The following is a 57,671-nucleotide window of genomic DNA, read 5'->3' as shown; positions in this document are numbered from 1 at the left end:
CAGTTCCTGGTTGATCTGCTTTAGTTTTTCTTTGTCAGCAGCAGAAAGGTTTGCACCAGCAATCTCAAAGTTTTGCTTATAATATTGAACTAATCTCTTGCTTTCAGGATCTAGGCCATCTTCTTTGATAGATTTGATTCTTTTGTAAAGATTTTCATTAAGGTACATTTTATCAGAATGGGCTGCAAAAATTGGAGCATATTCTTCATCCAAAGCCTGTAAAGTAGGGTTTGTATTCGCACTTGTCAGGTTAGAAAATACAATTTGTGCTCTTCTTAATACCTCGCCACTTTTTTCCAATGCAACGATGGTGTTTTCAAACGTTGGAGCTGCAGGATTGTTGGCAATCTTTTCAATTTCGGCTGAATGTTGCTTTAATCCAAACTCAAAAGCCGGTTTGAAATGTTCGTTTTTAATTTTGTCAAACTCTGGAGCTTCATACTGAAGCTTACTCTTCTTCATAAAAGGGTTTGAAGATAAAGATGGATCAGGAGCTGGAAGTTCCTGTTGTGTATCGGTCTGTTTCATTGTAGTACAAGATTGATTGAACGCCAAGGCAGAAATTAATAATACCGATGAAATATTCTTCATAAATATAGTTGTTATTAAAGCATAAAGATATTAAAAACTTGCTTTACAGCAGATATATTGAGGGATGTATTTAATACAGTAAGAATTTGAATATTTTTATATCAACATGATTAAAGACTGTTATCCCCTAAGAAATCTGATTATTGAATTACAGTTACTAAAATGATCTTGAATGAAGATGTAATATTTTTCATAATTTAGTTGTTATTAAATTATATATCAAAAAAATAATCAAAAAAAGGAATAAACATGAAAAAAAGAACTCTTTTTATTTTTTCAGTCTTAGTGGTATTAGTCTCATGTAATGAAAGACATGAGAAAAAAAACAAAGAAAATAACGGCTGGGTTGAGAAAGTAATCAATAAAGAAACAGGGCCTATTCAGCAGAGAGAATTCAATGGGGATTTTGATGAGATCCAGGTTTCTCAGGCTATAGATGCCGAGATTATAAAATCCGATACAGAAAAGGTTATCATTTCAGCACCTCAAAGTATTATTGATGAAATTCTGGTAGAAAATAGTGGTGGAAAACTGCACATTCACTATAAGTCAGGAATCAGAGTGATGAATATCAATAAAGTTACCGCAAAAATTTATACAAAGGACTTTACAAAACTCACTGCAGAATCAGCTGCAAGTATTAATGTAAAAGATAAGTTCACTCAGGAGAAAACCAGTGTTGAAATATCCAGTGCAGGAAGTATTTCCGGAAATCTGGAGGCCAATGACTTCAATATTAATGCAGACAGCAGCAGTAATTTCAGTGGGAAAATCTGGGCAGTAAATCTTGATATAGAATCTTCATCGGGATCAAGCATCGATATTTCAGGGAAAACAAAGAATGCAGATATCAGTTCTTCTTCCGGCAGCAGTATTTCGGCCAAAGGCGTTATTGCAGATAATGTAGAAGCCGATGCATCCAGTGGAGCCAGCATTCAGATCAGTGCAGTCTCTTCTGTGAAGGCAGAAGCCTCTTCAGGCGGAAGTGTGAATGTTGCGAGAAAAGGAGATCTTAAAAACGTTACTAAGAATGAAAGCAGTGGCGGAAGTGTAAACATCGAATAAAATTAATCCTGGGACTCTTCCTCATCTTCTTCCTCAGCGGATGAGGAGCCTTCCCAGTTTTTAGTGTCAAAATTAAGATTATCATAAGCTAACAATTCCTCCTCACGCTGGAGGATTTCTTTTGTGCTGAATAAGGCAATATCATCGTCTCCTTTTGCCTTTGCCAGCTTTCTGATCGAGGCTTTGTCAATAGCCATAAAACGCTGCCCAAGACGTCTGGCTGCATATTTTCTCATTCCGGTTTCATGGAGTACATCAACGGCCATATCCACAGCTGTTCCCAAAGTTTCCCGGTAAATGTGATTCACTCCATTATTCAGATATTCATAAGCATCAATTCTGTTTTTTGCTCTTACAAATATTTTTACTGTGGGATAATGCTCACGAACAAGTTCAGCAATGAACATATTGTCATCTGCATCATCCAGACATAATACCAGAATTTCAGCATCTTCAATACCTGCCGCCCTTAAAATGGGAATTCTTGTGGCATCACCATAATATACTTTAAAGCCATAGCTTCTCAGAAGTTTTACACGGTCTGAATCTCTATCCAGAACAGTTGCAGATATTTTATTAGCTTTTAAAAGGCGTCCCACAGTACTTCCAAAATGGCCAAACCCTACAATAATAATCTTTTTCTGAATCACATCACTATCCAGAATATTGAAGTCATGTTCTTCTTCGGGAATTTCCTTAATAAACTTGGGTGTAATAAATTTATCATTGATGATCAGGAGAATAGGAGTGATGCACATGGTAATCGCTGTGACAGCCATTAGTTGAGCATTCAGTTCCGGGCCCAGAAGATAAAGATCCGAGGCATAATTAATCAGTACAAAAGCAAATTCCCCCACCTGCGAAAGTGCGAAGGCATAAAAAAGACTTTGTGGAGTATCTATTCTGTAAAACTTTCCAATTGTATACAATACCAAAAACTTCACTGCCAATACGGCAAATACAGTACTGAAAATAAATAACGGATCTTTTTGAATGATATTAAAATTGATCGTTGATCCTACACTAACAAAAAATACGGCCAACAATAGCCCTTTAAAAGGATTGATCTGTGCTTCAAGTTCATGTCGAAATTCGCTGTTGGCCAACATGACTCCGGCAAGAAAGGCTCCTAATGCAGGTGAAAGCCCGATCACAATCATCAGTTCAGATACCCCGATAACAAGGAATAGGGAAGAGGCTGTCAATAGCTCTGCCATCCCGGATTTTGAAACATAACGTAAAAAGGGTACGAATACATATCGTCCCAATAAGATCAATAATGCAACCCCGAAAATGACTGTACTGGCCTGAAGCCATTCCGGAAGTTTCTGTATCAGGATCTGGATCTCATTATCATGATGTTTTGCTTTATAATTGGCAATAATCGGAAGTATAGCCAAAATGGGAATGACCGAAATATCCTGAAATAAAAGGGTAGAGAATGAAGCTTCACCAGCCGTTGTTTTAAAATTATTCTTTTCCTGTAATGTCTGTAATACAATAGCTGTAGAAGACAACGCAAAACACATTGCAACTGCAATAGCTTTATCTATTCTCCAGCCTACACTAATGAATACAAGAAATAATAATAAAATGGTCAGAAGCATCTGAGTGAGCCCAAGGCCCATGATTTTCTTCCTCATTTCCCAGAACTTTCGCGGTTCCAACTCCAGACCAACGATAAATAAAAGCATAATAACTCCAAACTCACTGGCATGCATAATGTCATTGACATTATTTCCGGTAAGCCTGAGGACATAAGGACCAATGATGATCCCTCCCAAAATATAACCAATTACTGAACTCAATCCCAATTTTCTGGCCAGTGGAACCATGATAATAGCTACACCCAGAAAAAGTAATGTGTTCATCGCTAAGCTGGACTCCATATATTATTGATTGAGCAGTTCTGTAAACTCTTTTTTATGTAGAATAATTTCTTTTTTAGACAACTTGTTGGCTTCGTAAACAATCTTGATGTGTTTAATGTCAGCCTTGAAGACCTTTAAGGAAACAATCAGTCCGCTGATCAGTTCATCAATGGTATATTGATAGGTTCCGGATTTACTGAAAGATCTTTCCTTTCCGCCAGTGGTGATCAGGATATAAACTTCTTTATTTTCAAGAGGATTTTCTTTCCCGGGCAATAACCAGTCACGATCGAAAACTTCATCAATCCATAATCTTAACAGAGGAGGCATTCCGAACCAAATGAGAGGAAACTGAAAAACAAAGCGGTCATAGTGGGCTAACCGTTTTCTTTCCCTGAAGGCAGCAATATGGAAGTCAGGATATTCTTCATAAAGATCACGTAAGGTATAATGCTGGTGACGAACGTAGAAATTGATGAGCTCTACATTCGAATTGGAGTGCTCCAGATAAGGGTGTGCAAATACTACCAGCGTCTTCTTCATAATCCTGTTTTCAGTAAATATAGTAAAAAATATTGAATAAAAGGCAGGTTTTATGATGATTTATTAATTTTTTAATATGTGAAAGTCAATTTAATGTTAATTAAAATCAAAGAAATGCTGTTATTTCAAGTTTTTAAATAAAAAATCAGGTCCTTAAGACCTGATCTGTTTATAAATGATTATAATTCTTGTAAGATTACCATCCTCCGGATGCACCACCGCCTCCAAAACTTCCGCCACCGCCGAAGCCTCCAAAGCCACCGCCGCTGCCACCGGAACTTCCGCCACCAAAGCCTCCGCCACCAAAACCACCAGGGAATGGGAAGAACCCACCAGGATAATTTCTGCGTCCTCTTCGGGTGATGATCACATCATCATCATCGGAATTTCCACCTCCGCCACGGCCACCACCTCGGTTACCGAAGAGAATAGCAATGATGATAAAAATAACAAAGGCGATAATAAGGACCTTAAGTGCACTGCCATCACCGGAAGGTGCCGTTGTAAGAGCTGGTTTAAATTTACCCTGAACAGCTTCCATAATAGCTGAGGTACCACGGTTGATACCTTCATACCAAAGTCCTTTTTTGAAATTGGGAGTAACGATGTAATCTAGGATCTGTCCTGCAACAGAAGCCGTAAGATATTGTTCCACAGCTCGCCCTTGTTGGATAGACATTGTATGATCTTCAGTCGCGATCAGGAAAACAACCCCGTTATCCACTCCTTTCTTTCCGATCTTCCATTGCTGGCCAAACTTGGTGGCTAAAAAATTGACATCCTCGCCTTTGGTAGACTTGATGATTACCACTTCAATTTCTGTGGAAGTGGAGTCTGCAAATTTGATCAGTTTATTGTTAAGCTCATCTTTTTCCTGTTGGGAAAGAATACCGGCTTCATCAAAAACCGGGTATAAAACTGCAGGTTTTTGAGGAATGATATATTGTGCTGATACAAAGGTGTAAAAGCAGATCAGTAAAAATGAAAATACTATTTTAGGAGAATGTAATTTCATTTGGAAGTTGGTTTGGGTTTTCTCCTTCTACAGGAAAATATTTTTTAAGTTCAAGGCCTGTTTCCAGAATAGCACTTTTCAATGCCTTATAATAATTTCCCTTGGCAAATTCAGTAGTGATATAGTCATGCAGATGGTCCCAATAAGATTGGTTTACTTTTTCATGAATACCTACATCTCCGATAATGGTGAGGTATTTCTGTTCAAAATTAACATGAAAAAGCACCGCATTCCTATCAGTAGTTTTATCCATACACAGTTCCTTGAAAACTTCAAATGCTGTTTTGGCATCACGGTTTTCCGTATTAGAGTCAATATGTACTCTGATCTCCCCTGTAGAATGGTCTTCTGCTGACTGAATCGCTTCCACAAGGGAAGCGATCTGTTGATTTGTTAGGAAATTGCTCATTATTATTTGAATACTTCAGGGGCTTTCTGAGCTCCTGCTTCAGCTTTGAAATAAGGTTTTTCTTTAAAGTTCGTGAAATTCGCCAGAATATTATTCGGGAAAGTCTTGATAGAAGTGTTATAATCCTGAGCAGCTTCGTTATAGTAAACTGTTTCTGTTCTGATACTGTTTTCTATTGCGGTATATTCTCTTTGGAAGTTAATATACTGCTGGTCTGCTTTTAAGTTAGGATAAGATTCCACTACAGCCATCAATCGGCTTAAAGCTCCTGATAATTCTCCCTGTGCTGCCTGGAACTTTGCAATATCCGCTTCTGTCATATTGGTAGGATCTACATTGATGGAAGTTGCTTTAGAACGTGCTTCCACAACTTGTGTTAATGTTTCCTGCTCAAATTTTGAATACGATTTTACAGTTCTTTCCAGATTAGGAATAAGATTCGCTCTTTTCTGGTATACAGTCTCTATATTAGACCATTTTGTGTTTACGGTCTGTTCTTTGGCTACAAAGCTGTTATACCCGCTTTTTCCCCAGAAGAATAGGACTGCAACAATAATAAGGAGGGCGATACCAATGGTTCCGGCGCCCAGACATCCTTTATTTTTCATAGTTTATTTTTTTTAATTTTTTGTGCTAATCAAATATACAAATTATGTGCTAATTTTGTAGAAAATTATATTTGAATGACAACAATAGTGGTAGCTATGGGAGAGAAGAATGAAATTGGTTTTGAAAACCAGTTGCTTTGGCATCTTCCAAAAGATTTAAAACATTTTAAAGAGATTACTTCAGAACATCCTATAATTATGGGTAGAAAAACATATGAGAGTATCGGAAAACCACTTCCTAACCGTACCAATATTGTTGTTTCGAGAAAAAAAGACTGGTTTGAAGAAGGAATTCTTATTGTAGGAAGTATTAAAGAAGCGATTAAGTTTGCTAAAAAGATCGACGAGGAAGTTTTCATCATCGGTGGCGGAAATATCTATGAACAAACCATAGATATTGTGGATAAACTTGAAGTTACTCTGGTAAAAGCTGATCTTGAAGCTGATACATTTTTCCCGAAAATCGATGAGAAAATCTGGAAAAAAACAAATGAAATCTGCCATGAAAAAGATGAAAAAAATGGATATGATTTCTGTTTTCAGACATTCGAAAGAATTAATAAAGAAGCTTAATTGTCAATAGTTAATTTTTGCTTTGTAAAGGGAATAGAGAATTGCCAGCAGATGTAAAAATTGACAAGCATAATGGATTGACCATTCACCATTGACTTTTTGAACTTTAACCTTTAAATTTATTATCTTTGCACTTCTAAAATTTAAAAATGAATAAATACATAAAAATTGCAGTAGCAGCAATTCTTATCCTACTAGGTCTTTATATGATGATTTTCACAAGAAATCTTGGCTGGGGAATTGTTGTATTTCTTTTGGCGGCAATTCCGATTGCGCTTTTCTTTAAAAACGAGTATATTCTTTTAGCATTCTGGCAGCTGAGAAAGCAAAATATGGAAAAGGCGGCTGAATGGTTAACCAAAATTACCGATTACCAGACTCAGCTTCATAAAACCCAATATGGATATTTCCATTATTTATTAGGATTGACGCAAGCTCAGGATCACCCGACAAAAGTGGAACCTTTAATGAAAAAAGCTTTGGAATACGGTTTGAATATGAAACACGACAGAGCAATGGCAACTTTGAATCTTGCAGCATCTGCGATCTCTAAAGGAAGAAAGCAGGAAGGACAAAAACTGTTAGAAGAAGCTAAAAGGCTGGATAGTGCTGGAATGATGACCGATCAGATCAAAATGATGAAAGATCAGCTGAAAATGCCAACAATGCAAAAGCATATGCATAATCCTAACATGAGACAGAGAGGTAAGTTCTAATAAGAAACCACAGATAAAACAAAAAGCACCTGATTCAGGTGCTTTTTTATGTTTATTAATAAGGAGTTACATTTCTGAAGTTTGATCATAGCCATAAAATTTAGGCATTTGCCAATGATATTTTACAGCAAAGGTTCGGATGGCAACAATCAGTAAAATTGTAAAGACCTGTATAAAAGTATAGGAAAGTGGAGTATACTTTGTCATTAATAAAAATGCAGCTCCGCCTACAATACATGCTGTGGCATAGATCTCTTTCCTGAAGATCAGGGGAATCCGGTTGAGCAATATATCGCGGATAATTCCGCCAAAACAGCCAGTAATAGTTCCTAATCCAATGCAAATTAAAGGATGGATACCAACATTGAGCCCTTTCTGAATTCCGATAATGGTAAACAGTCCTAATCCAAAGCTGTCAAAGATGAATAAAGTTACCTTAAAGTTTTTTTCAAGGGACTTGAATACCATAGAAATAACACTGGTAATAATAATCAGGGCACACATCAGAAGATCATGCATCCAGAATACAGGAATATCCAGTAGAAGATCTCTTACAGTTCCTCCCCCTACAGAAGTGACAAAGGCGATAATCAGAACGCCAAAAGGGTCAAGTCGTTTCTGCATGGCTGCAAAACTTCCCGACATGGAAAACGCAATGGTTCCAAGTACTTCTATAGCAAAATTGAACTGTTCGTGCATATAATTATAAATAATCGTTGATAAGTGATTTTCTGCTTATGCAAATTCTTGGCCATTGTATCAATTATCATCTATCGCTTATCAGTTGTAATTTTGTTTATTTTTCAACTCTTACAGAGTCCGGAACCATCAGTTCATATTCGCCGCCGTGGGTAATGATTTCCCTTACGATGCTGCTGCTGATGAATGATTTTCCGGAAGAGGTTAATAAGAATACAGTTTCTAATTTTTTGTGAGCTAATGTCCTGTTCGTATGGGCGATTGCCTTTTCGAATTCAAAATCGGCAGGGTTTCTCAGACCTCTGATGATATATTGAGCATTCTTTTCAAAACAGTAATCTACAGTTAAGCCCTCAAATGAGTCTACTTCCACATTGGGGAATTCTGCCACAGAATTCTGAATAAATTCCTTTCTTTTTTCAAGAGGAAACATATATTTCTTCTGGGAATTCTGCCCGATGGCAATAATTAATTTATCAAATAGCGGTGCCGCTCTTTCTATAATATCGTAATGTCCTAAAGTGATAGGGTCAAAAGACCCTGGGAAAACAGCAATTTTCATTTTGTATGAGTTATGATTTTGAGTTGTCAATGAAGGTTAGAGTTATATTTTAGTCAAACGCTAACCTTTGCTTTTTAACTTCTACTATCTATTTTCTTTTATTTAAAGCCTTTTCAACTTCATTTCCACAAAGATCCATAATAGAGATTCCATAATGTTTTGCCTGTTGAGGAAGAATACTGGCAGGAGAGAATCCTGGGTTGGTATTCATTTCAAGCATATAAGGAATGCCGTCCATTAAAATAAATTCACTTCTTGAGAATCCGCTCATACCAAGAGAATTGTATGCTCTTTTAGCAATTTCTTCCACTCTTTTTGTCGTTTCTTCATCAATTCTGGCTGGAGTAATCTCTTCAGAAGCGCCTTCATATTTGGCTTCATAGTCGAAGAACTCATTAGTAGGAACAATTTCCGTAATTCCTAAAACGATGGTTTCACCTTTAAAATCGATAACCCCTACAGAAACTTCCATTCCGTTTAAGAAACTTTCGATAAGGATTTCGTCGTCTTCTTTGAACGCTGTTTCTGTGGCGGCGATCACTTCAGATTTGTCTTTTACTTTAGAAATTCCCAGTGAAGATCCGGATTGGTTAGGTTTTACAAAAAGCGGAAGACTTAATTCTTCTACAATTTTATCCACATTGATCTCTTCTCCTTTTCTTAGATAGATGCTTTTAGCTGAAGGAATTCCGTACTTTGACAATACAGCAAGAGTATCTTTTTTATTAAAAGTAAGGGCGCTCTGGTAAAAATCACAACCTGTGTATTTTTGACCTATGGCATCCCAATATGCTTGAAGAATACCGTTCTCACCCGGTGTTCCGTGGATGATATTGAAGCATACATCAAACTTCAATATTTCTCCATTATCTGAGGTAACAGAAAAATCTCCTCTGTTGATTGGATATTTTTTATCATTTTCTCCTAAAAAATACCATTCATCTTTAAGGACTACTACTTTATATACATCATATAGATTTCTGTCCAAAGAATCATAGATCAATTGTCCGCTTTTTAAGGATACAACATATTCATCAGAATAGCCTCCCATTACTACGGCAACACTTTTTTTATTCATAACCATATAGTATCAATTGAGGCAAATTTAAACATTTTATGCAATGCAATATGGGAAATCAGGAAATTTTCAAATCAAAAATGAATTGTGTTAAATAAAAAGTCCATTCTAAAATTATTAGCTATATTTGCGGTTATAATTAAAGTATTTTTAAGTATGCTTAAATCACTTTTCAATTGGAAAGTTTTAGTGAATTTAGTTGTGGCAATCGGTGTTTTCGTGGGTCTTGTATGGCTTACGTTCCGCTGGTTAGAGTACCATACTAATCACGGTCAGGAAATTCCTGTTCCCAATGTTGTTAATAAATCTGTACATGATGCTGTTAAAATATTAGATGATACAGGTTTGGAATATGAAGTAGACAGTGCCAATTATGACCCTAAATACAGACCATTTCAGGTTTTACAAATCTATCCTGCTCCGGGTTCCCGTGTAAAGGATGGAAGAACAGTGCGGCTTAAAGTGAATCCTAGAACATGGGCTCAGATTGCTGTTCCGGATGTTATCAACAAATATTCAGGACTGGCATTCCAGAGATTGGATCAGGTTGGTCTGAAAATCGGGGATACTATTTATGAACCGAGTATTCAGAAAGATGCTCTTTTAAGAATTTTATATAAAGGAAATGCTGTAAATCCGGGTGCCCGTCTTCCTAGGTTCTCCGTAATTGACGTTGTGGTAGGATCAGGTCCAATGAGAAATATTTCTATTCCTAATGTAGTGGGACTTTCCGTAAAAGAAGCAAGAGCTGTGATTACGAAGAGTATGTTTGAAGTAGGATTGGTAGAATATGAAGATGGCGGAAAGGATGAATCTGATATTATCTATTATCAGGATCCAGCTCCAGGGGATGTCCGTGACCAGGGGATGCAGATTGACCTTTGGGCAAGTAAGAAAACTCCGGCAGAGCTTAGAGCAAAAGTGGAGCAGTTGAATTCTATTTACCGAATGAAAGTAGATACTTCTCTGCCGCCGGTACGATATGAGGAAGTTCATAATGAACCAAGTTATGAAGCACCGGTAGTGCCTCCTCCGGCTCCTAGAAGAGAAACTCCAAAGACCGAAGCTCCGAAAACAGAGACTTCTAAACCTCAGTCTACCACCCCTAAGCCAACAAGTACAGGGACAGAGAAACCTAAGGCTTCTACCAGTACTCCGGCTACAGGAACGGCAGCAAAACCTGCCGCCTCCACTACTACTCAGCAACCAGCCCAAAAGCCGAAAGCTAAGAAAGTAGTTGTAGAATAACTGCAAATTAATAATAAAAATATAGGCTTCAACTGCAAAATGTTGAAGCCTTTTGTGTAAAAAAATAAATACAATGTCAGAAGATAACGAAGATTTTTTAGATGAAGGATTATTGGATTCCAACAGTATTGATACTATCGATATTGATGAGGAAAATAAAGGTTTATATGAACATCTTAATATCACTGCGGATCCCGGACAGGAACCATTAAGAATAGATAAGTTTCTTTTAATACACCGTCAAAATTCTTCAAGGAATAAAATTTCTCAGACCTGCAGAGCTGGAAACGTTATAGTGAATGGTGCTGCAGTAAAGCAGAATTACCGTGTAAAACCGGGAGATCAGATTTCTGTGCTGTTAACCCGTCCGCCAAGGGAAAACGTGATTATCCCACAGGATATTCCTATTAATATAATATATGAAGATGATGATCTGGTAGTTGTAGATAAAGAACCAGGAATGGTGGTACATCCAGGACATGGAAATTGGGATGGAACTTTGGTGAATGCTCTGGCATTTCATTTTGAGAAAAATGGTGCAAAATCTGATCTTGACAGGGTAGGGCTTGTTCATAGGATTGATAAGGATACTTCCGGACTTCTGGTAGTCGCTAAAAATGAATATGCATTAAGTTTTCTGGCCAAGCAGTTTTTCAACAGAACCACTAAGAGGCTGTACTGGGCTTTTGTATGGGGAAATCCTCAGGAAGATGAAGGAACCATCAGGGGACATATCGGAAGGCATCCTAAAAACAGAATGCAGATGTCTGTATACGAAGACGGAAGCCAGGGAAAACACGCGGTTACCCATTATAAAGTATTGGAAAGGTTTAAGTATATGACATGGGTGGAATGTAAGCTTGAAACAGGAAGAACCCATCAGATCAGGGCACACTTCAAGCATATTGGGCATACTTTATTTAATGATGAGCGTTATGAAGGGCATACCCCTTTAAGAGGTGTGAATATTCCAAAGTATAAGCAATTTATTAAAAATGTCTTTGAAATTCTACCAAGACATGCCCTGCATGCACATACCCTCGGATTTATACATCCTACAACAAAAAAGGAATTATATTTTGAAAGCCCAATGCCCAAAGATATGGCGGATGCTGTAAAAAAATGGAGAAATTATTTAGAAAACTAAAAATATATTGAGAATTTTTTTATATTTGTTGAATTGAAATCAAGATTTGTTATGAGAAAACTATATGCTATCGTATGTTTAGCTCTTTTGTCAAATGCATACAAAGCACAAGAATCACTACCATATTATCAACAGTATCTTTTGGATGGTGACTTCCTGTTCAACCCAGCTCAGTACGGTAAAACAGACTACGTACAGCTCAATGCCATTTATCAAAAACAATTTTCCAAATTCAGCGAATCCCCAAATGTACAATCTGTGGGAATCAATGCTAACATATTCGATAGAGTAGGTGCCGGTCTTACCATATTCAGAGACAGTAACGGTGCAGAATCTGCTGGAGGAATTACAGCAGGTGCTTCATACTTCATTCCTTTGAGTAGTGAGGGAGACAGAAAAGATCAGTTCTCTTTCGGTACAAGTATTAGTTTGTATAATAGAAATTTTGATTTTACTAAAGTCAACGTTGAAGAGCAGGGAGATCCATTAGTAAATGGCAGTGAACAGAGTATTTTCATGGCGTATGCTAATTTCGGTTTGGCAGCTACCTATAGAAACCTTTTCGGGGGTGTTTCCGTAAATGATATTGCATTAGGTAACGATAAGCCTATTGTAAACGGATTTGAGCCTTCTCCAATTAAATTCTTCTTAAACTTAGGATATAACTGGCATATTGCTGATAACATCATGTTGACACCTGCAGCAATGATTAACCTGAATACCAATTCAACAAGAGTAATGGATTATAACCTGATGGCTACATTCTCTAATGAAGTGAATGCATTCTCTGTTGGGGTAAGTTATAGATCTGCTCAGAACAGATTTGACAGTCAGCAATTGGAAATTGCTCCGGTTGTTAAAGTAAGATTCAATAAATTTATGATTGGAGCTACTTATAACCTTGGATTATCTGATATTCAGCAGTACGGAGGAAACAGCTTCATGATCGGGCTGGGTTATAATTTTGATAACTTTATTAATGTTCGAGGATATAGATATTAATCAATTTAATTTAAATAAATTTGAGCTCTGAATTTTTTCAGGGCTTTTTTTATGATATATATTCACATTCCCTTCTGTAAGCAGAAATGCAGCTATTGTAATTTCCATTTTTCAACATCCCTGAACTTTAAGGATGAAATGCTTCTTGCCATGAAAACCGAAATACAGCTTAGAAAGGACGAATTGCAGAACCAGAGCCTGAAATCCCTGTATTTTGGTGGTGGAACTCCTTCCATCCTTTCAGTGGATGAGATTAATTCTTTAATTGATGAGGTTTTACATTATTTCAGCTTTGAAAAAGATATTGAGATTACTCTGGAAGCCAATCCGGATGATCTGGATAAAAATTTTTTAAAGCAGCTTGCGGGAACCCCTGTTAACCGGCTGTCTATAGGAACACAAAGTTTCTTTGAAGAGGATCTTAAACTGATGAACCGTGCCCATACTGCTTCAGAAGCAGAAGGATCTATTAAACGTGCCCAGGATTTTGGATTTGAAAACCTGAGTATAGACCTTATTTACGGTTCACCTACCTCTAATCTGGAGATCTGGAAAGAGAATTTGTATAAAACCATGGCTTTGGAAGTTCCCCATATTTCCTCTTATGCCTTAACAGTTGAGCCTAAAACAGCTCTTGAAAACTGGATTTCAAAAGGTAAAGTTAAAAGTCCGAAAGAAGAAGAACAGAACAGAGAGTTCTATTACTTATCAGACTTTTTAAAAGATAATGGTTTTGAACACTATGAAGTTTCAAACTTTGCAAAACCTGGCTTCTATTCCAGACATAATTCAGCCTATTGGAAGTATCAGGAATATTTAGGAATTGGCCCTTCTGCACATTCTTATAACGGATTTGATGTAAGAAGCTGGAATGTAGCTAACAATCAACAATACATTAAAAAACTCAGTACAAAAATTTTAGCCAAAGAAGAAGAAATTCTGTCTAAGGAAGATCAGTTTAATGAAATGATAATGATCGGTTTACGTACCATTTGGGGGGTAGACCTGAAAAGCTTAAAAGAAAAGTTTGATAACCGGTTCATTGAGCATTTTCAATATGAGATCAGACAGAAAATGGAAGAAGGTATTTTAACCATAGAAAATGATCATCTGAAAATTCCGGAAAAACATTGGTTTATGGCAGATGGAATTGCTTCGGATTTATTTATGGTTTAATGACGGGCAAAATTCAGTGTAAGTAATTTGCTGTACCTTAAGAATATTGTATTAAATCCAAGATAATACAATGTAAATACAACGTAAATTCATTAATTTTGTATAAAATTTCAGTTCATTTGAAAACTAAAAAACAAGATTATTCGCATCTTTCATCCAGCCAGCCTATCGGTATTTTTGATAGTGGAGTAGGAGGTCTTACTGTTGCTAAGGAAATCAAAAGGCTTTTGCCTAATGAAGATCTTATCTATTTTGGAGATACCAAACACCTTCCTTATGGTGAAAAGTCTAAAGAAGCAATTATAGAATATTCTACAAAGATTACCAATTTTCTGCTGAAGCAAAATTGCAAAGCGATTGTAATAGCATGTAATACGGCTACAGCCAATGCTCTAAATGAAGTGATGCAGTCGGTGGCCGGAAAAGTTCCTGTTATAGACGTTATTAATCCCGTTGCTGAAAAAGTATCTTATGAAATTCATAATAATGTGGGGGTGATTGCTACCAAGGCTACTGTGAACTCAGGGCTGTATAAAAAAAGCATCAGAAAGCATAATAAATGGATCAAAGTAGATGAACTGGCCACTCCTTTACTGGTTCCTGCCATTGAAGAAGGATTTAAAAATCACCCGATCACACATGCTATTATTTACAACTATCTAAGTAATAGTAAACTTAAAAATATTGAAACGCTGATTTTAGGATGTACCCACTATCCACTTTTAATTGATGAAATTAAGCAGTATTATGGAAACAGAGTTCGTGTTATAGATTCTCCCAATATTGTAGCCAATCACCTGAAAATCATTTTGGATAAATATAATCTACTCAATGATAATAATCCCAATCCCAATTATCATTTCTATCTTTCGGATTTGACAAAAAACTTCGAGAAGATTTCGAAGAAGTTCTTTGGGAAAACAATTGATTTAGAATTAAAAGTATTATAGTATATATAGCTATGGTTTCTCTTAAGAAGATAAAGACCAGAAAAATTGCTGAAAATAAAGAGACTGCCGGTAAAATGTATATTACCGGCAGTCCGCTTCTAAAAATATATTAAGTGGCTGTGAAGTTCAAATCGGAAAATATATAAACTCTTATTGTTTAGGTATGATTCCTACTGGGCTTAAAAGAACGAATACCAGAATAGTAAGGATTGCAATAAAAATGCAGGCAGGTTTTAAATATTTCCAATTTTCTACATTGATAGCTCCTGTATCCTGAATGATAAAATTATTTTTTCTAGGATAATATTTACTTGCAATAATCAGTGTTATAATCGTTACAAAAAATGCGACAGCTAAACGATGTAAGAAATGAATATGTATTCCCATCGCATCCAAGCCAAATTTAGAGAATAAGTAAAGTATAGTACCGAATATTAATCCTATTTTAGCTGCTTTTGCAGAAACTTTTGGCAATAATAAACCTGCTATTATAATCGCAAAAATAGGCATGTTGAAAATTGAACTGAATTCTTGGAGTATGATATACAGTCCTTTACCCGCCATACTGATAAATGGAGCGATAATCATAGATACTATTGCCATAATAGTTCCACTTTTTTTTCCAAATTTGACAATTTCAGTTTCACTGGCATCTTGTTTTATATAGCCTTTGTAAATATCAATAGAAAATAATGTAGAAGCACTGTTTAATGCACCGTTAAAAGTACTTAAGATAGCCCCTACAACTATTGCAGCAAAAATACCGATAGCACTAGTCGGGAGTACTGCTTTTACCAATTCGGGATAGGCATAGTCTGGATCATTAAGACTGTTTTTAAAGTAATAAAATGCAATAATACCTGGTACAACAACAATGAAAGGAATGAAAATTTTAAAAAAAGCAGTCAATAATACTCCTTTTTGTCCTTCAGCCAAGTTTTTTGCAGCAAATGCTCTCTGGATAATAGACTGGTTCATGGTCCAATAAAATATCTGGGGAATAAACATTCCTGTAAAAATTACGGAAAATGGGACATCTGAGGTGGATTCTCCTACAGCGTTGAAACGATCGGGAACAGCTTCAAATACTGTATGTATCCCAGTTGTGAAGCTTCCGTCTCCTATTTTATAAAAAGCGAGTATAGGGATCAACGATCCTCCAATGATAAGGCCTATTCCGTTAATAAGGTCTGAAATGGCAACAGCTTTTAAACCTCCTAGAATAGCATATAATGATCCTAAAATACCAATTCCTACTACCATCATGATCATAGCTGTAAATTTATCAATATTTAGATTTTCTGAAACATTGAAAATACTTTCTAAAGAAATAGCTCCTGTGTAGAGTACAATAGGAAGAAGAGTTGTTATATAGAGCAGAAGGAATAATCCGGAACAGATTACCCTAGTCTGTTTATCATAACGAAGTTCTAAAAACTCTGTGATAGTAACCAATCCCATTTTAAGGTATCTCGGAAGAAAGTAAACTGCCATAAGTACTAAAGCTAAAGCAGCTAAAGTTTCCCATGCCATTACTTCCATTCCAAAGGCGTATGCACTTCCGTTAAGTCCGACTAAGTGCTCCGTAGATAAGTTTGTAAGCAACAATGAGGCTGTAATTAAAATAGCACTAAGATTTCGTCCTCCCAAAAAATATCCAATGGAAGAATGTGTCAATTCGGTTTTTCGGGTATACCACCATGAAATGAAAGCTACTCCGGCGGTAAATAACAGAAAAGGGATTAGTATGGTAAACATGATATTAAGATTTAATTGTTAATTTTTTATAGAAAAATCATTTGCTTTTTTTCTAATGATTGGCCGCAGGCATGGGCTAGTATTGAAGCCTGAAGAGCATCATTTGCAGTAGAAGGGAATTCTTTTTTTTCCTTTATTGCTGTGATAAATTCTTTGGCTTCCTCTATATATGACTGTTTATATCTTTCAAGAAAAAAAGGCTCTAAGACACTACTTTGAATATTACTGTCAGAGTAAAATTGAACATTGGTGATTTTTTTGTTTTCTGCGGAAATCATTCCATCATGTCCCAGTACTTCCAGACGTTGATCGTAACCATAGGATGCTTTCCGGCTATTGTCTATATTACAAATGATCCCATTTTTAAACTTCAGAGTAATAAGCGTTGTATCTATATCTTCTGTATAGTTTTTTGAGCCTATGGCAATGACTTCTTCTACCTCACTTCCACTTATAAAGCGTGCCATATCCAGATCATGAATGCTCATGTCGTTATAAATGCCACCAGACTGTCTGCTGTATTCAGCAGAAGGAGGGAAAGGATCTCTACTTGTTATTTTAATAATGACTGGTTTACCAATTTCTTGAAGTCTTTTCTTTACGGTAGCAAAATCTGGATCAAACCGACGATTAAAACCTACCATAAGCCGTAATGAAAGATCAGAGTAGGAATTAATGAGAGTTTCTATCTTACTAAGCTCAGCATCCAGGGGTTTTTCACAGAATACAAATTTATTGTTATCCAATGCTTCCTTCACTTGAGTAAAATGATAAGTAGTAGGAGAACATATCCATACCGCATCAATATCTTTTTGATGCAATAGCAGGCGATAGTCGGTATAAAAATTAGGAATTTGGTATTCTTCTACTGTGTTTTTTATAAGATCTGGTGAAATGTCAGATACAGCCACAACATCAACATCCTTTAATGTTTTTAGCGCAGCAAGATGCACTTGTCCTATTCTTCCAAGCCCTATTATGCCTATTTTTAATTTATTGTTCACTTTATTTATTGTTTCATTTATATTGTTGATTACTGTATCCCATAGTTTTACGGGATATTTATTTTTGCGTTAAAATGTATATGAGAAAATTAGAATGTTCTTGACCAGGTTTTTGGCCAGCGCTCAATAACAACTTTTGTTTGAGTGTAAAATTCAATTCCGTGTCTACCTTGTGCATGAAGATCTCCAAAGAAGGAGTCTTTCCATCCTGAAAATGGAAACTGTGCTACAGGAGCGGCAACTCCTACATTTACTCCTATATTTCCAGCCATAGCTTGACTACGGAATTGACGTGCAGAAAGACCGTCTTGTGTAAAAATACAGGCCATATTTCCATAGCGTCCACTATTGATAAATTGAATGGAATCCTCCATAGATTTAAAGTTAAGTAAAGTCATTACCGGACCGAAGATTTCAGTAGAGATAATTTCTTTATTTAAAGGCACGTTTTCTAAAATGGTTGGATAAAGGAAATTTCCATTTTCAAATCCTGAAACATTTTTGTTAGTTCCATCCACTAAAATATTTGCTCCTTCGGCGACTCCTTTTTGAATAAGGGATTCAATTCTGCTTTTGCTTTCTTTAGAAATTACAGGTCCCATTTCTATATCTTTTTCTAGTCCGTAGCCTACTTTTCTTGATTTTGCGGCTTCTACTAGTGAGTCTTTTATATTTTTATTGTCACCTACTGTAATAATGATTGAAGCGGCCAGACATCGTTGTCCTGCACATCCGTATACTGAATCAGTTATGATTTTTGTAGTCATATCAATGTCAGCATCAGGCATAATAACGATTGGATTTTTTGCTCCTCCTTGTGCTTGTACTCGTTTCCCGTATTTAGCTCCTTCAGAATAAATATATCTGGCAACCTGAGTAGAACCTACAAAACTAATAGCTTTTACATCTGGGTGTTGTAGCAATGCATCTACAGAATCTTTTCCTCCGTGGACAAGACTTAGTAAACCTTTTGGCAGGTCTAAATTTTTGTCAATGAGTTCAAATATATACTGCATGGCAGTAGGAACTTTTTCTGATGGTTTTAGGATAAAGGCATTTCCGGTAGCAATAGCATAAGGGAGAAACCAAAAAGGGATCATTCCAGGAAAGTTAAAAGGAGTAATACAAGCACAAACTCCTAATGGTTGTCTGATCATAAATTCATCAATTCCCGGAGCTATATTTTCTGAAAATTCAGACTGATTAAGAACATAGGTTCCACATGCTACTTCAATATTTTCAATTGCTCTTTGTAGCTCCCCTAAAGACTCAGCATAGGTTTTTCCGCATTCATTAGTAATGAGTTTAGCAATTTCCTCCTTATGATCTTCCAATAAAGTTTTCATTTTAAATAGTGGCTGTACTCTTCTCATTGCAGGAACATCTTTCCACTCTAAATAAGCTTTATGGGCGTGTTCTATTGCTTTATGAACATCTTTTACTGTATCTGGACCATAAGGTACTTGTGCTGTTATTTCCTGATTTGCTGGGTTGTATATTGGGATTTGCTGAGTTGAATTACTCCTTTCCCATTGCCCGTTGATGTAATTTTCTAATGTTTTCATCATTGATTTTATTTGAATAATTAATATTGATTAGGTTTTATATATTGTTTTTGTTTCTGCTTATCTAGCTCATACTGTTTTCTGGCCTCAATGACCTCAGGGAAAACCGATATTTCAGGAACAGGTACCTCCCACCATGAGTAAGCATAGCCCTGAAGCTTTCTATCCCTGATGGTTTCTACGTAAATAACAGTTGATTCCTTATTATTTTTAGCTTTTATAAGGCTTTCCTTAAACTCATCTATATTTTGTGGTCGGAAAACTGTAGCTCCTAGACTTTCTGCATTTTTGGCCAGATCCGTCATAATTGGATCTCCGTCTAACTGACCTGTTTTTTCATTTCTATAATTAAAGTAAGTTCCGAACCCTTCTTCACCAACAGCTTTTGAAAGTCCTCCTATAGAAGCGTATCCGCCATTGTTGATGAGTATTATGGTAATTTTATAACCTTCCTGTAATGTAGTAATCAAGTCAGAAGGCATCATAAGATAGGTAGCATCACCGCACATTACATATATTTCCCTGTCTGGATCTGCCATTTTAGCCCCAAGTCCTCCGGGTATTTCATATCCCATGCAAGAATTTCCATATTCAAGATGAAAACCTTTTGAGCTTTTGGTTCTCCAAAGTTTATGTAGATCTCCTGGCAGAGAACCTGCTGCGCATAGAACAACATCTTTATCATCTATAAAATCATTAAGAGCTCCTATATATTCTGCCTGTACCGGATGATCTGGATTTTCACACTCATATATTTTTGTTACTATTTCATCCCATTCTTTGTGATAATTATGTACGTGTTCTACATAATTTTTTTCTGTACAATAATCTCCAATTACATCCTTTAAGGTCTTGAGAGTTTCTCTTGCATCTCCTTGTAAAGGAACAGCACTATGCTTGAAAACGTCAACTTCTGTAATGTTGATATTGATGAAAGTGACATCTGGATTTTTCCAGGCTGATTTTGAAGCGGACATAAAATCTCCATAACGAGTACCTATTCCAATGACCAGATCTGCCTCTTCTGCAATTTTATTAGCACCTTTGGTTCCTGTTCCTCCTATTGCTCCAAGATTAAGAGGGTGCTCATAATGTAATGAACCTTTCCCCGCATAAGTTTCAACAACTGGAATCCCGAATCGTTCTGCAAATGATTTTAATTCTTCTTCTGCTTCAGAGTAGATGACTCCACCTCCTGCAATAAGCATTGGTCTTTTTGATTTTCTGATAAGGTTTGCAGCGTATTGTAATAATTGGAAGTCAGGTAAAGGCCTCGGAATGTACCAAACTCTTTTTTCAAAAAGTGATATAGGGAAATCATAAGCTTCTGTTTGTACATCGTGAGGAAGAGCCAAGGTAACAGCGCCGGTTTCTGCTGGTGATGTGAGAACCCTCATAGCTTCAAGTAAGGATGAAGTAAGCTGTTCCGGACGTTGGATACGATCCCAATATTTTGAAATGGGTTTGAAGCAGTCATTGACAGAAATATCCTGACTCTGACAGGATTCTAATTGCTGTAATAATGGAGATGCTGAACGGGTTGCAAAAAAATCTCCGGGAAGCAATAATACAGGGAGCCTGTTAATAGTAGCTCCGGCAGCAGCAGTGATCATATTGAGAGCTCCCGGTCCTATGGATGTTGTGCATACAAAAGTTTGCAACCTGTTTTTCATCTTTGCATAAGCTGCAGCAGTATGCACCATGGCTTGTTCATGTCGGGTCTGATAGTATGTAAAGTCTGGATTTTGTTTCAACGCTTCTCCCAATCCTGCAACATTTCCGTGACCAAAAATTCCGAAGCATCCTGCAAAAAACTGTTGCTCCCTATCATCTCTTTTTGTGTATTGATTTTTTAAAAATTCAATGGTAGCCTGGGCTACAGTTAATTTTTTCGTTTTCATAATTTTAGGGGGTTGATAGATTTAAAAGCCTCCTTTGTCCTCAATAAATTGGATAATTTCGTCATATGTGGGAGCATAATTACTGCATCCCTGCTTAGTTACAATCCATGCACCGCAAGCATTGGCAAGGCGGGCAGATTTATAAGTGTCCCAATTTTGCAGATATCCATAGATGAACCCTGAAGCAAATGAATCTCCGGCTCCCAATACATTGACAACTTCTACAGGAAATCCGGGGATGCTTTCTTCTTTGCCATCAGGATAATAAGCTATAACTCCTTTAGCTCCTGTTTTTACTAATAAAAGCTTAACTCCTGAGGATAGTATTTGTTTTATTACGACATTGATATCTCCTTCTATGGTAGGGGAAGAAATAGCACTGTCTTTAATTTTTACCTGATCAGAATCTGTAAGGCCCATGGCTAAAAGTTCTTCTTCTGTTCCGATAACAATATCACAAAGCGGGAGATATTGGCGAAGGGTTACTCCAAATGCTCTTACATCATGCCATAGGTTGGCTCTGAAATCAATATCTAAAAATATTGTTGTTCCTTTAGCTCTGGCTTTTTCAGTAGCATAAATAGCTGCACTTCGGGTAGGTTCTACAGACAATGCAGTACCAGTCATTAAAAAGGATCTGTGTTGTGCAAAATCTATTGTATTTACCATATCAATTGTGATGTAATTATCAGGAGCTTTGTCCCGATAAAATACCAATGGAAATTTATCAGGAGGTACAATACCACAAACTACGGCGGTACTTGTAGTACCTTCAATTGTATTAATAAGAGAAACATCTACTTTTTCCTGTTGCAGCGTATTAATAATAAAACCACCTACAGGGTCATTCCCAATTGCTGTAACAATGCTGGTTTTAAGTCCTAATCTCTGTGCACCCACAGATATATTGACAGGGGAACCGCCAATAGCTGTACTTAGTAATTGGATATCATTAAACTCAGCGCCGATATTTTTGGAATATAAATCTATGCTGGCTCTTCCGAATGTTAATAGGTCAAATTTCATTTTTTACTTTTTATTAATCGTTTATTGATTATTCATAGCGGGAGTTACCAAAGGAAGACGAGGATCCTTTTCCTCCCATGAATCAAAAATCCATTGATAGTCACTGTCGGTTGTATTGGCCAGAGACTGATCTGAACCTGCGAGAAAATTTAAATAATAACAATGGTAACCATGTGCAGCTGCCACAGGATGATATCCTTTTGGAACTAACACAGCATCATTATTTCTAGCCCGTACTATCTCATCTAAGGAATCCTTCTCATCTTTTGTATAAATCTGTTGAATGGCATAAGCTTCAGGCTTCTGAAATTTATAAAAGTAGATTTCTTCCAGTTGAGCTTCCAGCAATTGTCCCTCGTTGTTTACAATTCTTTCGTCATGTTTATGGGCTGGGAATGAGCTCCAGTTTCCGGATGGGGTATATACTTCTCTGCATACAATTCGGGAGCATCCAAATCCTGGTGGGATGAGGTCATTGAATTGTCTGGTGGCATTGCTTCCACCAAAAATTACGGTAGGCGTTTCTTCAGGAGTGATTAGTTGGGGTTCAAAATCACTATCAGCCTTGCACCAGCAATAAGCAATATCTAAGACTTCAGAAGTTGATATCAGCGTAAATTGTGTTTTTCTTGGAAGATAAAGGGTATGTGCTACGCCCTCAAAGACGTTTTTTCTTCCGTTTTTGATTTCCCAATTCCCTCTGTTGCTTTCTACTTTGTAATTGCCAGATAATAATACAATAACCATCTCGTTCCCTCCCGTATCATAGGCCCAGGTTTCGTTTGGGCCCATAAGACGGGTTTCAAAATTTAACCATTTCCAACCTGCGTTTTCAGCAGAAATTGTTTGATAAATTTTTTGTTTTTGAGGTTTTATTAAAATGTTCATTTGTGTTCTTATTAAAGGTTTTTGATCTAAGAGACTAAGTCAGCAATAATGATCGGTTTTTTCTCCTTGAAGGATTTTGTTAATGCGGTAGCCACCAGAGTAGCGTTCGTTGCATTGTTCATCGTAAGCTCGGGTTGTTTGTTTTCTAAGACATGATCAACAAAAGATTGGATCTGTGTTAGAAATGCATCTTGAAATCTGTCAAAGAATGTTTCCATTCCTTCTCTTCGGATACCATATTTATCTGCTATTTGAAGCATGTTTTTAACCGGAGGGTCACCTATTTTCAAATTGCCTTCTGTTGCAAAAATTTCTGTACTGGTGTTGTGTCCGAAAGAGGAAATTCTGGATGCCAGTAATACAGCTATGGTTCCGTTTTGCAGCTCACACATTGCAGCTGTATTGTCTGCATCTCCTGCTAAGCCAAATTCGGGGAATCTATAAGCTCCTCCCAGGGCCCATACTTTTTCAATTCTGGAGCCCAGATACCAATGTGCAAGGTCAATATCATGTACATTATAATCATGAAAGATTCCTCCACCAGTGGTGCAAAATTCAATTTGAAACGGAGCAAAAGTATCTTTGTCTATTGTCTGGGAACGCAAAAGATAAGGAGTCCCTACCAATCCTTCATTGATTTTGAGTTTGGCTTCAGCATAGCTGGAGTCAAACCTTCGGACAAATCCCAGCATAGTAATCCGGTCAGGGTATTGGGCGACGATCTTTTCGACACGTATACAGTCTTCTATATTGAGAGCAAGAGGCTTTTCACAAAAAACATGATACCCGGCTTGTACTGCTTTTATGATTTGGTCTGCATGCTGATCCGTAGATGTTACTATTATTACAGCATCCATATCTGTTTGCTGCTCAAGCATTTGTTCGTAAGAAGTATAGAGATTAGGAACTTGAAAGGCCTCTCTTACATGATCCAATTCTTCTTTTTTGATACTACATGCTGCAATCACATGAGCATTGGGAACCAAATAGGTGAGGTTTTTGACATATTCCTTACCTAGTCTACCAAGTCCGACAATTCCGGTATTCAGTTTTTTCATACAGTGCTTTTCTTTTTTTAGAATTTTAAAATTTCGGTCATAAATTGATACCCTTTTTGAGCATATTCAAAAGGATTAGCATTGGCAGGATCTTGTTCTGCCTCTACTACGATCCATCCTTCATAGCTGCTGTTATGGATGATGTCAGCTAGAGGCTTCATATTAAGGTTACCATCTCCCGGAACTGTATAGATACCCATTTTTACAGCCTTTAAGAAACTGATATTCTCTTTATAAACCTGTTCTTTAATATTCTGTCTTACATCTTTAAAGTGGATGTGTCTGGTTCGTCCAATAAATTTTTTCAGAGCTTCTATTGGATCTTCGTTGGAAAAATCGAAGTGACCACAATCATAATTGAGGCTTACATATTCCTCTTGTGTTTCATTCAGAAGACGTTCTGTTTCTTCGATGGTTTGGACCATTGTCCCCATATGATGATGGTAAGATAGTTTTATACCGAAATCATTCAATGCTATTTTTCCAAGTTCATTTAGACCAGTGGTTAGTTTTTTCCAATCCTCATGGGTTACTTTTTTTCGCTGAGTGACAGGAGTGTTGTATTCTCCCTGAATGGTATTTCCACATTCTGCACCACCTACTACTTTTGTATCAAAATGTTTTAGAAAATTTAGTAGTTCAATAAATCCTTTTTTTACTTCTTCGTAAGGTTTGGATGTGAATTCATAACTAAACCATTGGTTACAGATTGTAAGTCCTCTGATATCGAGATGCCTTTTTAAGACGGAGGGATCTTTGGGATATTTATTTCCTACCTCACAGCCTTTATAGCCTGCCAGTGCCATTTCGCTAACACACTGCTCAAAAGTAATGTCTTTTCCTAGTTCTGGCATGTCGTCATTAGTCCAGCCAATTGGAGCAATTCCTAATTGTATCATAAGTTTTTTATATATAGTTGTGTTTTATTGTTGTTGCCTAATATTTCAAATTTTTTTTCGAATAGTTTTTTTAATTCTTCGGCATATTGAATGCCTGGTTTTAACGGATCCAATTGATCAGGGTAGTTCTGAAAATATTCTCTGAATACTCTTATCCATAATATTCTGAGATCCGTAGCGATATTGAGTTTGCATATACCATAAGGAATAGCTCTTCTTATTTCTTCTTCAGTTATTCCTTTTGCATCTTCTTTTATTTTTCCTCCTGTAGCATTAATTCGTTTTACTTCTTCATTATCTATAGAAGATGCGCCGTGTAAAACAATTGGAAATCCAGGTACTCTTTGCTGAATTTCTTTTAGCAGATCGAAACGAAGACCTTTACCTCCGGAAAATTTATAAGCTCCATGACTTGTACCTACGGCAACAGCAAGGCTGTCACATCCTGCTTCTTTTACAAAATATTCTACATCAGCAGGGTTGGTGTAAAGCGCATTCTCTTCATCTATATTCAAATGATCTTCTACACCGCTTAACACTCCAAGTTCTGCTTCCACAGAAATATTTTTAAGATGAGCCTGAGTTGTAATTAATTTTGTTCGCTCAATATTTTTTTCCAAAGGATCATGAGAAGCATCAATCATTACAGAAGTATACTCTCCTGATGCTATTGCGTCATGAATATGAGACTCATTGCCATGATCCAGGTGTAGAGCAAAAAGAACATTCGGATATAGTTTGGCAGCAGCTTTTACATAATTAAGAAGTATTACGGGATGCATGTATTCTCTGGCTGCAGGAGTTGTCTGAATAATAAAAGGTGCATTCATTCTCTGTGCTGTGCTGAACAAAGCATATACCTGCTCGGGCATAGAAACGTTGATTGCCGGAATACAAAACTTCCCGTAAGCTTCTTTTAAGAGGGTTGCTGAATTAATTTTCATCATTGTTAATTAAGTTGTGTTTCTAATTATATTATAGTTAATTATTTAGCAATTTTGTTTAATAATTTATTAATGTGTTCGAACACGAATTTATATATTTATTTGTAAATAGCCAAATATTTATTAAAAGTTCATTTTAATTTTTGCTTTTTTATTGTTTTTAAGGTGCTTTGAGAAGAGGAAAAAATGAAAAATGTTGCTATATTTGTTACTTATATTAAATCATATATTTTGACAATTAAGGAGATTGCCCGATTGGCTGATGTTTCCCCTGGGACGGTAGATCGTATACTGCATAATAGAGGAGGGGTAGCAGAAAGTACCCAAAAAAGAGTGATAGAAATAATAGAACAGGTTGGAGGATTTAAACCTAATGTTATTGCACGTAATTTGGCACTTAATAAAATATATCATGTAGCGGTTTTGATGCCATTATTTAATGCTGCCAGCCCATTTTGGGAATATCCTAAAAAAGGAGTTCTTAAAGCTATTGAAGAAGTTTCCAGTTACGGAATGAAGGTCTCTATTTCATATTTTGATGAATTTAATGTAGATTCTTATAGTAAAGAATTGGACAAGATCCTCAAGAATAAAAGCCTTGATGGAATTATTATCGCACCTCATTTTGTAAAAGAGACACAAGAAAGGAGTGATATATTGAATAAACTTAATATTCCTTATTTGTTTCTAAATGTTCCTCTGAAAGGATTTAATAATATCTCTTTTGTGGGACAAGACTCATTTGGAAGTGGAAGAGTTGCAGCACAGCTTTTTCATATTGCTCAGAATATTGAAAAACCGCGTGTTTTAATCATAGAAGTTTTAGAAGACTTTAATAATTACTATGGGTTGGATCAGCGTGTGCAAGGTTTTATGAATTTTTTTTCAGAAAATCCTTCTCACGTTAAAGTTGAAAAAGTCAGAATACCCAATAAAAGTATACCGCAGTTTCATGAATCACTGGGCAAGAGTTTGGAAGTCTATAATGATATTGGCGGAATGTTTTTTCCATCTAATATCATTGATAAGGCAGCGCAGTATCTTGAGGCAAATAATATAAAATTGGACCTGATGGTAGGATATGATGTAACCAACGAAAATAAAAAATTTCTAAATAAAGATATTATTACTTTTCTGATTGGTCAGGAACCTTTTCAACAAGGGTATAAAAGTGTTAGGCTTATGTTTGAACATCTTGTTCATGGTGAGGATTTGAATACAGTTTATATGTCACCAATACATATTATAACAAAAGAAAATTTGGAATACCATATGCATTGAAGCATATGATATTCCGGAATCCTAATATGTGGATTTGGCTGAATTTTTATGCTTCGATAATTACTTTTTCAGCTTTCAATCTTGATTTTGGATTAAATTTCGGTTGATTGGCATCCGTGTCCATTTTTTCTCCAATAGCAACAGCGAAAAGCGTTTCATATTGATCATTCTTCAGGATCTCATCATACAGTTCAGGCTCTATCCCTTCCATTGGAGTGGAATCAATTCCCATAGCTGCACAGGCTGAAAGTAGTATGCCCAATGACAGATAGACTTGGTGTCCCAGCCATGATTTTACAAATGTTTCCCCTTTAGGCTTTACTCTGTTTCTGTAATAATTTACAGCACCTTCAGGTAAGTTTTCCTCAATCTGTTTTTCAAAATCTTCAGGATTTTTAAGAACCTGAAAAATAATCAGGTGACTGCAGTCAATTACTTTTTCTTTGTTGATATAAGAAACTTCTGCCAGTTTTGATTTCAACTCACTACGGTTAATAAAGATAAAATTCCATGGCTGACTGTTGATGGAAGAAGGGCTTAAGTTTAGAATTTCTTTCAATTGAGAAATTTGCTCTTCACTGATATTGCCGGTTGGGTTATACTTTTTTACAGTATATCTTGTTTTCATTTTGTCTAAAAAGTTCATAATTTTATACTATCATTTTTATAGTTACAAAATTAATTTAAGTTTCTTAACTTTGCAATAACGGTTAAAAATGATAGTATAAAAATGTATATAATAGATAATAAATCCTACCCTTGCTGTACAAGTGTAACCATGCGGTTTATAGGGGGAAAATGGAAGGCTGTAATTTTACATCATCTTATTAATGGTGCGAAAAGATATAACGAACTGCGAAAAGATATTCCGACAATTACAGAAAGAACATTGAGTCTTCAGCTTAAACAACTGGAGGAAGATAACATCATCGACAGAAAAGTATATACAGAAAAACCTCCTTTGATGGTAGAGTATACTTTAACTGATTTTGGAAGAACGCTGCTGCCTGTCCTGGAAGCGATTACCCAATGGGGAATAGCAGCTCCGGATAATTCAAAAAAAATAATCAAGAACTAAAGTTCCTGATCATCTTCTTTATTTGGGTCAAAAAAACTAAAACTTACGTTTCCGTATTTTCTGGTATCTACTAAATTAGGATGCTCCAGTTTCATACGACTTTGATGTTCTACAATCAGAACTCCGTTTTCTTTCAGGAACTTATTGTTCAGAACTAAAGAAATTAATTCGTAGTATTTTTTCTCTTCCATTTCAAATGGAGCATCAGAAAAAACAATTTCAAAGGATTTCTTATTTCTGAACTTTTTCAGCCAGTCAAATACATCACCCCTCTGTACATTGATCTGAAGAGACATATCAAGCTCTGAAGCGGTAGTGTTTATAAATGCTGTATGTTTTGGATTCATCTCAACTGAGGTGACATCCTGGCATCCTCTGGAAGCAAGTTCGAAGGAAATAGAACCGATTCCTGCAAAAAGATCCAGTACGGAAATCGACTGCATATCGTATTTGTTTTCCAAAATACTGAATAAGGCTTCTTTCGCAAAATCCGTGGTTGGTCTTACGTCAAAGTTCTTGGGAGCGGCAATTTTTTTGGCTTTCCACTTGCCTGATATTATTCTGAACATGTTGTATTAGGGTTTAGGTAATAGATTATAGGTGGCAGGTGATTATGCTTGGGCTTTATCCCTATTTCCTGCAAATTATAACCTAATTGAGTATAAAATTCTTATTAGGAATATTGTCATAAACGATTTTCAGGTTTCTTACAAACTTCTGAAGCTCGGATATAAATGTTTCATTTTCCGTAGTTTCACCATAAGCGTAAAAACTGGTTTCATTGATTCCGAAACCTATTTTGCTTAACGTAAACATGATGAAATAAAGGAAATCAACCTCAGAATTTACATCCAGATTGTTATACAGGATGATCTTCTTATTATCAATGGCAAAAAACTCACACTGATTATGGTAAAGATTGATATGAATCTCTTTATTATTTTTATTGTTGATAGAACTTAAAAACTTTTCCCCGGAAAAATTAAAATGTACTGGTATAGCCAGTTCCTTTATTTTCTTGTAGTAATTTTTTGGAAAAGTATAGTAAAACTGAATATTGAATTTTTTGTTGATAGAAAGCATCAGCTCTTCTTTCTCTCTGTCAGCAGGTGCATTGAATGAGATGAGATCAAACCCTGCATCATGATCCGAAAAACCTTCTGGCATCAGTGTAAAATGATTCAGTGCAGAAATCACCTGGATTTCTTCATAACGCTGTTGGATAAGAACTTCATCCAGTTTATCCTCAATAAGGTTCGCCGGCGTTTCTTCTGTAACGAAATAAGATTTTTCTTCCAGAATGCTTTTGTTTTTAACAATCTGATAGATCAATCCGTCTTTGGTAAAAAGTAAATTAAGTACGTTCATATTTCAATTCCTGCAAATTTAGTGAAATTCTACCATTACCGCACCCGATTGATGGTGAAGTATTTCCTTATTATAAAAATCAACATTAACCAGGCTTTCCAAAACATCCCGAACCATTCTCTGTAAAATGCCATCTCCGATTCCGTGGACGATCTCCAGGCGTTTCAGGTTGTTTTTTCTGCAAAACTCTATCACTTCAATCAGTTTTTCCTTTTGAATAAACAATCTTTCAAAGCTATCATAATCATCAGGATTCTTTACCAAATTATGAAAATGCAGGTCTATAACCAAATGATTTCTCTGATGTTTTTTAGAAATAGTTTTTTTAGGTTCAGCTTTCCTTACTATGCGGATGTTTTCATAAAGATCAGCATTCTTGGGAACCAGTTTTTCATTAGGATATTGATGGGTAAAGCCGTATTGATCTTTAAAAACCACAATATTTCCCTTCACGGAAGTTACCACTCCGCTTAAATCTTCATCCACTACAGAAACTGTATCTCCTATTTTCATTTTGTTAATGATGCTTCGTTTTCAGGCTCTAAATCTAACAGGTTTCAAAAACCTGTTAGGTTTACTCCAGTTTTTTATACTCTGGGCCCTAATTCAATAACCTCTAAATCCTTTATTTCCTCACCATCCACCACAAACCGCATCATAGTTCTCACTTTGTGCCAGCCCTGTTTTCCGCAGGCCCCGGGATTCAGATGCAAAAGATTATTCTTTTGATCGTACATCGCTTTTAAAATGTGGGAATGTCCGGATATAAATAGTCTGGGAGTTTTTTCAGCCATTTCCTTTTTCGTTAATGGAGTATATTTTCCGGGATACCCACCAATGTGAATCATTAAAACTTCCAGTTTTTCACAGAAAAAACGGTTGACTTCCGGAAACTCAGACTGTATTTTGGCGTTATCAATATTTCCATAGACTCCTTTTAAAGGTTTTATTTTTTCCAGCTGTTCAATAACATCCATACTTCCAAAATCTCCGCAGTGCCATACCTCATCAGCCTGAGATGCATATTCCAGGATCCGGTCGTCTATATAAGAATGAGAATCAGAGAGGAGAAGGATTTTTGTCATTATCTAAGGGTTCTTTGAGTAATATTTTCGTCGTATTTTTCTTTAAATACTGCAACACGGTCAGGGTTCAATTCCCCATTCTGATTGATCACTCTTTCTTTGAGCAGCCATTTTATAAGTTTTTCCATTCCTTTTTTGGAGTTCATAAAATTGGCAATTTTTGCTAAATCAGTAGATTCTACCTTGGTTTTTTCTGTTAAAAAGTTCAGGATAAAGTAATCGTCACTTACGTATTTTGGTGTTTCATTATCCATGTATTTGTACATCAATACCTCTTCGTCATCTTTCATAGAAAAGAATGAGTATTGTGTAATATTGATCTTTTCTGCTTTTAGAATCTGTTTCCCATCCAAAAGTACTTTATCATCTTTGATTGAGACTTCCTGAGAAAAATATAAATTACAGCCCATCAGCAATAAGAAGAAGGCGAATAATCTGTTTATTGTCATTTTTACTATTTTAAATTGCAAATATAAAGAAGCTTTGATAAAACGATTCTGATTGAATTTTACGATGTAACAAAGCCAATTAAGTATTAGTAAGAAATATTTTTGGTTCTTCGTATAGAATCAAGTTTCTTTTCAATGTCTGCACTGAAGAGTTTTCTTAGTTTCAATCCGGTTTCGGTAAGTCTTGAGATCACAAAAGTTCCATTCATACTGTTATTCGAAGAAAACATAATGGCAATGGTAGTATCTGAGACTTTTTTCCAGTTTCCCGTATAACGTTCCAGTTTCGAAGCTTTGCCCGGAAAGTCTTGCTTAGTATCATATCCATTGGCTGATTTACTTAGGTTTCCGATGATTTTCCCGTTTTTACTAAATTTTAAACCAGGAATTTTAGCATTAAAAATAGACTGTTTTTCGTAAGTGTAAATATAGTTGTCCAGTGTATTCAGCTTCCAGGTCTGCAAAAGAAAAGGGTCAGATGTTTTATCCTGACTTTTCATAAAACCAACTGCAAAAAATAACAAGAGAAGAATGGAGATTGACTTTTTCATACTTTAAAATAATTACACTTTACTATTGGCAAAATTACGCTTTTCAATAGAAGACTGAAAGTTTTCTATTGAATATAACCTTGTTACAGACACTTAAATTTTCCACAAAGTCTCATATTGAGACATTTTCTGTTTTTCTATTGTTTTTTTGTTTAATTCTTAAATTTATTTTTTTAAGCATATCAAAATTACTCTTTGTTATTAAAAAAAGGGATCGATAAAATGAATGTATTCACTTTTTGGTGTATTAATTAATTTGAGTTATTTATTTCATGTTATTGATAATCAATGTTTTGAATTGTTCATTTTCGGTATTTTAAATAATTCTTTTGCTGGGTGAAAAATATGTATATATTTGTCTTAATTTTTATTTAATCTAAACAAAGATAATGATGAGTGTCGGTTTATACTTATTGGAAAGCAAAAACTGGTATTATTTTGACCTTATACCAAAGTTTGATGAAGAGTTGTCAACGTTCATGAACAGTTGTTCTGAAAGTAAATTCATCCGAATTAATATTACAGGTAAAGATTCTTATCTGATAGTTCCTGTAAAGCATTTTTCTACTACCGGAATTCATCTTTTAGGGGATGAAGTAGGATATAGAGAAAAGAAAATGGGCGAAATCACAAAGATCAGCGCTGAAGAAGCTTACCAGTTTCTGATATTTACAGTTTATGAAGGAAATACTACCGTAGAAAATCCTGAGGATGCTTATATCAAATACTTTTCTGAAGAATTTAACGAGCATTTTGACCAGGGGCATACAACTGTAGAGAATAAAGATTCTGTTAAAGCAGGGACGGTCTTTACATTTTTTGGGTACAATAATAATCTAATGGAATTTATTTCGAAGAATATTCCTTTGGAGACAGCTTACGATAAAAAGGCAGCTATTATCCGTTGGTTTTCAGAATATACCCATTCATTATTAAAGATGGCGGTAGGGAAGTATATTGAAGAAGGGGTCATCTATAACAGCAATATCGAGCATACGTTTATTCAGCAGAATACAGATAAGGTAAAAGTTAGTTTTGATGAGTATATTCCAGGCGGAACTGCCATCAGAAATCAAAAGGCAGAAAACTTTATCAGAACTCATGTAGTATACTATAACCTATATCCGGTTCTCAGACATCTTGCTTATTTAGGATCCATTGAAGAGGAAGTCCTTTATCAGATTATAGATGCTGAAATTGATTCTCTGAAGGAAATATATGGTGAGGCTATGGACTTTATTTACGAAATGATTGAAGCCAGACTTTTTCTTAAACAGGCTTACAGCGTAAATAAAGATATCTGGAAAGAATACATCAGACAACATAATTTTCTTATCAATCCTAAAAGTTATTCCAAAAAGCTTATAAAGCCTGATTATGGGGAAATACTGCATAAAAGATACTTCAATAACGGGACATTAGAAATTACCCTTCGTGCTTTTAATCCGGAAACCGATATGGAGTTTCTTCATGAATGGTCTAATATGGATTATGCTAAAAAATACTGGGAGATGGATGTGGATAAGTGGGAATTTGAGGAAGCTTACATCAAACATATGGGTGTTGATTATTCTCATCCTTACATTGGCCTTCTGAATGGGACTCCTATTTTTACCCTGGAACTGTATTGGGCAGTAAAAGATGAGGTAGGAAAGTACTACCGTTTCAATCCGGGAGATTATGGATTCCATATGCTCATCGCTCCGGCAAAAGAAAAAATTCCACATTTTTCAACGTATGCATTAGCTATGTGCATGGAATATTTCTTCTCTTTCCCACAGCTGACAAGAATGATAGGTGAGGCGTCTGCATCTCATAAAGGAACTCATAATCTTATAACCAAAGTAGGATGCGAATTTAACAGATCGCTGGCTCTTCCTTACAAAACATCCAATCTGACTTTCCTGGACCGTGAAAAATTCTATGAAACAACAGAAGATATTTTTAAGAACTCTGTCCTGAAAATAAATATTACAACATAATACTTGAATACTGAAAAAGATAATTTATGAAATATGATATCATTGGTATAGGAATAGGCCCTTTCAATCTAAGCCTTGCTGCTCTGCTTGAAGAACATGATCTGAAAACCATATTTTTTGACAAAGCTCCCAGATTTGAATGGCACAGTGGTCTGATGATCGAGAGAACAACGCTTCAGGTTCCTTTCCTGGCGGATCTGGTAACAATTGTAAATCCTAAAAGTCCTTTTACATATATCAATTATTTAAGAGAGCAAGGAAAAATTTTCCGTTTCTGTTTTAAGGAGAGTTTTTATGTAACCAGAATGGAATATAACCTTTACTGTAAATGGGTGGCTTCACAAATTGAAAGTCTTAATTTCAGCCATACCGTTACAGAAATAGATTATAATGACACTCATGAATGCTATGAAGTTTCAGTAATTGATCTTATCAATTGTGAAAAGAAAGTGTATCTCACGGATAAAATAGTATTAGGAGTAGGCTCTATTCCTAATGTTCCTAAAATAACAGAAGATTTTTCTAAAGAACATATTTTCCACTCTTCCGAATACTTACACAGAAAACAATATATAAAGAAAGGAAGTACCATTACGGTATTGGGATCAGGACAAAGTGGGGGAGAAGTATTCTTTGATCTTCTTTCAGCCAGACCGGAATTAGACTTAAAGCTGAATTGGGTAACCGCAGCAGACAGATTCTTTCCAATGGAAAATTCAAAATTCACTTATGAATTTACTTCCATGGATTATATTTCCTACTTCAACAGGCTTCCTTTAAATAAAAGAAGAGAAGTAATCAATAAACAGGATATTCTTTATAAAGGGATTAATGATGAGCTGATAAGCACAATTTATGATGAGCTTTATCATCAGCAGATGAAAGAAGAACAGCCACTTCCTGTAAAAATACTGACCAACAGTTTGCTCGAAGAGATGTCGTATGATAAAAGCTATACACTGAATATGAAGCATCTGGAGGAAGAAAAAAACTTTTCTGTAGATACTGATTACCTTATTCTGGCTACAGGTTACAGATATGAAGTTCCCCATTTTTTACAGCCTATTGAAGGTCGTCTGAACAAAAGTCAGAACGATGGCACATTATTATCCTCAGAAGACTATACAGTTGATGTAAATGATAATGAAATATTTATGCAGAACGGTTGTGTAGACTCTCAGGGAATTATTACATCAGATCTTGGCATGGGGCCTTACCGTAATGCCACCATTATCAACAAAGTATTAGGTCACGAATATTATCCATTAGAGAAGAATATTGCTTTCCAGCATTTCGGAGCATTAGAAACCATATAAACTGATAGATGAAGCGTATATTTTTTCTGATTTCCTTACTTTCTTCCTTAGCATTGGCTGCCTGCCCGATCACCATAGCTGTTAAAAACATCAAAAACTATAATCCTGATGAGGTATATGTAGTCATTAACGGTGAAAAGAAAAAGGTTTCAAAACAGGGAACTGTTGATTTTGCTGAGGTATCGGATGGTCCTGTGAAGGTATCTGTATTTTATCATAATAAGACTGTTTATAATGATACATTAAATATCAACTGCCGGTCACGCCAGAATTATGAAATAGAGATTTCAGATGCAAACCGGATTGATGAGGTCTATATCAGAGGTAAAAAGAAACTGGAGAAGCTGAAAGAAACTCCATTGAGTGTCAAAATTGTTGACATGCAGGCTGTAAAAAGCCAGGCCAACAATATTGGAGAGATTCTGAATATGGCAACCGGAGTTAAGCTTCGTACAGAAGGCGGGGTCGGTTCCGGATTTCAAGTGAATCTTGGCGGGCTTCAGGGAAAAGCAGTCAGAATCTTCAGGGATGGAGTGCCGATTGAATTTTACGGTCACAGTTTTAATCCTAATGTTTTATCTCCAAATATGCTGGACCGGGTGGATATTTACAAGGGGGTGATGCCTATATCATTAGCATCGGATGCATTGGGAGGTGGGATTAATTTTATCTCCAAACCTATACAAAAGGACAATCTGGAAATTTCAAATGAAATAGCATCATTCAGTACCTATAAATCTCATCTTAATGCAGTATTTATAGGGAAAAAAGACAGTTTATTCTATATAGGAACACAGGCAAGCTATGTGTTTTCAAAGAACAATTATAAAATTCTCGGCGAAGTTATAGATCCTGAAACAGCTAATCTTAAAAAAGTGGAAGCTAAAAGGTTTCATGATGATACTGAAGCTTCTTATATGGAAGTATACACCGGTGTAAGAAATAAAAGCTGGGCCAATGATTTTAGAGTCGGGTTTATCTATTCTCATTTCTATAAAGAGATTCAAAATGATCTTGAAATGAGAAAACCTTACGGGGAAGCTTTCGCCAAAGAAAATAATGTGACGGGTTACCTTCAGTATAAAAAAATGTTCTTTGACAACCGTCTTAAACTGGACCTGATGACTGCCTTTGCCAGATACAACAATTCCTTTGTGGATATCAGCAGGCGAAGATACAACTGGCTGGGAGAATATACTTTCAGTAATGAAAACAGCGTTGGTGAGATCAATAAAGGAAATGATCTGAAGATGAATTACAATATGTTTCATACAAGGCTCAATGCCGCTTTCCGGATTAATAATAATCACAGCCTGGAATTTGGAAATGTCTATTTCTACCAGAGAAGAAAAGGAAGTGATCCTTATGGAGCTGTCAATGTATACGGAGATGATGTTCTTAAAACACCAGCGATCTACAATAAAAATATTGCTGCTTTGGGATTGGTATCTCATTGGCTCGACCGCAAAGTGGAAACAGTACTTGGGGTGAAGAATTATTTTTTCAGTTCTAAAGGATATACTACGGATAAATATAATTTCACATGGGATTCAGACAGACATAAAAATGCATCCGGTTATATGGCAGGAATCAGTTATAAACCTAAAAACTTTATCCTGAAATTATCCTATGAAAAAGCAGTTCGTCTTCCTGATGAAACAGAAATTTTCGGAGATGGAATTTTAATCAAAGAAAATCTTGATCTGGAGCCGGAAAAAAGCGATAATGTAAACGTTGTTCTGGATTATACTTCATCGAATTATAAGCTGAATACCAGTTTAAATCTCTTCTACAGAAACGTCAAAAACACCATATTCATGATACCTGATAATCCTTATGGAAGGTATCAGAATTATTATGACAACAGAATCCTTGGACTGGAGTATGAGATCAATTATCAGCCAATCAAAAATATTCAGACAGGATTCAATATTACCTATCAGGATATAAGGCTTAAAAACCTTTCCGGTACTGAAAGTATTTGGGAGGATGCCAGACAACCGAATATTCCTTACTTGTTCGGAAATCACTATCTGAGAGTGAATTTTTCAGATATCTTAAAAATGAAAGATAAAGTGGAACTGTATTATAACATTAATTACGTTCATCGTTTCATGCTGTATCCGGTACCAAAAAATCTTGAACCAGGATTATTTTCTAAAGAAACTATAGCTTCCAGTAACCTTTTGGTTCCTAATGATGGCAGAACAGGAATGGTAGATGCAGGAGTAGGAGTTACCTATTTCCTGGCAGATCCTAAACTGGCTATTAATTTTAGTGTTAATAATCTTCTGAATGAAAGACTTTACGATAATTATAATGCACAGAAACCTACAAGATCTTATCATCTGAAACTAACTTATACAATTTTTTAATATTATGATCATGAGAAAATCAAAACCGTTTTCGATAATTTTATCAGCGTTAAGTTTATTGTTGTTTACTCATTGCAGTAGCAACGATGACACTATTGAAGAACAGAAACCACCAACGGCAACAGCTAAAGACAGCTGGGTTATTTATAACAGTACAGCAGGATGGGGTGGGAATATTTACTCATTCTCAGAGTTGCCTCAGGGAGAACTTTCATTAGCTGACAAAAAACCATTCTACCAGATTGCATATTCAGCCGGAGGAAAAGCATTCGGAGAGAATATTTACAGACTTGGTGGTGCAGCCTCTTCAGAAGAAGGTTTCTCTAAACTTACCTCTGATAATGCCGGAAATATTACATCAAAAGGCTTTATTGCTACTCAGAATAATGGCTTTGAACCTAATTATCTCGTGATCAGTGATACAGAAGGTTACTATTGGGACGGCTCAAGAGGGATGCTTAAGATCCAGACCTTTAATCCGGGAACCATGCAGCGTACAGGAGAAATAGATCTTTCTTCATTGGCTCAAACGATTGACCCTGCTGTACTTGAACCGGGAGAAACATCTTATCAGGCTGCAGGACAGCTAATTTTAATCAAGAGAGACGATAAACTGTATCTTGATTTACAAATCGGTAAAAAAGGAACGAACTGGCAGATAAAACCTGTAGTAAAAGAAGTAGCAGTTGCAGTATATAACCTGACTACCAAAAAAGTGGAAAATGTTACCAAATATCCTAATGCTACAAACCTTGGGCTTTTCACTGACCATGTTTTATGGAGTATTGATGAGGTAACCAAAGATATCTATATGGTAGCTACATCAGATATGAAAGCTCAGGAAGCAGCCTATTCATCAAAGATTCTTAGAATAAAGAATGGGCAGACTACCTTTGATGCCGGTTTTGAAATTGATATGAAGAATTTTGTGCAACCAGCAGAGTTTAACAGAATCTTCGCTCATAATAATAAAATTTATACTACCATTCCTTCCACAGGTGCATCGTATTATGCAGGAGGACATGGAGTAAGCTATAGAAACGATATCTGGTTCTGGAACGAAATTGATGTTCAGACAAAGAAGGCGGTAAAACTTGATATTCCTGCGGATAACTTCTACAACTATCAAAACCCGTTCTTGTATAAAAACAGAATCTATTTCATGTCTAATAATAAGGCAGATAATTTCTCAGGTTTAAGTTCTTATGACCCTGTATCTAAAAATACAAAAGTTGAATTTAAACTTAAAGGAAGCGGAAGATTAATGGGAGTGAATGTCATTTCCAAAAAATAATTTCTTTTTTGTTAGTACATTAGGATCATTTGATTTAACGACGGCCGGAAGATTGCGCTTCCGGCTTTTTTGTGGGAGATAGGTAAATAGGCTGGAAGTTATCGTAATCATGATTATTAAAGTTCAGCTTGAGCTACAGATTAGGTTTATAAAAACTCCCTTTTGTTTATAGTCTAAGAGTACTTCCTGCATCCATCTTCTGGCTTCTCTCCATATAAATCATAATTTTCTTATCCCGGACTCAGGTTATTTACTAAATTTGGGAAAATTAAAAAAATAATGAAGCAGAAATTTTCTTTTTTCATTTTTCTTTTAACCGTAGGATTAGCAAATGCACAGGTTGAAGAAAAAAAACTGGATGATCTGATCCAAAATACTCTGAAAACCTTTGATGTTCCGGGAATGTCAGTAGGTATCATAAAAGACGGAAAAGTTACCTATTCCAAAGGATTTGGTGTACGCTCCCTTACCTCAAAACAGCCAATGGATGATAATACCTTAGTAGGAATTGCTTCCAACTCCAAAGGTTTCACGTGTGTGGCACTGGCGATTCTTGCGGATGAAGGAAAACTGAACTGGGACGATAAAGTTTCAAAATATATTCCTGAATTTCAGATGTATGATCCATACGTTTCTCAAAATGTAACCATCAAAGATCTGATTACTCACAGAGCTGGATTAGGGTTAGGACAGGGAGACCTGATGTTTTTTCCGGAAGGAGGGAATTTAAGCGTTAATGACATCGTTCACAATGTAAGATATCTGAAGCCTGAAAACCCTTTCAGAACAACGTTAGATTACAATAACATTATGTTCATTGTTGCCGGTGAAGTTATCCACAGAATCTCAGGATTAAGCTGGGCTGAGTTTATCGAACAGAGAATTATGAAACCTGTAGGAATGACTTCCAGCTTTGGAAGCTACAACAGAGCGAAGGCTGTTGCCAATAAAATTGACGCTCACGCTCCGGTAGACGGAAAAGCGATTGCGGTTCCTCACGATTGGAATGAAACAGGAAATGCTGCCGGAGGAATCCTGAGTAATATAAAAGATATGACTACCTGGGCGGAATGCTTGCTGAATAATTTCACTACCAAAGACGGGAAGAAATTAGTGTCTGATAAAAATATTCAACAACTTTGGAGCTTACAGATTCCAGATAGAGTCGCTGCTAAAAATCCATATGACACAAGTTTCTACGGATATGGTTTAGGTTGGTTCCTAAGTGATGTAAAAGGTCACAAACAAGTACAGCATACAGGAGGACTGATTGGAACCGTAACACAGTTTACTTTAATTCCTGATCTTAAATTAGGAATAGTGGTATTGACGAATCAGCAGTCCGGAGCAGCATTCAATACCATTACCAATACGGTGAAAGATTCTTACCTTGGAGTGGCAGACAGAAACTGGTTGAAAACATATGGAGACAGAGTATCAAAAATGGATGCAGAATTTAATAAACAAAAGAAAGAAGCGTTCGCAAAATCAGAAACTTTTAAGAAAGAGAAAGCACTTCAGCCAAAAGCAGAACAGTTTACTGGAACTTATAGTGATGTTTGGTTCGGTGATGTAGATATTGCCCAGCAGGGAAGTGTTTACAGAATTTCATGTAAAAACTCACCAAGATTGAAAGGAGAACTGCTTCCTTATTCCAATAATTCATTCATCATTAAATGGGATGACAGAAGCTATGATGCTGATGCCTATATTATATTCGATTATGATGAAAGTGGAAAAGCGCAGACTGCAAAATTAAAAGCGATTTCTGATGTTACAGATTTCAGTTTTGATTTTGACGATCTGGATCTGAAAAGAAATAAATAGCTACAAGTAAAATAGAGTGGCAAAAGATATTCAATAGGGACGGGCTTTAGCCCGTCTTTTTTGTATACAAGGATAAGGGCTTTAGCCGAAATTTATCTATGCCGCAAAAGTCAACCCTACAGAGGAAGGGAATAGGAGGTATACTAAAAAAAGATTATTGGAGAAGGTTTAAGTCCTGTTCAGTGCGCGCAAGCTCCGAATTGAGATGTTGTTTTTCAAAAAAACTCTTTAATTCAAGTAATCGTTTTTTGTTATCATAAGCAATGCTGGAATTGAGTTTTCTCTGGCAGAGTGAGCAGGCTCTTGCATAATGAAAATCTGTTTCAGAAAGAGTATTGGTTCCGTTCATCACACAATTGGCATTCAGGCAATGGCTGATTCCAAACATATGCCCGATTTCGTGAGAACTGATCTTTAGTAATCTTGTAAGACTTTCGTTAAAATTAGAATCTGTAAGATGGCCGTTTGCAAATCTGTAGATGGAAGTGACGCCCACGCCGTTTTCATAAGATGCCATTCCAAAAACATAGTTCCATTCAGGTCTTGGGAAAAGATCTCTTTCGGTGATTCCCATCAATACTACAGCATCTTTTGGTTTTCTTTTGATTAAAAAACTATCTAATACATAACCTGCGAATATCTGTTCCTGCCCATCTTTGAAAATTCTTTTTACAGTTTTAGGAAAAATACTGTTGGGTAATGCTGGCAATATTTTCGTTTCCAGCTGAAAATATATTTTTAAATACTCTTTAGTAAGTTCAATTTCTTTTTTTTGTAGCTCATTAAAATCACCGATAGGTTGCAGGTAAATGGTGTTTTTCCCAGGTTCCGGCTTTATTTTTTTTGATTTTTGAAAATCTTCAAATTGCTGAAACTGTTCATCATGATTATACCTCCAGCTTCCAGGTTTGGGAGTGGCAGACAATTTTACATCATTGAAAGCAATTGTTTCAAAATAGGGTATTTTCTTTTTCTGACATGAAAAAAAGAAAATAAAAATTATTGCATAAAATACTTTAGAGGTAAAGTTATATTTTCCCTGGCTCATAAAAGAACAAAAGTTTCTTTCTGGCACCATCAAATTCTGACCAGGATTCGCAATCTACTTCAAAACCGGCAACTCCACAGGTTGGAAAATGAAAAATATCTTCAGAAATGGAATTGGCAAAATTGGAAATTCCATTATTATGGGAGAAAAGGGCAACCGAACTCAGATTGTCATCCAGATCATAGATTACAGATTCAAAATTTCTTTCCGAAGGATTGTATAATTTTTCATTAGTAGAACAGTTCAGCTGATATGCCTGATTAAAAATTTTACACGTATTCAGAGCACGGACTGCCGGACTGGATACAAAATAATCAATAGAAATATTATTGTTTTTAAGGAATCTGGACATGTTCATAGCATCTTCCAGCCCTTTGTCTGCCAAAGGTCTGTCAAAATCATCCGTTTCTTCCGGCCAGTCGCTTTTTGCATGTCTTACGAGGATGAGTCTCTTCATATATCTGTTTTTTGGAAGATTAAAATTATAAAAAAAAATATGGAATAAAACATGATTTACATAAAAAAACTGCGTGATGAATAAAATCAGTAAATTTTACTAAATTTGCAGACTTATGGGACAAATCCTTGCAATAGACTATGGAAAAGCTCGTTGTGGTATTGCTGCAACGGATGATATGCAGATTATAGCCAGTGGCTTGGAGACTGTAGAGAACCGTAATTTAATGGAATTTTTGAAAAAATATTTCAGTGAAAATAAGGTAGATGAAGTAGTGATTGGACTTCCCATAGATTTGAAAGGCAATATTTCAGAGGTGGAAACCGATATTTTAAAATTCATTGAAGAGTTTAAAAAAGAATTTTCGGATATTGCAGTCCATCGTTTTGATGAAAGGTTTACTTCCAAAATGGCTTCATTCTTTATTTCCCAAAGCGGAAAAAGTAAGAAGAAAAGACAGGAAAAAGGATTAATAGATAAAGTAAGTGCAACTATTATATTGCAGAATTTTTTAGAACAAAGATTAAGATGATACTACCGATAAGAGCTTTTGGGGATCCTGTTTTGAGAAAAGTGGGAAAAGATATAGAAAAAGATTACCCCGGATTACAGGAACTGATAGATAACATGTTCGAAACGATGTACAGTGCAAACGGAATTGGTCTTGCAGCGCCTCAGATCGGGCTGGATATCCGTATGTTTGTAATAGATGTTACTCCTCTTGCGGAAGATGAGGATTATGAAGATATTAAGGATGAGTTGGCAGAATTTAGAAAAGTGTTCATCAATGCCAGAATTCTTGAAGAATCTGGTGAAGAATGGAAGTTCAATGAGGGTTGTCTGTCTATTCCGGATGTAAGAGAAGACGTGAAAAGAAAGGGCACAATCGTTATTGAATATTATGACGAAAATTTTGTGAAACATACAGAAACTTTTTCCGATATTAGAGCCCGCGTAATTCAACATGAATACGACCATATTGAAGGGATTCTGTTTACCGATCACTTAAGCTCACTTAAGAAAAAACTGGTAAAAGGAAAACTTTCAAAGATTTCTCAGGGAGATGTAAGTATTGGTTACAAAATGAGATTTCCAAAATAAATTAAACAAGGATTAAAAGAAATAATAAAAAGCAAAAAGCTTAGCGCTGATTGCAGAATTTACAAAAAATAAAATTATGCTGTTAGAAAAAATAATTTCAATTTCTGGAAAACCAGGACTTTACAAATTAGTTTCTCAATTAAGAAACGGATTCATCATTGAAGATGTTACCAACAAGAAAAAAGTAAGCATTGGAAACTCTAGCCAAGTAAGCTTACTGGATAATATTGCAATGTTTACATTTGATAAGGAAGTTCCTTTGTTTGAAGTTTTTGAAAATGTAGCTAAAAATAACAATTATAAAGAGACAATCTCTCATAAATCTTCAGATGCAGATCTGCAGGACTTTATGTTAGCTTCTCTTCCTAATTATGATACTGAAAGAGTGTATGCTTCTGATATCAAGAAATTAGCTCAGTGGTATAACATTCTTCACAAAGCAGGATACATCACTCCGGAAAGCTTCGTAAAGGCTGAACCTGAAACTTTAGACGGTGAGCCTGCAGAAGAAGTAAGCTTAGATATTGACGCTAAAAAAGCAGCTCCAAAGGCAGAAAAGGCGGCAGCTCCAAAAGTAAAAGCTACTTCAGCAGCAAAATCAGCTCCTAAAAGTACGCACAGAAAACAAGGATAATTCAGTTCTGAATTAAAAATACAAAGCCTTGTCAGGAATTTTCCTGACAAGGCTTTTTTATTTCCCCAAACCTAACGGTTTTTTAAAACCTATAGTTGGTATCCCGTAATTTTCATTCTCAACGTTTGTAAAGGTGTCTGAATAACCCTTACATTTGTATAATATTGAATTTCCAATTACTTATGAATACAAAACAGGAAAAACTAGAAGCTTTCGGGAGATTACTGGATATTATGGATGATTTGCGTGAGAAATGCCCATGGGATCAGAAGCAGACGTTACAGTCTCTTCGCCATCTTACTCTTGAAGAAACATATGAGCTTTCTGACGCTATTTTACAGGAAGATTTGCAGGAGGTAAAAAAAGAATTGGGAGATGTGCTGCTTCATTTGGTTTTTTATTCTAAAATCGGTTCAGAAAAAGAGAGTTTTGATATCGCTGATGTGATCAATTCCCTTAATGAAAAACTGATTTTCCGTCATCCTCATATTTACGGTGATACCGAAGTAAAAGACGAAGAAGAAGTAAAACAGAACTGGGAAAAATTAAAATTAAAAGAAGGTAACAAATCTATTCTGGGCGGAGTTCCCAAAAGTCTTCCAAGTTTAGTAAAAGCCTATAGAATTCAGGATAAGGTAAAAGGGATTGGTTTTGAATTTCATGATGCAGAAGATGCCTGGAAGAAAGTAGATGAGGAGATTCAGGAATTTCATGCAGAAACTGATCTGGATAAAAAGGAGCAGGAATTGGGAGATGTATTCTTCTCGCTCATCAACTATGCGAGAATTTCAGGAATCAACCCGGATTCTGCGTTAGAAAGAACCAATCTGAAGTTTATTTCAAGATTTCAGAAAATGGAAGGTCTTGCTGAAGAACAGGAGGTAAATCTTGCGGATATGTCTTTGGAAGAAATGGATGTTCTTTGGGAAAAAGCAAAACAATTGTCTTAACGGTAAGATTGGAACAATTCATGCTACTTATGTTCAGTAAAAAAAAAATAAATATGTTACGCTTTCTTATATTACCCGCTATGTTTTTGTTGAGTTGTAATCCAAAAGCTCAGAATTCACCTGCTCAGGGAGATGATCTGAAGCCACAATTTTCGTTGCCTAAAAAGTTAAAAGAAGTTTCAGGGATCACCGTATCAAAAGATAAGAAAATAATCTGGGTAATAGAAGACAGAGGAAATAAAAATGCCGTTTACGGTCTTAATAATGATGGCCAGATGATGGCTAAAGTTCCGGTAGAAAATGCTGAAAATACAGACTGGGAAGATATAATATCAGATACTCAGGGAAATATTTATATCGGAGATTTTGGAAATAATGATAATAACCGTCAGGATCTGGCTATTCTAAAAACAGACCTGAAAGACATTACCCAAACCGCTACAAAAGTAGTTCAAACGACTAAGTTTCATTATGAAGGGCAGACAGAATTTCCCCCGAAAAAATCAAATCTGCTGTACGATTGTGAAGCATTTGTAGAGATGGATGGTAACTTTTATCTTTTCACCAAGAACAGAAGCAAAGGTTTTGACGGAACCTTTCTGGTATTTAAAGTTCCTAATAAAGAAGGAGACTTTGAAGCTAAACTGGTTGGGAAATTAAAGCTTCAAGGCGGATATAATGATGCTGCTATTACTTCAGCGACCATCAACAGTACCAAAGATAAGATTGTGCTGCTGACCCACAAAAATGTGCATGTTCTTACCGGATTTAATGCTGATGATTTCGGTGCAGCTAAGATTAATAAGATTCCTTTAAACCATAACTCACAGAAAGAGGCTATTGTTTTTACTGATGATCAAACATTAATGATTGCAGATGAAAAAGGGAAGGATGAAGGCGGAAATGTATATCAGTTTTCTCTTAAGCCATAACTATTATCAATAATAAATACTAAAAACCACAGATGATTCTGTGGTTTTTATATTTACTAGTAAAGCTTCTATTCTTTTTTAGGCGGCTGTATTTTTTGATACAGTGCTTCCAGCTCCTTTGGAGGATTGCCGGAATCAAAATCTGAAGAAGTATAGGTGGTGCCATTACTTGTGATCATCAGATTAGCGATCATAGCCTGATCAGAATATCGACCTGTGGTAGGAGCCTGAAGAGCTGATATTTTAGATAAATCAATAGCGGCGGCCTGCTGTGAAATACTTTTCCATTCAGAAGAAGATAGAGAAGATTTATTTTCCTCACCATTAAAAGAAGTGATTTTAGATTGGGGAGTGAGAGTGATTATTGTATGGAATCCTCTGGTTCGTTCTGTTAATTCTATTTTTTCAATTTTTGCCTGTTGTGTGTTTATGGTTAAATTTTTGTCGATGTTTCCATTTTTGCTTTGATGCTGGCAATGAATACTTGATAAAACTAAAATGATATTAATTGAAGTGATTAGTGTTTTCATTGTGTGTCTTTTTGTGATTGTTGATTAGCTAAAATATAAAAACGTATTGAATACAAAACTATTATATCAGGAAAATAAAAGACTCAAGGTTTCCTGAGTCTTTTATTAACGAGTCTTTTTATTTAGAATTTCATTCCTATTCCTGCTGAGATACGTCCGCCATCTGCACCATAGAAATAATTCAGTCTGGCAGACATCATTTCCACAATGCTCAGCCAAACTCCGGCTCCTACAGACTGATGCCATTTTCTGGAGTATTCTCCATCATTCCATACACGCCCAATATCATATCCAACGAGGATTCCCAGATTGGCAGGAACAATATTGTTTCTTATTCTTCCGAAATCCCAACGGATCTCAGAGTTGTTAGTAAAATAAGATCTTCCTGAGAACCTTTCATTCCTGAATGCTCTCATTCCATTGTTGCCCCCAATAGTTGCTGCCTGATAGAACTCAAAATTATCATTGTTGATCCACATCGCATTGCTCGCATTGGCAAATACAAAAACTCCTTTCTTATCGATCCTGTGGTCAATAGCGAACCTTCCTTTTACTGTCAGGAAATTTCTGTTGAAATTAGAAAAAGTAGCTTTCCAGTCAGCATTCAGCATCAATTCCATTCCCAAGGTTGGAAAAGCAGGGTTGTCTGCATTTTTATAGCTGAACGTATAATTAGCTCCTAAGAATTGCTGACTGTCAAATACTTCCGGTCTTACATCCGGGGAAGTATTTATAAAACGCCCGTCTTTTCTCTGTACTTTATTATCTTCAAAAGTAAGCTGAATCTGATGATTAAAGTTCATCCAGCCTTTCTTTGAGATGGAAGGTGCAACATTAAATTTGGAAATTCTGGCTCTGTTATATTCTCTTTCCGTATTTTCTTTATCATAAGGACTGTCATTGGAAAGTCCAAAGAAATTCTGGGAAAATCTTGGAGTAGTATAAGCCGCATCAATATTAAAATCCCATCCGGAAATTGCTTTCTTGAAAATTCCTTTATAAATAAGGCTGAATCCGGCAGTAGCAGTATAAAAATTAGCCTTTAAACTATGCTTTTGGGTAAAAGGATCGCGAATGAAATTATTCACAGTATAATTAGCCAAAACGCCTATGATAACTCCGTCATCAGGGTTGTAATCAGCATTAGGATATCCCGCGAATGCATTGTACTTCGGATGCTTGTAATTGTAGGTGTTTAAATCATAATCATCTGCAATATTTTTAGTAGCATTCCCTGCGTTGTAGGTATTCTTTTGGGATTCGAAGTCGTAGATCTTTACTTTTCTTCCATCTGCCACATTATATACATCATGGTTGTAACCGCCAATAAGTCTGATATTCATTTTAGGACGTCCGGTACCCACTACTTCATATATATCATCATCTTCTAACCCATAAATCCAAAGCTCTTTTGTTTTTGAATCATGATAAGTCTTTTCAAAAACCAATTCGTTTTTATCCTTGTTTTTGCCTAATTTATATTGCTGCACAAGCACGGAATGTCCGTTTTTGGTAATCACAAATTTATCAGGTTCCACGGTTCCGGCCAAAGGAACTTTTTCCTGCAGTACATTGTAATAATCGGATGCGTATTGCTGTAATTTGTTTTTTCTTGATTTCAGTTTTCTCTGGATATCAGCGATGGTCTCATCCTGAACTTCTTTGGGAAGATTATGGAATGCATCATCAATATCAGCGTCTGTTAAATGTTCCTGAATGTATTTAGCCTGAGCTTCCCATTCTTCCTGGGTAGAACCTTTTAAAAACACAAGATCCATTGGATAAGGCTCCATGGCCAGCCATTTCACACTGCTGATATCCTCTGTGAAGGTTTTCATATGACGGATGGCCGGAACATTCATAATAAGCTTAAAAGCAGCTCCATCATACTTACTGAAGGCCTGATCTCTATCCTTTGGAATCGGTTTATAAATAATTTTATTACCCTCTTCATATTCTGCCCATTTCCATTGATCAGAATGCCTGTCCCAGTCTCCAATCAGCATATCAAATAACCTTGCTCTGATATAAGATTCTTTGTCTACAGAATATTTATAGTTTTTCGTTAAGTTTTTCAGGACATCATCCGTAGAAACAATATCTTTAGCGTTATTAAGGTAAGCCAGCGTTTTTGGATCAGAAGAAAAACGTTCTTCGATCATATACATTTCATCCCCATAGTTTTGGTTATACTTCCCTAAAGCCTGTTGTTTGGGAATATAATATAATTTTGGATTGCTATGGAAAATATTCAGTTTTTCTGACATATTTCCTATAGTAAACGGTGTAAAAGGGTGGTTGGTAGTATAAAAATCCAAAAGGAATTTCTCTGGAAAGCTATTGGTAAGCTCTTCTCCAAACGTACTCCTTGTGAAGGCCATATTGTTGAGAAAACGGATCGCACTTTTTTTCACCCCACGCATCACGAATTCCTGTCCGTCATTTGTTTTTAATCTCAAACTGTTGGACTGATTTCCGCCTCCTTCTCTGAAAGGAGTATAACCGCCGTTCAGCTCTGAAAGATTAGCTGTAGGAGCTTCAATAGACATTCCATAGTATTTTCTGTAATGTTCTCCCCAAAGCCATCGGTAGACGCCTCCTTTCTGGGTCAGCTGTACCGGATAGATGGTAGATGGTACTGTAGCTGGGAATGTGTTTGGGAAGTTATTTACAAATACATCAGGTTTGGATATCACAGAAATCTGTGACAATTTCTGCAGTTTAGCCTCCTTTGTGGAAAAAAACTCTACATCGGTGCTCTGGTCTTTTCTGATATTAAGAACCGCAAAACCACTTCCGCCGTAGGAAAAATCTGTTTTTTCAGCAATAGTAGCCGGATTTGTTTTAGAGCCTGCACCACTGATGATCTGTCTCATGTTTCCCTCTTCATGATATTGCAGGTTGTGATCGTGTCCAGAAACGAATATCACATTTTCTTTATCCTGAACGATACTTTTCAGCCTGTTGGCAAGCTCTGCATAATGTTGATTATTAATATCTGCAGGGCTTATGCCCGAGGAACTTCTGAGAATGTTTATAGCACTTGCAACTCCAGGTACAGGAATTTTACTATTAAGCGGAAAAAGGTGTGATTTCGCAGAGTGAAATCCTGCATGGGTTCCACTGCTGATAACAGGATGGTGTAGGGCGATGATGATTCTTTTACCCTGATTTTTAATGATAAGATCTTTAAATTCTGTGTAAAAATCTTCACGGGTTTTGATAGTACAGCCTTTATTAATGCCAGGATAGTTGTCCCAGTTTGTAATGACCCATTCCGTATCAATGGCGATCAGTTTAATATCTTTGGTAATGTTGATATCGTCAATAGGGCATCCGTTTTTAGGAAGGAATGCTTTTTTATCATCAAAATATTTTTTCACCAGTGATTCCTGAGCATTTAAACCACTTAAGCCGCTGTACCAGTCATGATTTCCGGGGATTACCAACGTTTTTCCTTTGAAATTTTTGGTAATGGAAAGCTGATCCTCCAGTTTTTGTTTGGCTAAAGCGTACTCCTTATCTGATTCTTTAGGCATTCCGTTGGGATAGATGTTATCTCCAAGGAAGATCAGCATAGAGTTGCTGTCTGCGGAGTCCAGCTTGCCTTTAAGTAAATCCAGTGTTTTCTGTGCCTGAGGTTCATCTGCGTTTCCGGCATCTCCGATCAGGAAGAGTTTAAAATCATTTTCAGATTTTATCTCAGAATCTTTAACTTCAAATAAGTTTTTGCCTTTTTGTACGTTATATGTTGCGCAGGAATACATGACTCCGGCAGACATTACTGTTCTCAGAACAATAGAAGTATTTTTTAGATGAGTTTTAAAGGATAAATTCATAAATTTACATTAACAAAAATTCAGGAATGAGCATTCTAGACAAAGCTAAAAATTATGTTGAAATCTTATTCAAAGATAAGTTATCTTCAGTATATTTTTATCATAATTTTATTCATACTGCCTATACGGTCAATAAGGCTGAGGAGATTATGAAGCATACCCCTGTTTCTGAAGAAGATCAGGAAAAAGTACTTGTGGCTCTATGGTTCCATGATACAGGATATATAGAATGTGCTATGAACCACGAAGAGAGAGGGGTAGAGATCATGAAGGGTTTTCTTCATCAGGAAAATTATCCGGAAAGCTATATCTCTGAGATAGAAAAGCTGATTCTGGCTACTAAAATTACTTATGTTCCTCAGAATATACTGGAGAAAATTGTAAAGGACGCTGATTTCAGTCATTTTGCAGGCCATGATTATAATGATATTTCTGATGCTTTAAGAAAGGAATGGGAACTTACCAATGTAAAATGTTTCTCTAACGAAGAATGGAATGCAGGGAATCTGGATATGCTTAAAAACAAGCATACTTTTTATACCGATTATGCAAAAGAAACCTGGGAACCTTTAAAAAAGAAAAATATAAAGAAGATCGAAAAGAAGCTGGAGAAAGAAGAGGAAAAAAAGGAGAGCTCTGAGAGTAAGCCGGACAACAAAAAAGATAAAGAAAAATCAGACAGAAGCGTAGATACTTTGTTCAGAGTAACGCTTAATAACCATACAAGATTAAGCGATATTGCAGACAGTAAAGCCAATATTCTTCTATCGGTAAATGCTGTTATCATTTCAGTTTGTCTTTCTGTATTGGTTCCGAAGCTGGATGCTCCTAAAAATTCACACCTGATTATTCCGAGTTTTGTGCTGCTGTTATCCAGTGTGCTGACTATTGTATTTGCTATTCTGTCTACAAAACCGAATGTGACGAAAACAACATTTACCTCTGAGGATATTGTAAACAGAAAGGTCAATCTCCTGTTTTTTGGAAACTTCCAGCAGATGATGTTTGATGATTATCATAATGCAATGAGAGATCTGATCAAAGACAGAGATTATATTTATGATTCTATGGTAAAAGATCTGTATTATCTGGGAAAAGTTCTTGACAGAAAGTATAAGCTTTTATCCATTACCTACAAGATTTTTATGGCCGGAATTATTATTTCCGTGCTGTCTTTTGGATTTGCTTTCTTTAGTCTTTAATTAAAAATAAATAATGATTTTCAGTCAATCTGTATATTGGCTGAAAATGTTTTTATTTCAAAAAATATTTTCGGGGACCTGAAAAACAGACCTTACTTTACAGAACGTTCTGGCTGATTGAAACTCTCAGTGCAAGCAATCCCGTAATTCCCTGGAGGTCTTCTACCTTTAAAAACTCTATATCATATTCCAGGATACCTTTTTTCTGAAGCTTGGTTACGTATTCCAGGTATTCTTTCTGATTTTCCATACCAAAGTACACGATAGTAATCTTTCCGGGAGCCGTAATCCGCTCTGAAGAATCTTTTACGTGGGCTTTATCCAGACGTTTTTTAATGATCTCGTAGTAGGAATTATAGGCCCCGTCTACATCAAAACGCTTTTCATCCATTCTGAAGCGGATGTCTATTTTTTCATTATATACAAAGATCAGGGAAGCTATATCCAATGGAATAGGGAGTTCCTTTTTAAAAGACTGGAATTCAAGTTCCATTTTGCAGACAGTCTTTAATTGCAGGTACCTTAATTTATGAACAACTTTTGAGGTGTAATGCAGATCCGGAGCAATGGTATGCCCAATATACAGGTTATGCTCCACACCATCAGATTTAAATCTTTCATAATAATGCGGGAAGATCTGTTGAGCCTTGACCTGGCTTTCATCCAGCATATCTGCGAGCTTTCTGTTAACCAGAGTAATAGAGTCATCCAGATCCTTTCTGTGGTTATAAAACAGATCTGTTTGTGCCAATACCAGTGCAAAGTAGTTTTGGATCTTTGATTTTATTTCCTGTGATGTTCTGATTTCCAGTTTTCCCTGTAAGAAAGGATGTATTTCTTCTCTCAGTAATCTTTGAAGGCGCTGTTCCGTATCTGCTTTGATTTCATGATTCAGTTCGTTTTCAAAAATATCAAGAGCCAGCAAAAACTTCTCTGAATCAGAATTGGTTAAAGTCAGAATATCCTTAAGCCACTCAATTTGTTGGTTGAGGTCATTAAGCATCAGGTTAAAGCGTTTCTCAGAAGAGGAACGTATGTCTGAAACACCAAATAACGGGGTAAGGTTTTTAAATGAAATCTGCTTTAAGGTATATATTTTCTTACCAAGAGATGCCGTAAAATATTTTTCCGCTTCATTTCGGAATTTCCATACCACACTGTCATGAATGGTAGTATATTCCCGCTGTATTATGGCTTCTATCTGATAATTTTTCTCAAAATAAAATCTGCTGAGAGAGAATAGGACCATATCGGTAAAAAACTCAAGTTTTTTGAGTTTTAAACCATTGAAACTGCCTGCGATGGGAGAAGTAAACTCCATAATAGCAAGAAGCTCATTATCTTTCATGATAGGAATTACCATGAAGCTATTGACATTATTATCCTTTAAAATATTGAAGGACGGAAGCTGTCTAATATTCTCATCAAGATTATCCACGTTGGACACTACAATTGATTTCGAATTATGGTTTAAATTATTAAAAGTCGTTTTACGGGTTTCTTCGTCAAATGTATTGATCCAGAAATCCAGAATATGATTGGTAAGCAAGCTTTCATAAATCGGGAGTTTATCAAGCTTTTGCTCTTTTTTATTAAAGGTCATCAGTCCGAAACTGAGCTCCGGAACGTCAAAATATGATTTGAAAATCTCTGTCAGGTTCTCATTCGGATTTAAATTTTCAGGATCAATTTCGATCATGCTTGATTTAAGATCAGAAAGGGCTACCTCAGAGGTACAGTCTACCAGCGAGATAATGGTAAAGCCTTTCAATATCCAGGATTGTGATGGAAAATATTTTTGCCACAATTTAAAATCATCCAGATTTTCCAACAGCATATCCATGATCTCATCAGATGGAATTTTTGCCTCTTCAGTAGGATAAATCTCTGTAAAATCTGAATTTACTGTTATCTTATAGTGTTTCATGATTCCCAGTTTATTCGGGATATCATAATAAAACGGAATAGTGCTTTTGATATCTTTTTTAAAATAGCTCTGAAGAATCAGGCAACAGCAAAATACATAAAATTCGTTGTCACTAATGTTTCTCAGCTCAATTTCAAAATCTTTTCCTGCATCTTTAAGAATATCTTTAAACCTCTCTGTATAGTTGAACGTGATATTAGAAAGAGGAATACTTGCTGCTTTTATTTCATTTCGCGTAAGCCCTGTAGGAAAAAGGTCGTTGAGAAGAGATCTTATAAGGTCTTCATTTTTTTCCAGAATGCTTATATCCTGAAAACCTTCTTTCAGTTCTTTAAAATTCCGTGTTCTCTCAATCAGGGATTCAGCATAGTTGACCCTGTATTCCAAACGGTCATTATACCGGATATGTTCCAGTACATCCAAATATTTTTTGAATGAGATATAAACCTGGAAGGGAGAGTCTTTTTTGTAAAGATTAGCCAACTACTGAAATTTAAAGTAAAGTTATGAAAAAAAGACTATTTCCAACTCTGTTTAGGATTGGTAAAAATGATCTTTTGCTGTTGTTTTATTTTGTTTTTCTGAAAGAAGTGTTGAAAAGGATATTACATTAAATGATTCTTCTTTTTCTTTTTGAAGATTTTCTATACGCTTTTTTTTTGTGATATTCTGAACAAAAAATTGCCTCCGAAGAACTGAGGCAATTTTCATATCTAAAAATCTATTATGACTAAAATTTGATATTATATCCCAATATAAACTGTGTTCCAAAAATACTGAAATGCTGGGCATCATAACTGGATTGCTGATACCGTCCATTGAAAGTAACAGTATTGTAAACTTCGTCATATGTCTTATCTGCAGTCAGATTTCGTAATTCCCATTTTGGTAAAATATTAAAGATGTTCAACACCCCGATATTAATCGTGTTTTTACTGTTGATGTTGTAATTGATGGTAAGATCTGTTGTAATTCTGGGCTTAAATCTTAAATAGGATTGTGAATCAGCAGCAGGATCATTCCAGGCAAGGTTAGCGCCCGGCATACCGCTGTTGGCATAAGTAGCCTTGCCAAATAGTGTATTATTAAGCGATATATTCCATTTTTTAATGGCGTAATCTATTCCGAGCACAGCTTTTAATGAAGGCCTTGAAGTAGTGGCTAGAGCTTCTTCAGTTCTGTTAAATGGAGCCACAAGATTAAGACCATTCAGTTTATCCGAGTTTTTCGTTATTTTAGACTGATTCATATTCATGGCAAGATTTAATGCAAGCTTTCCCGTAGCCAGATCAATATTTCTGTAGTTAGCCACAAGATCAAGACCTATAGTTCTGGTGTCTACGCCATTGGTAAAGAAGCTGGCTGCATTAACTGTTGTTACTCCTATACTGCTTAAAGGATCCAAAATAGTAGCTTTATCGCTCATTCTGGAACTTAACAAAATCCTGTCATATACCTTGATCAGATATCCATCGAGTGTTATTGAGAAGTTTTTATTAGGTTGAATACCTAGTCCCAAAGTGAAATTAAGTGATTTTTCTGCATCTAACTTTGGGATACCAATAGCCTTAGCTTCTTTGCCTACATTGTTGAATAGTCCTTCTGATACGATCTTTCCATTATTAAAAACATTCTGAATCGTCGAAAGATAAACCTGCTGAAGACTTGGTGCACGGAAACCTGTAGATACAGATCCTCGCGCTACCAGCTTTTTTCCTATAATATTTTGTCTGGCACTCACTTTCCAAACTAACGCATTCCCAAAATCGCTGAAATTCTCAAAACGTGCTGTGGCATTGAATGTGGTTGCTTCAGAAATGTCAAAAGCTGCATCGGCATATACTCCGATGTTATATCTGGAGAAAACACCTGAATTTTCCTGTGATAGCCCCGGAAACGAAATGGAACCCGTCTGATTATACGAAGCCGGATCACCTGCATAGATTTCATATTCGTCTCTTCTCGCTTCAGAACCAAATGCAAGGGCAACATGGTCTGATAATCTTTTGGAAACATCAATATTTCCAATAATATTATTGAATCTGAAACCTCCGGGTTTAAAGTTAATAGGACTCGATGCTCCCAATGCAGCATTGAAAGTATTTCCGACAGTATATAGAATTTTATTTCCTCCAAAAGTGGTACTCAGATCAATATTCCAGTCGCTTTCTGTTTTTGTTTTATATCCCAGGGTTGCTCCATAATCTGTGAGGTCTCCAATAAAGGTCGGTGTAAAGCCGTCTGGAGAGTTAAGTGCATTTTTAGGACTCACCCAATAAGGTGTTCTGTGATTGGCAAAACTGCTTACTTTTTTAACAGCAAGCGAGGCATTGGCATAAAGACTTGACCGCTCAGAAACCGGTATTGAGGTATTCACCAAAAAACTTATGCTGTTCTTTTTAGGATAAGCATTTTTATTTTGGGCATCCGGATATTGAGCTAAATAAGCTTCCACTTCATTTTGATTGGCTCCAAAGGTTTGAGCTTCCCAATATGAATTTACCTTTCCATTTCTATAAGCATAATCATTGTTTTGAAAGTTGGTAGAGAAAGTAAGAAAGCCTCCGTTTTTAAACGTAGATCCTGTAATCAGGTTAAAATTTTGTGAAAAGCCATCTCCTTTGGAATATAATCCCAGATTGGCATTAGCTTCTGTAAAGTTGATTTTATCTTTCAATAGAATGTTGATAACCCCGGCAATAGCATCCGAACCATATTGTGCAGAAGCACCATCTCTCAGAATTTCTATTTTTTTGATTGCAATAGAAGGAATAGATGAAAGGTCTGCTCCTGTTTCTCCTTTACCAATGGTGTTCTGTGTAAATATAAGGGATGATTGATTTTTTCTTTTCCCATTGATTAAAACCAAGGTTCTTGATGATCCCATATTTCTGATTTCAAAAGGATCCAGTAAAGAGGTAGCATCCTGCACGGCGGCACTGGTAGAGTTGAAAGACGGGATTCTGTACTGTAAGGCTTGTCCTACGGAACTATGCCCGGATGACTGGATAATAGCGGCGTCTATATTATCTATGGGTAGGGGAGTAGAAACACTTGATCTTGGAGCGGTTCTGGTTCCTACCATCACGACCTCGTCAAGTTTCTTTGAGGTTGCTGAGTCTTTTTCCTGCGCCTGTACTAAGCCTATGGTGCATAATAAAAATGCCGCAGCGGCATTGCTGTTTGTCTTCATCATTGTGTTGTTTTTTATTGTGTGTTTTTCGAAATAGAAGACAAATATATTGAATGTTATTTTGTTTATGTGTTTGTTTTTAACTTTTTTTAAGATGTTATTTTTATTAAAATTGATATTTGTTTATTTTATTTTAATTTTTAATCAATTAAGATTGCATAGTTTATAATTTTTAATTTTTGCTTTTGTGGGTTGATATTTTTTCCATGCATAGGATAATGATTTTTTACTAATTCCTATGCTTGTGATTTGTTTAAATTGAAGTTTCATTACGCATTAACCTCATTGGTAATAAATCTTTAATGTAATAAATAAAACATTATTGGATAGGGGAATGTACAAAATGCCCCATTCCTGAAGAATGGGGCATGACAATAGACTAAAACTGTGATAGATTCATAAAAAAACCTTTCAGATTATCTGAAAGGTTTTTGATATTGTGTGGATAACTTTTTACAATCCGAACATTTTTGCAAACAGATCCGGGAAGATACCCAGAACGATAATCGCTACGATTACAAATACTGCAACAACATTGTAAGTAAGTGTTACTTTTTCTGATGACTTGAATGTTGATTCTTTAAAGAAGAACATCGCGATGATCAATCTTAAATAGTAAGCGATAGATAGGGCAGAACCTAACACAGCTACCAATACTAAGAATGCTGCACCGTTCATAGCCTGGGAGAATAAAGCAAATTTCCCCATAAAACCAGCTGTTAACGGAACCCCTGCCATTGAAAGCATAGAGATCGCTGCTGCTGTTGCCAATAAAGGTTCTGTTTTTGCCAGTCCTTTGAAAGCTCCGAAAGAAGTTTCCCTTTTTAATTTCTCTACCCAGATCAGACACATGAAAACTCCTACTGTGGATAAAGCATAAGCGAATAAATAGAATGCTAAGTTATAAGTAGAAAGGCTTGTCATTCCGAAGAACACCAATCCGATGTATCCTGCGT

The 57,671-nt window shown here is 36.0% G+C and carries 53 protein-coding genes (2 of these 53 cut by a window edge); 21 read left to right on the top strand and 32 right to left on the bottom strand.

The features are described 5' to 3' along the window. Positions 1–591: the start of a M3 family metallopeptidase gene (locus WH267_RS01995; protein ID WP_340005169.1), read on the bottom strand. It extends 1,551 nt beyond the left edge of the window; 591 of the gene's 2,142 nt are visible here — the first part of the coding sequence; it begins with the start codon at positions 589–591; its stop codon lies off the left edge, out of view. 249 nt (positions 592–840) lie between these two features. Here WH267_RS01995 and WH267_RS01990 point away from each other — a divergent pair, with 249 nt between their 5' ends. Next, positions 841–1,656 (top strand): GIN domain-containing protein, encoded by an 816-nt coding sequence (locus tag WH267_RS01990; protein WP_340005167.1) that lies wholly within the window; start codon positions 841–843, stop codon positions 1,654–1,656. Between the two features lie 2 nt (positions 1,657–1,658). On the opposite strand, the gene WH267_RS01985 is transcribed toward WH267_RS01990, so the two are convergent. From WH267_RS01985 to WH267_RS01965, 5 genes are all read right to left on the bottom strand, one after another. Then, complete coding sequence (locus WH267_RS01985; protein ID WP_115971707.1) at positions 1,659–3,545, bottom strand: monovalent cation:proton antiporter-2 (CPA2) family protein; 1,887 nt, start codon at positions 3,543–3,545, stop codon at positions 1,659–1,661. A 3-nt stretch (positions 3,546–3,548) separates the two neighbouring features. Further along, a complete protein-coding gene (locus WH267_RS01980; RefSeq protein WP_115971708.1) occupies positions 3,549–4,070 on the bottom strand; it encodes an NAD(P)H-dependent oxidoreductase in 522 nt (173 codons plus the stop codon). Positions 4,071–4,266: 196 nt separating this feature from the next. Continuing rightward, positions 4,267–5,085 carry a TPM domain-containing protein gene (locus WH267_RS01975; RefSeq protein WP_340005164.1) on the bottom strand — a complete coding sequence of 273 codons (819 nt, stop codon included), beginning with the start codon at positions 5,083–5,085 and terminating at the stop codon, positions 4,267–4,269. After that, complete coding sequence (locus tag WH267_RS01970; RefSeq protein ID WP_228438746.1) at positions 5,066–5,494, bottom strand: TPM domain-containing protein; 429 nt, start codon at positions 5,492–5,494, stop codon at positions 5,066–5,068. Before WH267_RS01970 ends, WH267_RS01975 begins: the two co-directional genes overlap by 20 nt. A 2-nt stretch (positions 5,495–5,496) precedes the next feature. Continuing rightward, complete coding sequence (locus WH267_RS01965; RefSeq protein WP_115971711.1) at positions 5,497–6,102, bottom strand: LemA family protein; 606 nt, start codon at positions 6,100–6,102, stop codon at positions 5,497–5,499. A gap of 75 nt (positions 6,103–6,177) precedes the next feature. Between WH267_RS01965 and WH267_RS01960 the strand changes: the two genes are divergently transcribed. Together WH267_RS01960 and WH267_RS01955 are read left to right on the top strand one after the other, a co-directional pair. Continuing rightward, positions 6,178–6,675: a dihydrofolate reductase gene (locus WH267_RS01960; protein WP_340005161.1), complete on the top strand. Its 498-nt coding sequence runs from the start codon at positions 6,178–6,180 to the stop codon at positions 6,673–6,675. Between the two features lie 149 nt (positions 6,676–6,824). After that, positions 6,825–7,391 carry a tetratricopeptide repeat protein gene (locus WH267_RS01955; RefSeq protein WP_115971713.1) on the top strand — a complete coding sequence of 189 codons (567 nt, stop codon included), beginning with the start codon at positions 6,825–6,827 and terminating at the stop codon, positions 7,389–7,391. A 66-nt stretch (positions 7,392–7,457) separates the two neighbouring features. On the opposite strand, the gene WH267_RS01950 is transcribed toward WH267_RS01955, so the two are convergent. From WH267_RS01950 to WH267_RS01940, 3 genes are all read right to left on the bottom strand, one after another. Beyond that, positions 7,458–8,090 carry a trimeric intracellular cation channel family protein gene (locus WH267_RS01950; protein WP_340005159.1) on the bottom strand — a complete coding sequence of 211 codons (633 nt, stop codon included), beginning with the start codon at positions 8,088–8,090 and terminating at the stop codon, positions 7,458–7,460. Positions 8,091–8,187: 97 nt separating this feature from the next. Next, on the bottom strand, positions 8,188–8,652 hold the full coding sequence (gene coaD, locus WH267_RS01945) for a pantetheine-phosphate adenylyltransferase (protein ID WP_115971715.1): 465 nt from the start codon (positions 8,650–8,652) through the stop codon (positions 8,188–8,190). An 88-nt stretch (positions 8,653–8,740) separates the two neighbouring features. After that, positions 8,741–9,730 carry a D-alanine--D-alanine ligase gene (locus tag WH267_RS01940; protein ID WP_123321426.1) on the bottom strand — a complete coding sequence of 330 codons (990 nt, stop codon included), beginning with the start codon at positions 9,728–9,730 and terminating at the stop codon, positions 8,741–8,743. Positions 9,731–9,886: 156 nt separating this feature from the next. Here WH267_RS01940 and WH267_RS01935 point away from each other — a divergent pair, with 156 nt between their 5' ends. From WH267_RS01935 to murI, 5 genes are all read left to right on the top strand, one after another. Further along, complete coding sequence (locus tag WH267_RS01935) at positions 9,887–10,978, top strand: PASTA domain-containing protein (RefSeq protein WP_340005156.1); 1,092 nt, start codon at positions 9,887–9,889, stop codon at positions 10,976–10,978. 73 nt (positions 10,979–11,051) lie between these two features. Next, positions 11,052–12,125 (top strand): RluA family pseudouridine synthase, encoded by a 1,074-nt coding sequence (locus WH267_RS01930; RefSeq protein ID WP_340005154.1) that lies wholly within the window; start codon positions 11,052–11,054, stop codon positions 12,123–12,125. 51 nt (positions 12,126–12,176) lie between these two features. After that, positions 12,177–13,127: a PorP/SprF family type IX secretion system membrane protein gene (locus WH267_RS01925; protein WP_115971718.1), complete on the top strand. Its 951-nt coding sequence runs from the start codon at positions 12,177–12,179 to the stop codon at positions 13,125–13,127. Between the two features lie 51 nt (positions 13,128–13,178). Then, positions 13,179–14,303 (top strand): radical SAM family heme chaperone HemW, encoded by a 1,125-nt coding sequence (gene hemW / locus WH267_RS01920; RefSeq protein WP_340005151.1) that lies wholly within the window; start codon positions 13,179–13,181, stop codon positions 14,301–14,303. Positions 14,304–14,422: 119 nt separating this feature from the next. Next, positions 14,423–15,253 carry a glutamate racemase gene (gene murI, locus WH267_RS01915; protein ID WP_115971720.1) on the top strand — a complete coding sequence of 277 codons (831 nt, stop codon included), beginning with the start codon at positions 14,423–14,425 and terminating at the stop codon, positions 15,251–15,253. A gap of 150 nt (positions 15,254–15,403) precedes the next feature. Here murI and WH267_RS01910 read toward each other — a convergent pair whose 3' ends face one another. The 9 genes from WH267_RS01910 to WH267_RS01870 all read right to left on the bottom strand — a co-directional run bounded on the left by WH267_RS01910 (position 15,404) and on the right by WH267_RS01870 (position 26,299). Beyond that, positions 15,404–17,011 (bottom strand): solute:sodium symporter family transporter, encoded by a 1,608-nt coding sequence (locus WH267_RS01910; protein ID WP_340005147.1) that lies wholly within the window; start codon positions 17,009–17,011, stop codon positions 15,404–15,406. Between the two features lie 26 nt (positions 17,012–17,037). Beyond that, the gene (gene iolG, locus WH267_RS01905; RefSeq protein ID WP_340005145.1) at positions 17,038–18,015 is read right to left on the bottom strand and encodes an inositol 2-dehydrogenase; all 978 of its coding nucleotides are present in this window, start codon (positions 18,013–18,015) and stop codon (positions 17,038–17,040) included. Between the two features lie 89 nt (positions 18,016–18,104). Then, positions 18,105–19,583 (bottom strand): CoA-acylating methylmalonate-semialdehyde dehydrogenase, encoded by a 1,479-nt coding sequence (locus WH267_RS01900; protein ID WP_228455797.1) that lies wholly within the window; start codon positions 19,581–19,583, stop codon positions 18,105–18,107. A 17-nt stretch (positions 19,584–19,600) separates the two neighbouring features. Continuing rightward, the gene (gene iolD / locus WH267_RS01895) at positions 19,601–21,481 is read right to left on the bottom strand and encodes a 3D-(3,5/4)-trihydroxycyclohexane-1,2-dione acylhydrolase (decyclizing) (RefSeq protein ID WP_340005141.1); all 1,881 of its coding nucleotides are present in this window, start codon (positions 21,479–21,481) and stop codon (positions 19,601–19,603) included. A gap of 21 nt (positions 21,482–21,502) precedes the next feature. Next, entirely contained in the window at positions 21,503–22,507 is a 1,005-nt protein-coding gene (gene iolC, locus WH267_RS01890; RefSeq protein WP_123321432.1) for a 5-dehydro-2-deoxygluconokinase, read from the bottom strand. A 21-nt stretch (positions 22,508–22,528) separates the two neighbouring features. After that, a complete protein-coding gene (gene iolB, locus WH267_RS01885) occupies positions 22,529–23,395 on the bottom strand; it encodes a 5-deoxy-glucuronate isomerase (protein WP_340005138.1) in 867 nt (288 codons plus the stop codon). 26 nt (positions 23,396–23,421) lie between these two features. Continuing rightward, entirely contained in the window at positions 23,422–24,453 is a 1,032-nt protein-coding gene (locus WH267_RS01880) for a Gfo/Idh/MocA family oxidoreductase (RefSeq protein ID WP_340005136.1), read from the bottom strand. Positions 24,454–24,470: 17 nt separating this feature from the next. Next, positions 24,471–25,352, bottom strand: coding sequence for a myo-inosose-2 dehydratase (gene iolE, locus WH267_RS01875; protein WP_340005134.1), 882 nt, complete (start codon positions 25,350–25,352; stop codon positions 24,471–24,473). Next, a complete protein-coding gene (locus WH267_RS01870; protein WP_340005132.1) occupies positions 25,349–26,299 on the bottom strand; it encodes a class II fructose-bisphosphate aldolase in 951 nt (316 codons plus the stop codon). Before WH267_RS01870 ends, iolE begins: the two co-directional genes overlap by 4 nt. A gap of 183 nt (positions 26,300–26,482) precedes the next feature. Here WH267_RS01870 and WH267_RS01865 point away from each other — a divergent pair, with 183 nt between their 5' ends. Then, the gene (locus tag WH267_RS01865) at positions 26,483–27,577 is read left to right on the top strand and encodes a LacI family DNA-binding transcriptional regulator (RefSeq protein WP_340005130.1); all 1,095 of its coding nucleotides are present in this window, start codon (positions 26,483–26,485) and stop codon (positions 27,575–27,577) included. A 46-nt stretch (positions 27,578–27,623) separates the two neighbouring features. Here WH267_RS01865 and WH267_RS01860 read toward each other — a convergent pair whose 3' ends face one another. Then, positions 27,624–28,223 (bottom strand): nitroreductase family protein, encoded by a 600-nt coding sequence (locus tag WH267_RS01860; protein WP_340005128.1) that lies wholly within the window; start codon positions 28,221–28,223, stop codon positions 27,624–27,626. 84 nt (positions 28,224–28,307) lie between these two features. On the opposite strand from WH267_RS01860, the gene WH267_RS01855 reads away from it, so the two are divergent. After that, entirely contained in the window at positions 28,308–28,655 is a 348-nt protein-coding gene (locus tag WH267_RS01855) for a winged helix-turn-helix transcriptional regulator (protein WP_340005126.1), read from the top strand. On the opposite strand, the gene rsmD is transcribed toward WH267_RS01855, so the two are convergent. The 6 genes from rsmD to WH267_RS01825 form a co-directional block, all read right to left on the bottom strand. After that, entirely contained in the window at positions 28,652–29,224 is a 573-nt protein-coding gene (gene rsmD, locus WH267_RS01850) for a 16S rRNA (guanine(966)-N(2))-methyltransferase RsmD (protein WP_340005123.1), read from the bottom strand. The two genes, WH267_RS01855 and rsmD, sit on opposite strands and share 4 nt — an antisense overlap. Before the next feature lie 82 nt (positions 29,225–29,306). Then, positions 29,307–30,023, bottom strand: a complete 717-nt coding sequence (locus WH267_RS01845) for a DUF3822 family protein (RefSeq protein ID WP_115971733.1) — start codon at positions 30,021–30,023, stop codon at positions 29,307–29,309. A gap of 18 nt (positions 30,024–30,041) precedes the next feature. Then, on the bottom strand, positions 30,042–30,536 hold the full coding sequence (locus WH267_RS01840) for a Smr/MutS family protein (RefSeq protein WP_340005120.1): 495 nt from the start codon (positions 30,534–30,536) through the stop codon (positions 30,042–30,044). Positions 30,537–30,610: 74 nt separating this feature from the next. Then, positions 30,611–31,108 (bottom strand): metallophosphoesterase family protein, encoded by a 498-nt coding sequence (locus tag WH267_RS01835; protein WP_340005118.1) that lies wholly within the window; start codon positions 31,106–31,108, stop codon positions 30,611–30,613. Continuing rightward, the gene (locus WH267_RS01830) at positions 31,108–31,557 is read right to left on the bottom strand and encodes a hypothetical protein (RefSeq protein WP_123321442.1); all 450 of its coding nucleotides are present in this window, start codon (positions 31,555–31,557) and stop codon (positions 31,108–31,110) included. The genes WH267_RS01835 and WH267_RS01830 overlap by 1 nt, the downstream gene beginning before the upstream one ends. Positions 31,558–31,643: 86 nt before the next feature. Continuing rightward, positions 31,644–32,108 carry a hypothetical protein gene (locus tag WH267_RS01825; RefSeq protein WP_340005113.1) on the bottom strand — a complete coding sequence of 155 codons (465 nt, stop codon included), beginning with the start codon at positions 32,106–32,108 and terminating at the stop codon, positions 31,644–31,646. Between the two features lie 389 nt (positions 32,109–32,497). On the opposite strand from WH267_RS01825, the gene WH267_RS01820 reads away from it, so the two are divergent. The 5 genes from WH267_RS01820 (at position 32,498) to WH267_RS01800 (ending at position 40,902) form a co-directional block, all read left to right on the top strand. Continuing rightward, positions 32,498–34,090, top strand: a complete 1,593-nt coding sequence (locus WH267_RS01820; protein WP_340005111.1) for a GNAT family N-acetyltransferase — start codon at positions 32,498–32,500, stop codon at positions 34,088–34,090. Between the two features lie 26 nt (positions 34,091–34,116). Beyond that, positions 34,117–35,406 (top strand): lysine N(6)-hydroxylase/L-ornithine N(5)-oxygenase family protein, encoded by a 1,290-nt coding sequence (locus tag WH267_RS01815; protein WP_123321445.1) that lies wholly within the window; start codon positions 34,117–34,119, stop codon positions 35,404–35,406. Positions 35,407–35,414: 8 nt separating this feature from the next. After that, entirely contained in the window at positions 35,415–37,781 is a 2,367-nt protein-coding gene (locus WH267_RS01810; protein WP_340005108.1) for a TonB-dependent receptor, read from the top strand. Positions 37,782–37,791: 10 nt separating this feature from the next. Then, the gene (locus WH267_RS01805) at positions 37,792–39,075 is read left to right on the top strand and encodes a hypothetical protein (RefSeq protein WP_340005106.1); all 1,284 of its coding nucleotides are present in this window, start codon (positions 37,792–37,794) and stop codon (positions 39,073–39,075) included. Positions 39,076–39,354: 279 nt separating this feature from the next. Next, positions 39,355–40,902: a serine hydrolase gene (locus WH267_RS01800; RefSeq protein WP_340005104.1), complete on the top strand. Its 1,548-nt coding sequence runs from the start codon at positions 39,355–39,357 to the stop codon at positions 40,900–40,902. A 154-nt stretch (positions 40,903–41,056) separates the two neighbouring features. On the opposite strand, the gene WH267_RS01795 is transcribed toward WH267_RS01800, so the two are convergent. Beyond that, positions 41,057–41,950: an archaemetzincin gene (locus tag WH267_RS01795; RefSeq protein WP_340005102.1), complete on the bottom strand. Its 894-nt coding sequence runs from the start codon at positions 41,948–41,950 to the stop codon at positions 41,057–41,059. After that, positions 41,931–42,407 carry a SixA phosphatase family protein gene (locus tag WH267_RS01790; protein WP_115971744.1) on the bottom strand — a complete coding sequence of 159 codons (477 nt, stop codon included), beginning with the start codon at positions 42,405–42,407 and terminating at the stop codon, positions 41,931–41,933. Before WH267_RS01790 ends, WH267_RS01795 begins: the two co-directional genes overlap by 20 nt. 115 nt (positions 42,408–42,522) lie before the next feature. Here WH267_RS01790 and ruvX point away from each other — a divergent pair, with 115 nt between their 5' ends. The 5 genes from ruvX to WH267_RS01765 all read left to right on the top strand — a co-directional run bounded on the left by ruvX (position 42,523) and on the right by WH267_RS01765 (position 46,024). Then, on the top strand, positions 42,523–42,939 hold the full coding sequence (ruvX, locus tag WH267_RS01785; protein ID WP_340005099.1) for a Holliday junction resolvase RuvX: 417 nt from the start codon (positions 42,523–42,525) through the stop codon (positions 42,937–42,939). Then, positions 42,936–43,508 carry a peptide deformylase gene (gene def / locus WH267_RS01780; RefSeq protein ID WP_340005097.1) on the top strand — a complete coding sequence of 191 codons (573 nt, stop codon included), beginning with the start codon at positions 42,936–42,938 and terminating at the stop codon, positions 43,506–43,508. The genes ruvX and def overlap by 4 nt, the downstream gene beginning before the upstream one ends. Before the next feature lie 76 nt (positions 43,509–43,584). Next, positions 43,585–44,142 (top strand): DUF5606 family protein, encoded by a 558-nt coding sequence (locus tag WH267_RS01775; RefSeq protein WP_340005095.1) that lies wholly within the window; start codon positions 43,585–43,587, stop codon positions 44,140–44,142. Positions 44,143–44,324: 182 nt separating this feature from the next. Continuing rightward, the gene (gene mazG, locus WH267_RS01770) at positions 44,325–45,092 is read left to right on the top strand and encodes a nucleoside triphosphate pyrophosphohydrolase (RefSeq protein ID WP_340005093.1); all 768 of its coding nucleotides are present in this window, start codon (positions 44,325–44,327) and stop codon (positions 45,090–45,092) included. 53 nt (positions 45,093–45,145) lie between these two features. After that, entirely contained in the window at positions 45,146–46,024 is an 879-nt protein-coding gene (locus tag WH267_RS01765) for a hypothetical protein (protein WP_340005091.1), read from the top strand. Between the two features lie 68 nt (positions 46,025–46,092). Here the strand turns inward: WH267_RS01765 and WH267_RS01760 are convergent, their stop codons facing one another. Together WH267_RS01760 and WH267_RS01755 are read right to left on the bottom strand one after the other, a co-directional pair. Beyond that, a complete protein-coding gene (locus tag WH267_RS01760) occupies positions 46,093–46,554 on the bottom strand; it encodes a hypothetical protein (protein ID WP_340005089.1) in 462 nt (153 codons plus the stop codon). Between the two features lie 122 nt (positions 46,555–46,676). Continuing rightward, positions 46,677–50,393 (bottom strand): metallophosphoesterase, encoded by a 3,717-nt coding sequence (locus WH267_RS01755; RefSeq protein WP_340005087.1) that lies wholly within the window; start codon positions 50,391–50,393, stop codon positions 46,677–46,679. Between the two features lie 26 nt (positions 50,394–50,419). Between WH267_RS01755 and WH267_RS01750 the strand changes: the two genes are divergently transcribed. After that, entirely contained in the window at positions 50,420–51,595 is a 1,176-nt protein-coding gene (locus WH267_RS01750) for a Pycsar system effector family protein (RefSeq protein ID WP_340005084.1), read from the top strand. Positions 51,596–51,692: 97 nt separating this feature from the next. Here WH267_RS01750 and WH267_RS01745 read toward each other — a convergent pair whose 3' ends face one another. From WH267_RS01745 to WH267_RS01735, 3 genes are all read right to left on the bottom strand, one after another. Next, entirely contained in the window at positions 51,693–54,005 is a 2,313-nt protein-coding gene (locus WH267_RS01745; protein ID WP_340005082.1) for a GAF domain-containing protein, read from the bottom strand. Positions 54,006–54,252: 247 nt separating this feature from the next. After that, positions 54,253–56,718, bottom strand: a complete 2,466-nt coding sequence (locus WH267_RS01740) for a TonB-dependent receptor plug domain-containing protein (protein ID WP_340005080.1) — start codon at positions 56,716–56,718, stop codon at positions 54,253–54,255. Between the two features lie 450 nt (positions 56,719–57,168). Further along, on the bottom strand, positions 57,169–57,671 hold the end of the coding sequence (locus WH267_RS01735; protein ID WP_340005078.1) for an NADH-quinone oxidoreductase subunit N. 877 nt of this gene lie beyond the right edge of the window; only the last 503 of its 1,380 coding nucleotides appear in the window; its start codon lies off the right edge, out of view; it ends in the stop codon at positions 57,169–57,171.

The sequence above is a fragment of the Chryseobacterium sp. MYb328 genome (genome assembly GCF_037572595.1).
Classification (GTDB): domain Bacteria; phylum Bacteroidota; class Bacteroidia; order Flavobacteriales; family Weeksellaceae; genus Chryseobacterium; species Chryseobacterium pennae.
Note: the sequence above shows the minus strand (reverse complement) of the source record. Positions and strands in the feature narration are given on the sequence as shown.

Coding starts and splice junctions, on each gene's coding strand:
- WH267_RS01980 (WP_115971708.1), bottom strand. CDS start 4,070: ATGAAGAAGACGCTGGTAGTATTTGCACACCCTTATCTGGAGCACTCC.
- WH267_RS01990 (WP_340005167.1), top strand. CDS start 841: ATGAAAAAAAGAACTCTTTTTATTTTTTCAGTCTTAGTGGTATTAGTC.
- iolD (WP_340005141.1), bottom strand. CDS start 21,481: ATGAAAACGAAAAAATTAACTGTAGCCCAGGCTACCATTGAATTTTTA.
- WH267_RS01825 (WP_340005113.1), bottom strand. CDS start 32,108: ATGAAAAAGTCAATCTCCATTCTTCTCTTGTTATTTTTTGCAGTTGGT.
- WH267_RS01975 (WP_340005164.1), bottom strand. CDS start 5,085: ATGAAATTACATTCTCCTAAAATAGTATTTTCATTTTTACTGATCTGC.
- WH267_RS01755 (WP_340005087.1), bottom strand. CDS start 50,393: ATGAATTTATCCTTTAAAACTCATCTAAAAAATACTTCTATTGTTCTG.
- WH267_RS01750 (WP_340005084.1), top strand. CDS start 50,420: ATGAGCATTCTAGACAAAGCTAAAAATTATGTTGAAATCTTATTCAAA.
- WH267_RS01935 (WP_340005156.1), top strand. CDS start 9,887: ATGCTTAAATCACTTTTCAATTGGAAAGTTTTAGTGAATTTAGTTGTG.
- WH267_RS01845 (WP_115971733.1), bottom strand. CDS start 30,023: ATGAACGTACTTAATTTACTTTTTACCAAAGACGGATTGATCTATCAG.
- WH267_RS01795 (WP_340005102.1), bottom strand. CDS start 41,950: ATGAGCCAGGGAAAATATAACTTTACCTCTAAAGTATTTTATGCAATA.
- WH267_RS01800 (WP_340005104.1), top strand. CDS start 39,355: ATGAAGCAGAAATTTTCTTTTTTCATTTTTCTTTTAACCGTAGGATTA.
- WH267_RS01790 (WP_115971744.1), bottom strand. CDS start 42,407: ATGAAGAGACTCATCCTCGTAAGACATGCAAAAAGCGACTGGCCGGAA.
- def (WP_340005097.1), top strand. CDS start 42,936: ATGATACTACCGATAAGAGCTTTTGGGGATCCTGTTTTGAGAAAAGTG.
- WH267_RS01940 (WP_123321426.1), bottom strand. CDS start 9,730: ATGAATAAAAAAAGTGTTGCCGTAGTAATGGGAGGCTATTCTGATGAA.
- WH267_RS01840 (WP_340005120.1), bottom strand. CDS start 30,536: ATGAAAATAGGAGATACAGTTTCTGTAGTGGATGAAGATTTAAGCGGA.
- coaD (WP_115971715.1), bottom strand. CDS start 8,652: ATGAAAATTGCTGTTTTCCCAGGGTCTTTTGACCCTATCACTTTAGGA.
- WH267_RS01810 (WP_340005108.1), top strand. CDS start 35,415: ATGAAGCGTATATTTTTTCTGATTTCCTTACTTTCTTCCTTAGCATTG.
- WH267_RS01855 (WP_340005126.1), top strand. CDS start 28,308: ATGTATATAATAGATAATAAATCCTACCCTTGCTGTACAAGTGTAACC.
- WH267_RS01930 (WP_340005154.1), top strand. CDS start 11,052: ATGTCAGAAGATAACGAAGATTTTTTAGATGAAGGATTATTGGATTCC.
- WH267_RS01820 (WP_340005111.1), top strand. CDS start 32,498: ATGATGAGTGTCGGTTTATACTTATTGGAAAGCAAAAACTGGTATTAT.
- WH267_RS01970 (WP_228438746.1), bottom strand. CDS start 5,494: ATGAGCAATTTCCTAACAAATCAACAGATCGCTTCCCTTGTGGAAGCG.
- WH267_RS01960 (WP_340005161.1), top strand. CDS start 6,178: ATGACAACAATAGTGGTAGCTATGGGAGAGAAGAATGAAATTGGTTTT.
- WH267_RS01860 (WP_340005128.1), bottom strand. CDS start 28,223: ATGAACTTTTTAGACAAAATGAAAACAAGATATACTGTAAAAAAGTAT.
- iolB (WP_340005138.1), bottom strand. CDS start 23,395: ATGAACATTTTAATAAAACCTCAAAAACAAAAAATTTATCAAACAATT.
- WH267_RS01955 (WP_115971713.1), top strand. CDS start 6,825: ATGAATAAATACATAAAAATTGCAGTAGCAGCAATTCTTATCCTACTA.
- WH267_RS01805 (WP_340005106.1), top strand. CDS start 37,792: ATGAGAAAATCAAAACCGTTTTCGATAATTTTATCAGCGTTAAGTTTA.
- WH267_RS01880 (WP_340005136.1), bottom strand. CDS start 24,453: ATGAAAAAACTGAATACCGGAATTGTCGGACTTGGTAGACTAGGTAAG.
- WH267_RS01775 (WP_340005095.1), top strand. CDS start 43,585: ATGCTGTTAGAAAAAATAATTTCAATTTCTGGAAAACCAGGACTTTAC.
- WH267_RS01950 (WP_340005159.1), bottom strand. CDS start 8,090: ATGCACGAACAGTTCAATTTTGCTATAGAAGTACTTGGAACCATTGCG.
- iolC (WP_123321432.1), bottom strand. CDS start 22,507: ATGAAATTTGACCTATTAACATTCGGAAGAGCCAGCATAGATTTATAT.
- WH267_RS01865 (WP_340005130.1), top strand. CDS start 26,483: ATGAAAAATGTTGCTATATTTGTTACTTATATTAAATCATATATTTTG.
- mazG (WP_340005093.1), top strand. CDS start 44,325: ATGAATACAAAACAGGAAAAACTAGAAGCTTTCGGGAGATTACTGGAT.
- rsmD (WP_340005123.1), bottom strand. CDS start 29,224: ATGTTCAGAATAATATCAGGCAAGTGGAAAGCCAAAAAAATTGCCGCT.
- WH267_RS01910 (WP_340005147.1), bottom strand. CDS start 17,011: ATGTTTACCATACTAATCCCTTTTCTGTTATTTACCGCCGGAGTAGCT.
- WH267_RS01900 (WP_228455797.1), bottom strand. CDS start 19,583: ATGATGAAAACATTAGAAAATTACATCAACGGGCAATGGGAAAGGAGT.
- WH267_RS01965 (WP_115971711.1), bottom strand. CDS start 6,102: ATGAAAAATAAAGGATGTCTGGGCGCCGGAACCATTGGTATCGCCCTC.
- WH267_RS01815 (WP_123321445.1), top strand. CDS start 34,117: ATGAAATATGATATCATTGGTATAGGAATAGGCCCTTTCAATCTAAGC.
- iolE (WP_340005134.1), bottom strand. CDS start 25,352: ATGATACAATTAGGAATTGCTCCAATTGGCTGGACTAATGACGACATG.
- ruvX (WP_340005099.1), top strand. CDS start 42,523: ATGGGACAAATCCTTGCAATAGACTATGGAAAAGCTCGTTGTGGTATT.
- WH267_RS01870 (WP_340005132.1), bottom strand. CDS start 26,299: ATGATGAAAATTAATTCAGCAACCCTCTTAAAAGAAGCTTACGGGAAG.
- WH267_RS01985 (WP_115971707.1), bottom strand. CDS start 3,545: ATGGAGTCCAGCTTAGCGATGAACACATTACTTTTTCTGGGTGTAGCT.
- WH267_RS01835 (WP_340005118.1), bottom strand. CDS start 31,108: ATGACAAAAATCCTTCTCCTCTCTGATTCTCATTCTTATATAGACGAC.
- WH267_RS01740 (WP_340005080.1), bottom strand. CDS start 56,718: ATGATGAAGACAAACAGCAATGCCGCTGCGGCATTTTTATTATGCACC.
- WH267_RS01765 (WP_340005091.1), top strand. CDS start 45,146: ATGTTACGCTTTCTTATATTACCCGCTATGTTTTTGTTGAGTTGTAAT.
- WH267_RS01830 (WP_123321442.1), bottom strand. CDS start 31,557: ATGACAATAAACAGATTATTCGCCTTCTTCTTATTGCTGATGGGCTGT.
- hemW (WP_340005151.1), top strand. CDS start 13,179: ATGATATATATTCACATTCCCTTCTGTAAGCAGAAATGCAGCTATTGT.
- WH267_RS01925 (WP_115971718.1), top strand. CDS start 12,177: ATGAGAAAACTATATGCTATCGTATGTTTAGCTCTTTTGTCAAATGCA.
- WH267_RS01760 (WP_340005089.1), bottom strand. CDS start 46,554: ATGAAAACACTAATCACTTCAATTAATATCATTTTAGTTTTATCAAGT.